55 protein-coding genes and 1 pseudogene (1 of these 56 only partly in view) are annotated in these 57671 nt (G+C 54.0%); 39 read left to right on the forward strand and 17 right to left on the reverse strand.

Annotated features, from left to right (window positions below; genetic code table 11):
* Window positions 1–156: 156 nt before the first annotated feature.
* The 4 genes from FD737_RS16815 to gntU all read left to right on the forward strand — a co-directional run bounded on the left by FD737_RS16815 (window position 157) and on the right by gntU (window position 4048).
* Window positions 157–852, forward strand: coding sequence for a pirin family protein (locus FD737_RS16815; protein WP_160834069.1), 696 nt, complete (start codon window positions 157–159; stop codon window positions 850–852).
* A gap of 180 nt (window positions 853–1032) precedes the next feature.
* Complete coding sequence (gene gntR, locus FD737_RS16820; protein WP_097118929.1) at window positions 1033–2028, forward strand: gluconate operon transcriptional repressor GntR; 996 nt, start codon at window positions 1033–1035, stop codon at window positions 2026–2028.
* 140 nt (window positions 2029–2168) lie between these two features.
* The gene (gntK, locus tag FD737_RS16825; protein WP_034826988.1) at window positions 2169–2705 is read left to right on the forward strand and encodes a gluconokinase; all 537 of its coding nucleotides are present in this window, start codon (window positions 2169–2171) and stop codon (window positions 2703–2705) included.
* A 2-nt stretch (window positions 2706–2707) separates the two neighbouring features.
* The gene (gene gntU, locus FD737_RS16830; protein ID WP_097118930.1) at window positions 2708–4048 is read left to right on the forward strand and encodes a gluconate transporter; all 1341 of its coding nucleotides are present in this window, start codon (window positions 2708–2710) and stop codon (window positions 4046–4048) included.
* Window positions 4049–4210: 162 nt separating this feature from the next.
* Here the strand turns inward: gntU and FD737_RS16835 are convergent.
* The 6 genes and pseudogenes from FD737_RS16835 to FD737_RS16860 all read right to left on the reverse strand — a co-directional run bounded on the left by FD737_RS16835 (window position 4211) and on the right by FD737_RS16860 (window position 10620).
* Window positions 4211–5836, reverse strand: a pseudogene (locus tag FD737_RS16835) (Na/Pi cotransporter family protein).
* Window positions 5837–6016: 180 nt separating this feature from the next.
* Window positions 6017–7009, reverse strand: coding sequence for an ABC transporter ATP-binding protein (locus tag FD737_RS16840; RefSeq protein WP_058960059.1), 993 nt, complete (start codon window positions 7007–7009; stop codon window positions 6017–6019).
* Window positions 7010–7011: 2 nt separating this feature from the next.
* On the reverse strand, window positions 7012–7797 hold the full coding sequence (locus FD737_RS16845; RefSeq protein WP_097118932.1) for an ABC transporter permease: 786 nt from the start codon (window positions 7795–7797) through the stop codon (window positions 7012–7014).
* 3 nt (window positions 7798–7800) lie between these two features.
* On the reverse strand, window positions 7801–8649 hold the full coding sequence (locus tag FD737_RS16850) for an ABC transporter permease subunit (RefSeq protein ID WP_058960061.1): 849 nt from the start codon (window positions 8647–8649) through the stop codon (window positions 7801–7803).
* Window positions 8649–9458: an alkaline phosphatase family protein gene (locus FD737_RS16855; RefSeq protein WP_160834070.1), complete on the reverse strand. Its 810-nt coding sequence runs from the start codon at window positions 9456–9458 to the stop codon at window positions 8649–8651. Before FD737_RS16855 ends, FD737_RS16850 begins: the two co-directional genes overlap by 1 nt.
* A gap of 100 nt (window positions 9459–9558) precedes the next feature.
* Complete coding sequence (locus FD737_RS16860) at window positions 9559–10620, reverse strand: ABC transporter substrate-binding protein (protein ID WP_160834071.1); 1062 nt, start codon at window positions 10618–10620, stop codon at window positions 9559–9561.
* A 223-nt stretch (window positions 10621–10843) separates the two neighbouring features.
* Between FD737_RS16860 and FD737_RS16865 the strand changes: the two genes are divergently transcribed.
* From FD737_RS16865 to ubiA, 4 genes are all read left to right on the forward strand, one after another.
* Window positions 10844–11542 carry a UTRA domain-containing protein gene (locus tag FD737_RS16865; protein WP_160834072.1) on the forward strand — a complete coding sequence of 233 codons (699 nt, stop codon included), beginning with the start codon at window positions 10844–10846 and terminating at the stop codon, window positions 11540–11542.
* A gap of 70 nt (window positions 11543–11612) precedes the next feature.
* A complete protein-coding gene (psiE, locus tag FD737_RS16870) occupies window positions 11613–12023 on the forward strand; it encodes a phosphate-starvation-inducible protein PsiE (protein ID WP_058960065.1) in 411 nt (136 codons plus the stop codon).
* Between the two features lie 91 nt (window positions 12024–12114).
* Window positions 12115–12633: a chorismate lyase gene (gene ubiC, locus FD737_RS16875; RefSeq protein ID WP_097118936.1), complete on the forward strand. Its 519-nt coding sequence runs from the start codon at window positions 12115–12117 to the stop codon at window positions 12631–12633.
* A 24-nt stretch (window positions 12634–12657) separates the two neighbouring features.
* Window positions 12658–13524, forward strand: coding sequence for a 4-hydroxybenzoate octaprenyltransferase (gene ubiA, locus FD737_RS16880; protein WP_176505791.1), 867 nt, complete (start codon window positions 12658–12660; stop codon window positions 13522–13524).
* Between the two features lie 64 nt (window positions 13525–13588).
* Here ubiA and plsB read toward each other — a convergent pair whose 3' ends face one another.
* Window positions 13589–16012 (reverse strand): glycerol-3-phosphate 1-O-acyltransferase PlsB, encoded by a 2424-nt coding sequence (plsB, locus tag FD737_RS16885; protein ID WP_160834073.1) that lies wholly within the window; start codon window positions 16010–16012, stop codon window positions 13589–13591.
* Between the two features lie 127 nt (window positions 16013–16139).
* Between plsB and FD737_RS16890 the strand changes: the two genes are divergently transcribed.
* From FD737_RS16890 to FD737_RS16905, 4 genes are all read left to right on the forward strand, one after another.
* Window positions 16140–16508 carry a diacylglycerol kinase gene (locus FD737_RS16890; protein WP_034826963.1) on the forward strand — a complete coding sequence of 123 codons (369 nt, stop codon included), beginning with the start codon at window positions 16140–16142 and terminating at the stop codon, window positions 16506–16508.
* A gap of 105 nt (window positions 16509–16613) precedes the next feature.
* Window positions 16614–17228 (forward strand): transcriptional repressor LexA, encoded by a 615-nt coding sequence (lexA, locus tag FD737_RS16895; RefSeq protein WP_034826962.1) that lies wholly within the window; start codon window positions 16614–16616, stop codon window positions 17226–17228.
* Window positions 17229–17354: 126 nt separating this feature from the next.
* Window positions 17355–18677, forward strand: coding sequence for an MATE family efflux transporter DinF (dinF, locus tag FD737_RS16900; RefSeq protein WP_097118938.1), 1323 nt, complete (start codon window positions 17355–17357; stop codon window positions 18675–18677).
* A 163-nt stretch (window positions 18678–18840) separates the two neighbouring features.
* On the forward strand, window positions 18841–19053 hold the full coding sequence (locus FD737_RS16905; protein WP_097118939.1) for a CsbD family protein: 213 nt from the start codon (window positions 18841–18843) through the stop codon (window positions 19051–19053).
* A gap of 65 nt (window positions 19054–19118) precedes the next feature.
* On the opposite strand, the gene zur is transcribed toward FD737_RS16905, so the two are convergent.
* Window positions 19119–19640 carry a zinc uptake transcriptional repressor Zur gene (zur, locus tag FD737_RS16910; protein WP_097118940.1) on the reverse strand — a complete coding sequence of 174 codons (522 nt, stop codon included), beginning with the start codon at window positions 19638–19640 and terminating at the stop codon, window positions 19119–19121.
* Window positions 19641–20092: 452 nt separating this feature from the next.
* Here zur and traF point away from each other — a divergent pair, with 452 nt between their 5' ends.
* Window positions 20093–21343: a conjugal transfer protein TraF gene (traF, locus tag FD737_RS16915; RefSeq protein WP_097118941.1), complete on the forward strand. Its 1251-nt coding sequence runs from the start codon at window positions 20093–20095 to the stop codon at window positions 21341–21343.
* A gap of 119 nt (window positions 21344–21462) precedes the next feature.
* Here traF and FD737_RS16920 read toward each other — a convergent pair whose 3' ends face one another.
* Window positions 21463–22356, reverse strand: coding sequence for a LysR substrate-binding domain-containing protein (locus tag FD737_RS16920; protein ID WP_097118942.1), 894 nt, complete (start codon window positions 22354–22356; stop codon window positions 21463–21465).
* 183 nt (window positions 22357–22539) lie between these two features.
* Between FD737_RS16920 and FD737_RS16925 the strand changes: the two genes are divergently transcribed.
* The 6 genes from FD737_RS16925 (at window position 22540) to pspG (ending at window position 28392) form a co-directional block, all read left to right on the forward strand.
* Window positions 22540–23400 carry a transketolase gene (locus FD737_RS16925; protein WP_058960071.1) on the forward strand — a complete coding sequence of 287 codons (861 nt, stop codon included), beginning with the start codon at window positions 22540–22542 and terminating at the stop codon, window positions 23398–23400.
* Window positions 23397–24401, forward strand: coding sequence for a transketolase family protein (locus FD737_RS16930; protein WP_160834074.1), 1005 nt, complete (start codon window positions 23397–23399; stop codon window positions 24399–24401). Before FD737_RS16925 ends, FD737_RS16930 begins: the two co-directional genes overlap by 4 nt.
* Window positions 24402–24421: 20 nt before the next feature.
* Window positions 24422–25279, forward strand: a complete 858-nt coding sequence (locus FD737_RS16935) for an NAD(P)-dependent oxidoreductase (protein ID WP_097118944.1) — start codon at window positions 24422–24424, stop codon at window positions 25277–25279.
* A gap of 48 nt (window positions 25280–25327) precedes the next feature.
* A complete protein-coding gene (locus FD737_RS16940; RefSeq protein ID WP_058960074.1) occupies window positions 25328–26653 on the forward strand; it encodes an MFS transporter in 1326 nt (441 codons plus the stop codon).
* Window positions 26654–26744: 91 nt separating this feature from the next.
* On the forward strand, window positions 26745–27740 hold the full coding sequence (gene dusA, locus FD737_RS16945) for a tRNA dihydrouridine(20/20a) synthase DusA (protein WP_160834075.1): 996 nt from the start codon (window positions 26745–26747) through the stop codon (window positions 27738–27740).
* Between the two features lie 385 nt (window positions 27741–28125).
* On the forward strand, window positions 28126–28392 hold the full coding sequence (gene pspG / locus FD737_RS16950) for an envelope stress response protein PspG (protein WP_097118946.1): 267 nt from the start codon (window positions 28126–28128) through the stop codon (window positions 28390–28392).
* Window positions 28393–28577: 185 nt separating this feature from the next.
* Here pspG and FD737_RS16955 read toward each other — a convergent pair whose 3' ends face one another.
* Window positions 28578–29561 carry a quinone oxidoreductase gene (locus tag FD737_RS16955; RefSeq protein ID WP_097118947.1) on the reverse strand — a complete coding sequence of 328 codons (984 nt, stop codon included), beginning with the start codon at window positions 29559–29561 and terminating at the stop codon, window positions 28578–28580.
* Between the two features lie 73 nt (window positions 29562–29634).
* Here FD737_RS16955 and dnaB point away from each other — a divergent pair, with 73 nt between their 5' ends.
* The 5 genes from dnaB (at window position 29635) to FD737_RS16980 (ending at window position 34293) form a co-directional block, all read left to right on the forward strand.
* Complete coding sequence (gene dnaB / locus FD737_RS16960; RefSeq protein WP_097118948.1) at window positions 29635–31041, forward strand: replicative DNA helicase; 1407 nt, start codon at window positions 29635–29637, stop codon at window positions 31039–31041.
* Between the two features lie 128 nt (window positions 31042–31169).
* Window positions 31170–31661, forward strand: a complete 492-nt coding sequence (locus tag FD737_RS16965; RefSeq protein ID WP_034826932.1) for an Lrp/AsnC family transcriptional regulator — start codon at window positions 31170–31172, stop codon at window positions 31659–31661.
* 230 nt (window positions 31662–31891) lie between these two features.
* Window positions 31892–32506, forward strand: coding sequence for a YitT family protein (locus FD737_RS16970; protein ID WP_034826930.1), 615 nt, complete (start codon window positions 31892–31894; stop codon window positions 32504–32506).
* Window positions 32507–32554: 48 nt separating this feature from the next.
* Window positions 32555–33748 carry an amino acid aminotransferase gene (locus FD737_RS16975; protein ID WP_097119024.1) on the forward strand — a complete coding sequence of 398 codons (1194 nt, stop codon included), beginning with the start codon at window positions 32555–32557 and terminating at the stop codon, window positions 33746–33748.
* A gap of 188 nt (window positions 33749–33936) precedes the next feature.
* Entirely contained in the window at window positions 33937–34293 is a 357-nt protein-coding gene (locus FD737_RS16980) for an MmcQ/YjbR family DNA-binding protein (protein WP_160834076.1), read from the forward strand.
* Here the strand turns inward: FD737_RS16980 and FD737_RS16985 are convergent, their stop codons facing one another.
* Together FD737_RS16985 and uvrA are read right to left on the reverse strand one after the other, a co-directional pair.
* Window positions 34294–35358: an NAD(P)-dependent alcohol dehydrogenase gene (locus FD737_RS16985; RefSeq protein ID WP_160834077.1), complete on the reverse strand. Its 1065-nt coding sequence runs from the start codon at window positions 35356–35358 to the stop codon at window positions 34294–34296.
* Between the two features lie 290 nt (window positions 35359–35648).
* Window positions 35649–38480 carry an excinuclease ABC subunit UvrA gene (gene uvrA / locus FD737_RS16990; RefSeq protein WP_097118951.1) on the reverse strand — a complete coding sequence of 944 codons (2832 nt, stop codon included), beginning with the start codon at window positions 38478–38480 and terminating at the stop codon, window positions 35649–35651.
* A 222-nt stretch (window positions 38481–38702) separates the two neighbouring features.
* Here uvrA and ssb1 point away from each other — a divergent pair, with 222 nt between their 5' ends.
* The 3 genes from ssb1 (at window position 38703) to FD737_RS17005 (ending at window position 42694) form a co-directional block, all read left to right on the forward strand.
* Window positions 38703–39254: a single-stranded DNA-binding protein SSB1 gene (gene ssb1, locus FD737_RS16995; protein ID WP_034826920.1), complete on the forward strand. Its 552-nt coding sequence runs from the start codon at window positions 38703–38705 to the stop codon at window positions 39252–39254.
* Between the two features lie 114 nt (window positions 39255–39368).
* A complete protein-coding gene (locus FD737_RS17000) occupies window positions 39369–41465 on the forward strand; it encodes a RecQ family ATP-dependent DNA helicase (protein ID WP_160834078.1) in 2097 nt (698 codons plus the stop codon).
* Window positions 41465–42694, forward strand: a complete 1230-nt coding sequence (locus FD737_RS17005; protein ID WP_160834079.1) for a DNA-processing protein DprA — start codon at window positions 41465–41467, stop codon at window positions 42692–42694. Before FD737_RS17000 ends, FD737_RS17005 begins: the two co-directional genes overlap by 1 nt.
* A gap of 55 nt (window positions 42695–42749) precedes the next feature.
* Here the strand turns inward: FD737_RS17005 and FD737_RS17010 are convergent, their stop codons facing one another.
* Window positions 42750–43277 carry an isochorismatase family protein gene (locus FD737_RS17010; protein ID WP_097118954.1) on the reverse strand — a complete coding sequence of 176 codons (528 nt, stop codon included), beginning with the start codon at window positions 43275–43277 and terminating at the stop codon, window positions 42750–42752.
* A 124-nt stretch (window positions 43278–43401) separates the two neighbouring features.
* Between FD737_RS17010 and FD737_RS17015 the strand changes: the two genes are divergently transcribed.
* Both FD737_RS17015 and FD737_RS17020 read left to right on the forward strand, forming a co-directional pair.
* Window positions 43402–44232, forward strand: coding sequence for an AraC family transcriptional regulator (locus tag FD737_RS17015; RefSeq protein ID WP_097118955.1), 831 nt, complete (start codon window positions 43402–43404; stop codon window positions 44230–44232).
* Between the two features lie 72 nt (window positions 44233–44304).
* Window positions 44305–45258, forward strand: a complete 954-nt coding sequence (locus FD737_RS17020) for a DMT family transporter (protein ID WP_058960082.1) — start codon at window positions 44305–44307, stop codon at window positions 45256–45258.
* Window positions 45259–46161: 903 nt separating this feature from the next.
* Here FD737_RS17020 and FD737_RS17025 read toward each other — a convergent pair.
* Window positions 46162–46557 (reverse strand): transposase, encoded by a 396-nt coding sequence (locus FD737_RS17025; RefSeq protein ID WP_097118957.1) that lies wholly within the window; start codon window positions 46555–46557, stop codon window positions 46162–46164.
* Window positions 46558–47084: 527 nt separating this feature from the next.
* Between FD737_RS17025 and FD737_RS17030 the strand changes: the two genes are divergently transcribed.
* Complete coding sequence (locus tag FD737_RS17030) at window positions 47085–48341, forward strand: polysaccharide biosynthesis C-terminal domain-containing protein (protein ID WP_058960083.1); 1257 nt, start codon at window positions 47085–47087, stop codon at window positions 48339–48341.
* Window positions 48342–48349: 8 nt separating this feature from the next.
* The gene (locus FD737_RS17035) at window positions 48350–49300 is read left to right on the forward strand and encodes an ATP-grasp fold amidoligase family protein (protein ID WP_034826903.1); all 951 of its coding nucleotides are present in this window, start codon (window positions 48350–48352) and stop codon (window positions 49298–49300) included.
* Window positions 49301–49355: 55 nt separating this feature from the next.
* Here the strand turns inward: FD737_RS17035 and FD737_RS17040 are convergent, their stop codons facing one another.
* Both FD737_RS17040 and soxS read right to left on the reverse strand, forming a co-directional pair.
* Window positions 49356–49637 (reverse strand): YjcB family protein, encoded by a 282-nt coding sequence (locus FD737_RS17040; RefSeq protein ID WP_034826901.1) that lies wholly within the window; start codon window positions 49635–49637, stop codon window positions 49356–49358.
* Between the two features lie 252 nt (window positions 49638–49889).
* Window positions 49890–50318, reverse strand: a complete 429-nt coding sequence (gene soxS, locus FD737_RS17045; RefSeq protein WP_097118958.1) for a superoxide response transcriptional regulator SoxS — start codon at window positions 50316–50318, stop codon at window positions 49890–49892.
* A 97-nt stretch (window positions 50319–50415) separates the two neighbouring features.
* Here soxS and soxR point away from each other — a divergent pair, with 97 nt between their 5' ends.
* From soxR to FD737_RS17070, 5 genes are all read left to right on the forward strand, one after another.
* Entirely contained in the window at window positions 50416–50892 is a 477-nt protein-coding gene (soxR, locus tag FD737_RS17050; RefSeq protein WP_160834080.1) for a redox-sensitive transcriptional activator SoxR, read from the forward strand.
* A gap of 44 nt (window positions 50893–50936) precedes the next feature.
* Window positions 50937–51599 (forward strand): glutathione S-transferase family protein, encoded by a 663-nt coding sequence (locus tag FD737_RS17055; protein WP_160834081.1) that lies wholly within the window; start codon window positions 50937–50939, stop codon window positions 51597–51599.
* A gap of 158 nt (window positions 51600–51757) precedes the next feature.
* Entirely contained in the window at window positions 51758–52045 is a 288-nt protein-coding gene (locus tag FD737_RS17060; RefSeq protein ID WP_058960085.1) for a hypothetical protein, read from the forward strand.
* Window positions 52046–52197: 152 nt separating this feature from the next.
* Complete coding sequence (locus tag FD737_RS17065) at window positions 52198–53547, forward strand: NCS2 family permease (RefSeq protein ID WP_160834082.1); 1350 nt, start codon at window positions 52198–52200, stop codon at window positions 53545–53547.
* A gap of 139 nt (window positions 53548–53686) precedes the next feature.
* Entirely contained in the window at window positions 53687–55336 is a 1650-nt protein-coding gene (locus tag FD737_RS17070) for a Na+/H+ antiporter (RefSeq protein WP_160834083.1), read from the forward strand.
* Window positions 55337–55366: 30 nt separating this feature from the next.
* Here the strand turns inward: FD737_RS17070 and FD737_RS17075 are convergent, their stop codons facing one another.
* Entirely contained in the window at window positions 55367–56269 is a 903-nt protein-coding gene (locus FD737_RS17075; RefSeq protein ID WP_058960088.1) for a LysR family transcriptional regulator, read from the reverse strand.
* A gap of 104 nt (window positions 56270–56373) precedes the next feature.
* Here FD737_RS17075 and FD737_RS17080 point away from each other — a divergent pair, with 104 nt between their 5' ends.
* The 3 genes from FD737_RS17080 to FD737_RS17090 all read left to right on the forward strand — a co-directional run.
* Window positions 56374–56799, forward strand: coding sequence for a CidA/LrgA family protein (locus FD737_RS17080; RefSeq protein ID WP_034826883.1), 426 nt, complete (start codon window positions 56374–56376; stop codon window positions 56797–56799).
* Window positions 56792–57487, forward strand: a complete 696-nt coding sequence (locus FD737_RS17085) for an LrgB family protein (RefSeq protein ID WP_160834084.1) — start codon at window positions 56792–56794, stop codon at window positions 57485–57487. The genes FD737_RS17080 and FD737_RS17085 overlap by 8 nt, the downstream gene beginning before the upstream one ends.
* A 120-nt stretch (window positions 57488–57607) precedes the next feature.
* On the forward strand, window positions 57608–57671 hold the start of the coding sequence (locus FD737_RS17090; RefSeq protein ID WP_034826879.1) for a YfaZ family outer membrane protein. Its footprint extends 482 nt past the window's final position; 64 of the gene's 546 nt are visible here — the first part of the coding sequence; its start codon is at window positions 57608–57610; the stop codon falls past the right edge of the window.

Raw genomic sequence — 57671 nt, forward strand, 5'->3', positions numbered from 1 at the left:
GCTGGCTTTTTTTTTGCCTGCTATTTGCCTCTTTCATCCTCATTGTCCGATCACCACCAAAACGTTCAGCATTTTTGAACAGAGGCGTGAAGTTTTTCAGCTATCAATCAATCTCTCTCAGGCACACACTGTAAAAAACATTGAGGAGAATTGAAAATGATCTACTTACGCAAAGCAGAAGAACGCGGTCACGCCAATCACGGTTGGCTCGATAGCTGGCACACCTTTTCTTTCGCCGACTATTACGATGCCAACTTTATGGGCTTCTCGGCCTTACGCGTTATCAATGAAGACGTGATTGATGGCGGCCAGGGTTTTGGTACCCATCCGCATAAAGACATGGAAATCCTGACCTATGTGTTGTCTGGCACCGTGGAACATCAAGACAGCATGGGCAACAAAGAGCAGATCCCGGCAGGTGAGTTCCAGATCATGAGCGCCGGTACTGGCGTGCGCCATTCAGAGTACAACGCCAGTGATAAAGATGCGCTGCATCTGTATCAGATCTGGATCATTCCAGAGCGCAAAGGCATTGAGCCACGCTATGCGCAGCGCCGCTTCGAGGATGTGAAAGGTCGCCAGTTTGTCCTGTCCCCGGATGAGCGTGAAGGATCGCTGAAAGTGTTCCAGGACATGACCCTGTCGCGCTGGGTGTTTGCTAAGGGCGAAGCCGACGCGGTGACTGTCGAAGCGGGTCGTCGTGTGTGGATTCAGGTGGTAAAAGGTCTGGTGAGCGTGAATGGCGAACAGGTCGGTACCAGTGATGCGCTGGCGATCTGGGATGAAAGCGCGCTGACCATCAACGCTGACAGCGATGCAGAGATTCTGCTGTTTGATCTGCCGCCGGTGTAACAGCCTGTCAATAAATCGTGCAAGGTTGCCCTCTATGGCGACCTTGCATTTTTTGCCGACTTTTCGTTGGGTGCGTACCGATGTGCACAAAATCAGAGCGGGTATTCATGGTTTTCCGCAAAGCCTGAAATTGACAAAAAAATGATAGACTCATCGTATCTCTGACCTCAGGCGCATACGATGAAGAAGAAAAGGCCGGTACTACAGGACGTTGCCGATCGCGTCGGCATCACAAAAATGACCGTCAGTCGCTACCTGCGAAACCCCGATCAGGTCTCTGCGGCGCTGCGCGATAAGATCGCCGTCGCACTGGATGAACTCGGTTATATCCCCAATCGTGCCCCCGATATGCTCTCTAATGCGACCAGTCGCGCTATCGGCGTACTGTTGCCTTCGCTCACCAACCAGGTGTTCGCCGACGTGTTACGCGGCATTGAAACCGTCACCGATGAGGCCGGCTATCAAACCCTGGTGGCGCACTTTGGCTACAACGCGGACAAAGAAGAGCTACAGCTGCGATCGCTGCTCGGCTGGAACATCGACGGCGTCATCCTCACCGAACGCACCCATACGCCCGGCACACTGCGCATGCTGGAAGTGGCGGGTATTCCGGTGATTGAGATGATGGACTCAGTCACGCCGTGTCTCGATATGGCGGTGGGCTTCGATAACGTCGAAGCGGCGCGGCAGATGACGCATGCTATTCTGAAAAAAGGACATCGCCACACCGTTTACCTCGGCGCACGTCTGGATGAGCGTACCCTGCAAAAACAGCAGGGCTACGAAAAGGCGATGCGTGAAGCCGGGCTCACGCCGCACAGCGTGATGATGGAAGATGCTTCCTCCTTCAGCGCCGGTGCGCAGCTGCTATGCGAGGCGCAGAAACGCTATCCCGAAACCGACAGCCTGTTTTGTACCAACGATGACCTGGCAGTCGGCGCGATGTTTGAGTGCCAGCGCCAGGGGTTAAACGTACCTGCGCAAATGGCGATTGCCGGATTCCACGGCCACGATATTACGCAAGTGGTCACGCCGCGCCTGGCCACGGTGCTGACCCCGCGTGAGCGCATGGGACGCGAATCGGCTGCGATGCTGCTGGCGCGCATTGGCGGCGACCGCAGCGTGACCGAGCCGCTGGATGTCGGGTTTGAAATTGCAGAAGGTGGCAGCATCTGATTTTGGCGATTATTTGAGTCAGTTCACACTTTCGTGCTTTTCCACCTAACAAGGGTTGCCAGTCCCGCAGTGGGCTCCGAAAATGATAATCAAATTTGTTATCGGTAACATTGGCAGGCAACCTGCCGGAGCGCAAAACCATGACCACGCCATCTCCATCGCACCACGTCTTTATCCTGATGGGCGTTTCCGGCAGCGGAAAGTCTGCCGTCGCTAATCAGGTTTCTCATCAGTTGAGCACGGCATTTCTGGATGGCGATTTCCTGCATCCACGTAGCAACATCATGAAAATGGCCGACGGTCATCCGCTGGATGATAACGATCGCCAGCCGTGGCTGCAGGCGCTGAATGATGCCGCCTTCGCCATGCAGCGCACCCAGGCTATTTCGATTATCGTCTGCTCGGCGCTGAAAAAGTCCTACCGCGACATCCTGCGACAGGGCAACCAAAACCTGAAATTCATCTATCTGAAGGGCGATTTCGAAACCATCGAATCGCGTCTGAAAGCACGTAAAGGTCACTTCTTTAAGCCCCAGATGCTGGTGACGCAGTTTGAGACCTTGCAAGAGCCTGGGGCTGACGAGCCCGATGTGCTGGTGGTTGATATCAATCATTCACTGGATGAAGTCGTTGCGGCCACGGTTGCGACCATTGAGGAAGCAACCAACAAGGGTTAGTAATGAGTACCGCAACGCTGGTGTTAACCGCAGCAGGCTCCGTCCTGCTGCTGCTGTTTTTGGTGATGAAAGCGCGTATGCACGCCTTTATCGCCCTGATGTTAGTCTCAATTGGTGCCGGTCTGTTCTCTGGCATGCCACTGGATAAAATTGCTGACACCATGCAAAAAGGCATGGGCGGGACGCTCGGATTTCTCGCCATCGTGGTGGCATTGGGCGCGATGTTCGGCAAAATCCTGCATGAAACCGGCGCAGTCGATCAAATCGCTATCCGCATGCTGAAAGCCTTTGGTGAAAACCGGGCGCACTACGCGATGGGGATTGCCGGGCTGATCTGCGCGCTACCGCTGTTCTTTGAAGTAGCGGTGGTCTTGCTGATCAGCATCGCCTTTGCCGTGGCGCGTCGTACCCATGGCAACTTAGTGAAGTTGGTCATTCCACTGTTTGCTGGTGTGGCGGCCTCTGCGGCGTTTCTGCTGCCGGGGCCGGCCCCGATGCTGCTGGCTTCCCAGATGCACGCGGACTTTGGCTGGATGATCCTGCTGGGCCTGTGTGCAGCGATTCCCGGTATGCTGATTGCGGGTCCGCTGTTTGGCAATTTTATTGCCCGCCATGTCAGTTTCAGTGCGCCGCCGGAAGATCATCAGCCAGAAGTGGAAGAGGGTAAGCTGCCGTCGTTTGGCTTCAGCCTGGCACTGATCCTGTTCCCGCTGTTGCTGGTGGGCCTGAAAACCATCGGGGCGCGCTTCACCACACCGGATTCACGTCTCTACGAGTGGCTGGAGTTTATCGGCCATCCGTTTACGGCGATCCTGCTGGCGTGTCTGGTAGCGATTTACGGTCTGGCCTATCGCCAGGGAATGGACAAAGAGAAGGTGATGCAGGTGTGCGGCAGTGCGCTGCAACCGGCAGGCATTATTCTGCTGGTGATCGGTGCGGGCGGTGTGTTCAAGCAGGTGCTGGTGGATTCTGGCGTCGGCCCGGTATTGGGTCACGCGCTCACTGGCGCCGGGATGCCGATTGCGCTGGCGTGCTTCATCCTTTCCGGTGCGATCCGTGTGATTCAGGGATCGGCGACCGTGGCCTGTCTGACGACCGTGGGCCTGGTGATGCCAGTGATTGAACCGCTGCACTACAGCGGCGCGCAGTTGGCGGCGCTGTCGATCTGCATCGGGGGTGGCTCCATCATTATTAGTCACGTCAACGATGCCGGTTTCTGGCTGTTTGGCCGCTTCACCGGTGCAACGGAAGGTGAAACGCTGAAAACCTGGACGCTGATGGAAACCATTCTTGGTACCACCGGTGCCATTGTCGGGATGATCGCGTTCACTCTGCTGTCGTAAGAATTTTTAGGTGCGCCGCAATGCGCACCCTATAAAATTCACCTATCCGCACGGCAGGTTGCCATTGATGGCGACCTGACCGAATAGCACAGCCGATTGGTCGCGCATGTATGACGATGTGGCTGCATCCCGCAGCCGTTGATCATCGCACCAGACTGTTCGTTAATCCTCATCCCGCTCATCATCCGGCTGATCCAGCACCGTATACGCCACCGCACAGAACAGCGAGTTCAGACGCTTCATATCTCCCAGCAACCCTAGATGCAGGGAGCTGGTTTCGATGCTCTGCACATTTTTCTGATGCAGGCGCTCGACGTGAGCGTGTGAGAAACGGCGAATCAGGATGCGAAAACGGTGTTTGGAGCGGCGTAGTCGGCGCGCGCTGGGGATATCTTTCGACAGAAACACCGACAAACTGAGGCGCAGATTGTTGAGTACCTGCTCCTGCAATGTGTTCAGCTCTTCCAGCCCTTCGGGGGAAAATGCCCGACGGGCGTTCAGCGATTTCACCGCCACGTCCGCACACATGCGTTCAATGATATCGCCCGCCTGCTCAAGGTTGAGTGCCATCTCGATGACCTCGGCCCAGCGGCGCGAATCCTCCTCGGCCAAATCCTCTTTCGGCATGCGCGCCAGATAGAGTTTGATGGCGGTATACAGCACATCGACATCATCATCCAGACGCCGCACCGCGCGCTCTTCACGCAGTTCGCCATGCACCACTTTATTGAAGGACTCCATCATATGTTCAACGACATCACCGATGCGCAGGGTTTCTCGCGCCGCATTGGCCAATGCCAGCGCAGGGGTATCCAGCGCGCTGCGGTCGAGATGTTTAGGGCGTAAATGGGCATCGGTTTCCGGCTCGTCGGAAATCATACGACGGCACAAGCGCGCCATCGGTTCGGCGAATGGCACCATAATCAGGCAGCGAATCAGGTTGTAAAATACATGGAAAAAGATCACCAGTTCTTCGTCATCGACCGGCATCTTGTCCAGAATATCAGCGATATAATTCACCAGTGGCAAAATCGCCAGGCTGCCAATGAGCTTGAACAGCAGGCTGCCCAGTGCCACGCGTTTTCCCGCAGCATTTGAGCCACTGGCGTTAATCATTGCCAGCAAACCACTGCCGAGGTTGGCACCAATCACCAGACAGAGCGCCACTTAGAATGAAATCACATCCGCTGCCGTCAGTGTAGCGGTGATCAGCACCGCCGCGAGGCTGGAATAACTGATGATGGCGAATACCGCGCCAATCAGTGCATCCAGCATGACATCTCCGGTTAGCGTGGAGAACAGCACCTGCAAGCCCGCCGCCTGGGTAATGGGTTTAGCAGCGGCCACGATCAACTGTAGCGCTAACAGAATTAAGCCAAGGCCAATGGCAGCTCGACCCATTTGTCCGGCCCGCGTCTGCTTACGGCTGAGGAAGAACACCACACCAAAGAAGATGAAGAGCGGCGATAGCCAGGAGAGATCGAAGGTCAGGATACGCGCCATGATGGCGGTACCGACATCGGCACCGAGCACCACCACCAGCGCAGGCGTCAGACTCACCAGATTCTGTGCGACAAACGAGGTGACGAGCAGGGTGGTGGCATTGCTGCTCTGCACCAGCGCGGTGACGCCAATCCCGGCGAGAAACGCCATTGGCTTCTTTTCCACGCTGCGGCTGAGCACCCGGCGCAAATCGGCACCGTACACGCGCATGATGCCAGTGCGCACAATGTGCGTGCCCCACACCAGCAGGGCCACAGCAGATAAGAGATTGAGTAGGGTCAACACGTCGGGCGGTTCCTTATCCTCAGACTTACATTGCACCAACTGCAAGCCTGTGGGTGAGTACCGAGGTGTCGGGCGCACCGAAGTGCGGCCATGGGCAGCCTAAAGGCCGCCGCGACAACGATTAACAGGCTGCATTAACGCTGAATACTGCCGCGTTGCGTTGCCAATTTCTCGTTAAATTTAAGCAACCTGGCGCAACGTCGACATCTCTAACTGTAGACCAATTTGCATGCCAGCAGGGTGCAAATCCGCCACGCTGCGATTCAGCACATCCACTGACAATTCAACCCCATGCGCCAGTACACGATAACGGATCACGTTACCTAGCAGGCTGTGACTGAGAATAGTGGCCGGAATGCCATCCTGCGGTGCACTCAAGCGGATTGACTCAGGTCGAATCGCTACCTGACCCGTGAATGTCTGGCCGGTGAGCTGCGTTGCCTGTTCCGCACTTAGCAGGTTGTAGTTGCCGATAAACCCGGCGGCAAACAGATCGGCTGGCTGCGTGTAGAGGGCTTCGGCGTTACCGTTCTGTACGATTTTGCCACGATTCATCAGCACGATACGGTCAGACAGCGTCAGCGCCTCTTCCTGATCGTGGGTCACGAATATCGTGGTGAGCTTCAACTCTTGCTGGATATTGCGGATCTGTTCGCGCAGATGGCGGCGGATGCGCGCGTCCAGTGCGGAGAGCGGCTCATCCAGCAACAGCAAACGAGGGCGCGTCACCAGCGAGCGCGCTAAGGCAACACGCTGGCATTGTCCGCCAGAAAGCTGGTGCGGATAACGGCGGGCGAAATCGGTCAGCTCGACCAGTGCCAGCGCTTCCATCACCCGTTTCTGAATATCGCCGCCTGGCAGTTTCTGCATTTTCAGGCCAAACGCCACGTTCTTCTCCACCGTCATGTTGGGGAACAGCGCGTAGCTCTGGAACACCATGCCAATGGTACGTTTCTGCGGTGGCAGCGGCACGATATCCTGACCCTGTAGCAGAATTTTGCCGCTATCGACATCCGTCAAACCGGCGATGCAGCGCAGCAGCGTTGATTTGCCGCAGCCGCTCGGGCCGAGCAGGGTAACAAACTCACCTTCATCGGCGCTGAAATCGATATTTTCAAAGATGCTGGTGGGGCCGTAGCTTTTGTTCAGCTGGGTGACGTTCAGATAACTCATGGTCAGCCTCGTTCAGGATTGAGGGCATTCGCCAGCCAGGTGACCAGCAGGACGACAGCAAAATAAGAGATCACCAGCGCACTGGTAAAGTGGCCGCTGCCGTTACGCATATTGTAGAGATACACCTGCAAGGTTTCATAGCGGGTACCGACTAACAGGTTAGCGAACACAAACTCACCTATCAGGAATGAGAAGGAGAGCAGCACCGCGATGAACACGCCTTTACGCAGATTCGGCAGTACTACAAACAGTGCCGCCTGCCAGGTGCTGGCACCCAGCAGATGAGACGCATCAATCAGCTCTTTCAGATTGATCGCCTGCATATTGTTGGCAATAGCACGGTAAATAAACGGCAGCGCGATGGTGAAGTAACAGCCGACCAGAATCCACGGCGTGCCGGTGATCATCAGCGGTGAAGAGGAATAAAGCTGCAGCAGGCCAACGGATGACACCACCGGCGGCACGGCAAACGGCATCAGAATCAGCACGTTCATCACCGCATCCAGCTTCGGATAATAGTAAGCGATTACAAACATCGCAGGCAGCACCAGCATTAATGAGAACAGCAGCGCGCCAAAGCAAATCAGCAAGGAGTGGCCCAATGCGGTCAGGAAACGCGGATCGCTCCACAGCTCAATCAACCACTTCAGGGTAAAGCCCTGCGGCAGAATGGTGTCGCTCCAGTCAGTCGAGATGCCATACAGCAACGTCGCCAGCAGCGGGGCGGCGAGGATGATCAGCAGCAGCCAGATAATCAGGCGATGATAAATTTTTTCCGCGCGAGACACGTTCTACTCCTGTGATTTCGCGTTGAGATAACTGCGGCGCACCAGATACTGCTGCACCACGGTAATCAGCGCCATAATGAACACCAGCAACATGGCCAGCGCTCCACCGGTATTCGGATCGAGCGAGATATCACCCGACACCAGCGCGGCAATACGTACTGGCACCACGTTAAAGTTACCGGTGGTCAGCGCATAAATGGTGGCGTAAGCACCCAGCGCATTGGCCAGCAGGATGACAAAAGTCCCTAACAGCGCCGGGAACAGGATGGGCAAACCAATATGCCACCAGTAGCGCCAGCGGCTGGCACCGAGCAGCGCGGCCGACTCTTCCCAATCTTTGCGTAAGCCATCAAACGCCGGATAGAGCAGCAGAATGCCGAGCGGGATCTGGAACCAGGTGTAAACCAGCACCATGCCGTCACGCGAGAACAGCTTGAACCCTTCCAGCATGCCGAAGTGGCGCAGCAGCAGCGTCAGACAGCCGTTCATGCCCAGCAGAATCACAAAGGCGAACGCCAGCGGCACACCCGCAAAGTTGCTGGTCATGTTGGTAAACGACATCAGGAAGCGCTGAAAGCGGCCGCTGCCTGGCTGATGCAGCGAATAGCCGGCAATCAACGAGATCAGCAGGCCGTAAATGCTCGACCAGATGGAGATATCCAGCGACAGGCGAAACGCCTGCAGGTAAAACGGTGAAGTGAGGATATCGATGTAGTTATCGATACCCCAACGCTCGTTCATGTCGCTCCAGAAGCTGTTGATGGCGATCCACAGCAGCGGCGCGAGCTGGAAGGCAACCCAAAAGAAGGCGAACGGCAGCAGCAATAGCGTGGCGAGGGTTTTGCCCTTCATTAACGCGGCTCCGCCAGCAAACCGTGGCACATCGGTTTATCGTGCTCAATGCCCAGCAGCGTGCAAACGATGCCACACAGTTCAGTTTGCTGCGGTTCGAGATCGGGCTGACGGGAGAAGCCCGCACCAAACACAAACAGCGGCACCTGCGTCTCTTCCGGTAAAATGCCGCCGTGCGAGCGGTCATCGTTCATGCCGTGGTCGGCGGTGACGATCACCTGATAGCCCGCAGCGAGCCAGCCGGGCATCCACTGCGACAGATAGCCATCGGCCATACGTGCGCGGTTGCGATATTGTGGCGATGACAGGCTATGCTTGTGCCCGGCATCGTCGATATTCATGGGGTGAATCAGTAAAAAGTCCGGATCGTGGTTCAGACGCAGGCTCTCGGCATCTTCAAACAAGTGGGAATCCGGATAACTGTCGTCCCAGTAAAAGTGGCCGTATTGAATCGGCAAATCGGGGGCGACGGTGTGGCGATCACGCGCATTGTTGAACGGGGATTGGTTATACAGCTCACTCACCCAGTGATAGGCGGCAGCGGCCGTGGTTAAACCGGCGGCGCGGGCGTAATGGAAGATGCTGCGCTGATTGCTCAATCGATTGACGCCGTTATGAATAATGCCGCTCTGCACTGGCGGAATCCCAGTCAGAATGCATTCATACAGCGGACGTGACAGCGAAGGCAGTTCGCAGGTCAGCGTGTAGTATTGGCCGTTGCCCTGTTTGCATTCAGCAAACAGATAGCCCATCGCATGCTGTGCCACCTGATTGCTCAGGCCATCCAGTACCACCAGGATTGTCTTCATTCCCGTTCCTTACATCATTCAAATTGCGGGCACTGCGCTTAGCGGCGCAACGTATTGCGTATCGATGCGCAATACGTTGCGCCGCCAGGGTGTGTGCAAATTACTGCTTCATATTGATAATCACGTTCTCTTGCCACAGACGCGGCAGCATTTTCGAGCTCTTATCCCATGCAGCCTGATCTTTGATCGGGCGGGCATTTTTGTACTCAGACTGCGGCAGCAGTTTGGCTTGCACATCGGCTGGCAGAGTTAAATGCTCAGCGCGGATTGGACGTGCATAACCTTTCGCCAGGTTGATCTGACCGGCATCAGAGAAGATGTATTCACGCGCCAGTTTGGCGGCGTTCGGGTGTTTGGCGTATTTGTTGATGATGGTGCTGTAACCGGAAATCACGGAGCCATCAGACGGGATCACCACTTCATAGCGGTTTTTGTCGATCTGATCGCGATAATTCAGACCGTTGAAGTCCCATACCACGGCAACCTGAATTTCACCTTTCTCAATGTTGGCAATCACCGGATCGGTCACGCCCAGACGGCCTTCTTTAGCCAGCTCGCCAAAGAATTTCAGGGCTGGCTTCAGGTTCTTCTCATCACCGCCCATCGCGTAGTTGGCCGCCAGTACGCCGTTAGCCGCCTGAGCAGCCACGCCGACGTCACCGATAGTGACCACATACTTACCTTTCTTCAGATCGGCCCAGCTGTGCGGTGCATCTTTAACCTGCTGCTTGTCGATCAGGAAGGCGATGGTGCCGGTATACGCCAGCATCCAGTTGCCTTCGCTGTCTTTCGCCCAGCTTGGAATCTGATCCCAATGCGTTGGTTTGTACGGTTGTGCCAGACCTTTGGTCACAGCAACCGGACCGAACGCGGCGCCCACATCACCGATATCGGCGCTGGCGTTCTCTTTCTCTGCATCAAATTTAGCCAGCTCCTGCGCCGATGACATATCGGTATCGCTGTGCTTCAGGCCATATTTGCTGTTGATGTCATTCCATGTGTCTTTCCAGTTCGCCCAGCTGTCTGGCATACCGACGCTGTTGACCTGGCCCTCAGCACGCGCGGCTTTTTCCAGCGCGGCAATGTCGTTATCGGCGGCGTGCGCGGCGGGCAGCGCAAGCAGTACGGCACTGGCTACTACAGAGGAGATAAACGCTTTCATCTCGGTTGCTCCGGGTGTAAGTTGTGGGACGTCTTGGTCTAGTCCAGCAAGAACCGAGCCAATGTAGCCCGATCAGATGAAGGTTTTATGACCATGGTGGTGAAATGTGGTGTGACGCGTAGCTCCACATGCGGATACAGCGCGCGAAAGCGTGGGATATGCCTGTCATATTGTAGTCATCGAACTGTCATAGTGCAGAATTGCCCCAAAATGAGGCTAAAAAATGTCGTCGAAAACGGTGGATGTGATTGCTGCGGCGCTGAGCGAACGCATTGAAAACGGTGAATTTGCCAGCGGACGTTTGCCGGCAGAACGCAGTTTAAGTGAACATTATTCCACCACGCGTATTACCCTGCGTGAGGCGCTGGGCTTGCTGGAAGCGCAGGGCGTCATTTACCGTGAGCTGCGTCGAGGTTGGTTTCTCGCCCCACCCAGGCTGGTATATAACCCGGCCCATCACAGCCACTTTCATGCCATGGCCGCCGAGCAAGGGCGCATCGCTCTCACTGAAGTAATTGAGGCGCGGGAAGTCCCGGCACAGCTGGTGATTGCACGACATTTGCAGTTACTGGAAGGGGATAGCGTGTTTCGCATTCGACGCCGGCGACGTATTGATGGGCGCGCGGTGTTGTACGTGGAGCATTACCTCAATCCGGCCTTTTTTCCCGGCCTGCTAGAGGAAGACCTCACCCGCTCACTTACCGATCTCTACGATCAGCGCTATGGCATTCGCTACGGCGGCGCTCGCTTTACCATTCTGCCCGGCCCGCTTCCTGCGCGCGCGGCACCGGCACTCAATGTCGCCAGCGGAACTCCCGGATTACTCATTACACGCATTAACCGCGATCAGCACAAACGGGTCATCGACTGTGACTGCGAGTACTGGCGCTATGACGCACTCTGTGTGGATGTTGATGTGTAGCATATTGTGATTTTGATCACACTACAGCATGATAACGCCAGAGAGTTTCCGTACTTTGAGGCGCATAAAAATGACAACAAAATCAGCACCGGGGCAGCTTATTGCTTCGGTATTACAGTGGGTTCTGAATATTGGCCTGGTGACGTTGGCCATCATCCTGGTGGTGTTTCTTGGCAAAGAGACGATTCATTTAGCTAATGTGCTGTTTAGCACTGGTGAGCAGGCGTCTTCTTACCTGCTGATCGAAGGCATCGTGATCTATTTTCTCTATTTCGAATTTATCGCGCTGATAGTGAAGTACTTCCAGTCCGGCTATCACTTCCCGCTGCGTTATTTCATCTATATCGGCATCACCGCAATCATTCGTCTGATTATCGTTGACCATAAAAACCCGTTCGACACGCTTTATTATTCAGCGGCGATTTTAATTCTGGTGGTCACGCTGTGGTTAGCCAATAGCAATCGCTTAAAGCGCGAATAATCCCCCCTTCTGTCTGGCGTGGCACAACCAGCAGTGCCACGCCCGATTCTCTGCGTTAAACTAGGGCAACTTTTTCTCCGGAGATGTCCTGATGTCGCATCACGCGCTGCGCCAGTTACTCGCACTGCATTGGCTGCCAGCCACTTCCCCCTTGCTTTCCCCCCCTCTGCTCGACTGGTTACTGGAGGAAGACTCCATGACGCGTCGCTTCGAGCAGCATTGCCAGCAGGTGACGGTGGAACTGATCCGCGAAAGCTTTATTACCGCTGACGAGATAGCGCCAGAAGCGGAATTCTTGCCCGCCGATGAGCGCTTTTGGTTACGTGAAATCGTGCTGTGCGGCGATGGCGAACCCTGGTTGATTGGGCGAACCGTGGTGCCAGAAAGCACGTTGAACGGCCCGGAGCAGATGCTGCAAAATCTTGGCACTCGTCCGCTGGGGCGCTATCTTTTCGCCTCCTCGACGCTGAGCCGCGATTTTATCGATCCCGGTCAGGTGGACGATCTGTGGGGACGTCGCTCGCGCCTGCGTTTATCAGGCAAACCGCTGCTGCTAACTGAACTGTTTTTACCAGCGTCGCCGTTGTACCGCGCGCTGAATCAAGGATAAAGGATTGTGGAAAAAACCTTAACCATGACCAAATGGCAGGCTTATCGGCGCCTGATGCGCATCGATAAACCGATTGGCACGCTGTTGCTGCTGTGGCCCACCATGTGGGCACTGTGGTTATCAGGCATGGCGGTGCCGCCTTTGTCTGTGCTGGTGGTATTTGTGCTCGGCGTCATTGTGATGCGTGCCGCGGGTTGCGTGATCAATGATTATGCGGACCGTAAGGTGGATGGTCATGTCAAACGGACCGCATCGCGTCCGCTGGCGAGCGGCGCGGTGACGGAGAAAGAGGCCAAAATCCTGTTTGTCGTGCTCGGGTTGCTGGCATTTGCGCTAGTGCTGACCATGAACCGTATGACGATTTTGCTGTCATTTGGTGGCCTGGCACTGGCGTGGGTCTATCCGTTTATGAAGCGCTACACCCATTTACCCCAGGTGGTATTGGGAGCGGCATTCGGCTGGGCGATTCCAATGGGTTGGGCGGCGGTTAGTGAGTCCTTACCTATTGTTTGCTGGCTGGTGTTCTTCGCGAATATCTGCTGGACGGTGGCTTACGACACGCAATATGCGATGGTTGATCGTGATGACGACCTAAAGATTGGCGTGAAATCCACAGCGATTCTGTTCGGACGTTTCGATAAATTGATCATCGGCTTATTGCAGTTGGCCACGTTGGGGCTAATGGCGCTAGTCGGATTGATGTTGCATCTGAACGGGGCGTTTTACTGGTCATTACTGGTGGCGGGCGGCTTCTTTGTGTATCAACAAAAGCTGATTGCTCAACGTGAACGCGATCCTTGCTTCCAGGCCTTTCTGAATAATAACTACGTTGGTCTGGTGCTGTTTATTGGCGTACTTCTCAATACTCAGCCATTTATTGACCTGTTTTAGATGGTTGCTGCCATAAAAAAAGGCGACTCGTTGAGGGTCGCCTTTCTGTTTTTTAGGCCCGACGTTATTCGTGGGCTACAGCACTTTCAATGGTCAGACGGACATCACTGGTCACCAGCTCTGCCAGCATCTGCCACATAATGTGGGTGCGTTCCGCATCGGCATCGCCTGAATCACTGATGTAGCCTTCATCACGCAGTGACAGCACCAGCGCGGTAAACACCGCTTTGTCGAAGAACTCTGGCGCGTTAATGCCATGCAACACTGACAAACGCTGCGCCAGCGTGCGGCTCTCTTTCTCCAGCGTGCCGCGGTTAATCGTCGGCTTGGCACTTAGAATGGCGAAGGTGATGGCAAAACGCTGCAGCGTTTCACGGATACCGGCAGCCAGCAGTTGCAATGAACGATGGCGGGCCGGATTCATGCGTAACTGCCCATCATGCTCGGTAATCAGGCCTTGTCGCGCCATCTCAGCACAGAGGGCATTCAGCACGCCTGGCAGCTCTGCGTTATCCCAGCGCAGGAACAGCTCACTCTTCAGCATCGGGTAAACCAGACTCACCTGACGCAGCAGCTCCGCCTCACTGATCTCACGATGCTGCTGCACAATAGCGGCAATCAGCGATGGCATGACCAGCATGTGGTGGATGTTGTTGCGGTAGTAGGTCATCAGGACGGCCTGCTCGCGCGGCAGAATGATGATATCGCCGATACTGTCTTGTTCCGTCTCAAACTTGTTCATGCCCATGGCGTGATCAAGCAGCGCTTCAGCACTCATTTCCGGCACGGTCGCTTCCGGCGAATAAGGCACGTTACGCAGCAGCTGGGTGTAGCATTCCAGTTGCTCAATCAACTGTTCACGCGTCAGGGAGCGCTGACGTGAAGCCAGCAGTGCAGTGACGCACAGGTTCATGGCATTGGCCGCACCGGCTTCGTTAATACGCACCATCAGACGTGCCGCAATATCATTTACGGTCGGCGTCATCCATGCCGGGCGTTGTGGTTCAATCGGATCGATCGCATCACGCCATTCCGGCACGTTTTTGTTCAGATAGTTCATCAACGGCAGGGGTTCGCCGAAGTTAACGTAGCCCTGGCCAAGATTGCGCAGTTTACGTAACCCGCGCACCATCTGCAGGAAACTCTCTTTCTCTTTGGCCGCGCCACGTAACTCTTTGGCGTAAGTACCCACTTCCATGACGTGTTCATAGCCGATGTAGATCGGAACAAACGTAATCGGACGGCTACCGCCGCGCAACATGGCTTGCAAGGTCATCGACAGCGTGCCGGTTTTAGGATCCAGCAGTCGGCCCGTGCGCGAGCGCCCGCCTTCAACGAAATACTCGACTGAATATCCGCGGCTGAACAACTCGCCCAGATATTCACGGAACACCGTGGAATAGAGTTTGTTGCCCTTGAAGGTACGGCGAATAAAGAAAGCACCCAGACGACGGAAAATCGGACCTGCTGGCCAGAAGTTCAGGTTGATACCGGCCGCGATGTGTGGCGGCACCAGCCCCTGATGGTAGAGCACGTAAGAGAGCAGTAGATAGTCCATGTGGCTGCGATGGCAGGGCACATACACAATCTCATGGCCATCTTGCGCCAGCTGACGGACTCGCTCGCCACCGTTGACGTTGATGCCCTGATAAAGGCGGCTCCACAGCCAGCCCATCACGCGGTCTGTGACGCGAATGGCCTCATACGAGAAGTTCGCTGCGACCTCTTCCATCATCTCAACAGCATTCTGCTGGGCTTTCTCGTGCGAGATTTTTTTGCTACGCGCTTCATCTTCAACCGCTTTTTCAATCGCTTTGGATTGCAGCAGCTTGTTGAACAGATCCTGACGCGCAGGCAGACGTGGGCCTACAGCAGCCAGGCGCTGACGCGCGAAGTGAATGCGAGCCACGCGTGCCAGCTTCTGGGCAATCGACTTATCCGTACCGTGCTCCGTCGCCATCTGGCGCAGGGAGACGGTCGGCGAGAAGCGCACAAAGCTGTCACGTCCGTGCCACAAAATGGCGAAGAATTTCTCTACACCATTAAGGATGCGCAGATGTGGCGTATCTTCTCCCTGGATTTCGCGTCCCGGCGCACGACCAAACATCACCGCCACCGGTAACATCTGTACGTCGAGATCCGGGTTACTACGGTGCAAATCGAGATAGTCGTGGAATAGCTTCACCGACTCAGGATTGGCAACGAAATAGGGGAATACGCGTGGGCCATCATGAATAAACACGTGACGCGGCAGTAGCGCGCCGTCGATCTCCAGCGGAGCCAGCGGATCGGGCAGATCATGTTTCAGGCACTGTGCCCGAAGAGTGAGCAGGTCAGCCTTTGAATCATAAGGCAAAACATACATCACTGGACGAGTCGGATCGATCCCGTGTTCTGAGACAGGATCGGTCGGAATGACCTTACTCTTTACCAAAAAAGAGAGTGGTAAATTCAATAGTTTGTAATAAAGTTTACGCCAACCTGACATAGACAACTTAAAGCCTCTTGTTAGCAAAGCGCGGCAAGCATACCAGAAAGTGCAACGAAGATCTGTGGCTTACACGACCTCAGATAGCCCACATATTGACGCCAAATCACATCAAGGGTTCCAAAGCATGGCAAATAACGTCACCGGTATTCAAAGAATAGTGAATGCAGCCGGTTATTCCTGGCAGGGCTTGCGCGCCGCCTGGAAACATGAAGCCGCATTTCGTCAGGAAGCCATTGCTGCACTGGTGGCGATTGTGGTGGCCTGCTGGCTGGATGTTGATGCGATTTCCCGCGTACTGATGATTGGCTCCGTGGTGTTGGTAATCATTGTTGAAATCCTGAATAGCGCCATTGAAGCGGTGGTGGACCGCATTGGGCAAGAGCGCCATCCTTTAGCCGGACGAGCAAAAGATATGGGCTCAGCGGCGGTGTTGCTGGCTATCTTACTGGCTCTGTTTGTCTGGATCGCACTGCTCTGGTCGCATTTGCGATAGGTATTCCAGAATCTTCAAACCGCTGATTTTTCCCTCTGTTTTGGTTTTCATTTCGCCAATACCTGTATATACTCACAGCGACTGTATAAACAACCAGGGGGCGGGATGAAAGCGTTAACCACCAGGCAGCAACAGGTCTATGATCTGATTCGCGACCACATTAACCAGACCGGCATGCCGCCAACGCGTGCGGAAATTGCTGCGCAACTGGGTTTTCGCTCGCCCAATGCTGCGGAAGAACATCTGAAAGCACTGGCGCGTAAAGGCGTCATCGAGATTGTATCTGGCGCTTCTCGCGGCATCCGCCTGCTAATGGAAGAAGAAGTCTCCGAAGGGTTGCCGCTGATCGGTCGCGTGGCCGCTGGTGAGCCGCTGCTGGCGCAAGAGCACATCGAAGCGCACTATCAGGTTGATGCCAATCTGTTTAAACCTACCGCCGATTTTCTGCTGCGGGTGAGTGGTATGTCGATGAAAGACATCGGGATTATGGACGGCGACTTGCTTGCCGTGCATAAAACCCAGGAAGTCCGTAATGGTCAGGTTGTGGTGGCGCGCATTGATGATGAAGTGACCGTCAAACGCTGGAAAAAGCAGGGTGCCATTGTGCATTTGCTGCCAGAAAACACCGAATTCCAGCCGATTGTGGTCGATACCCGTGAGCAGGCTCTGACCGTTGAAGGTTTGGCTGTCGGCATCGTACGTAACGGCGAATGGCTTTAATCTCTCATTGAATTCCCCCGCTGCGGTTGGTCGCTGTGCTGACCGCAGTCTGATACATTGATTTTCCTCTTCAGGCTGATTGCCGGTTAATGGTCCTATTGACCAGCGCAACAATGGAACGGGCGAATGCGGCTGTTTTCCTCCTCAGATAAAGCATTGTGGCGGCTGGCGCTGCCGATGATTCTCTCCAATATTACTGTTCCGCTGCTCGGTGTCGTCGATACGGCAGTGATTGGCCATCTCGATAGCCCCATTTACCTCGGTGGCGTGGCGGTAGGTGCAACGGCGACCAGTTTCATCTTTATGTTGCTGTTGTTCCTGCGCATGAGCACCACGGGTTTGACTGCGCAGGCGTTTGGCGCGAACGATAAAACCGCCTTAGCGCGGGCGTTGACGCAACCTCTGCTGATCGCTCTGGTGGCGGGCGTGCTGTTTTTATTACTGCGCGCGCCCTTCAGTTTGATCGCAGCCTCATTAATGGGCGGCAGCCCGGAAGTGCAACACCAGGCACAAATTTTTATCAACATTCGCTGGCTTAGCGCACCGGCGACCTTAGCCAATCTGGTGATTTTGGGCTGGTTGCTTGGCGTGCAATATGCGCGAGCGCCGATGGTGCTGCTCATTGTCGGTAACCTGGTGAATATCCTGCTCGATCTCCTGTTTGTGCTGAAGCTTCACTGGGGCGTTGCAGGTGCGGCGGCGGCAACGGCGGTGGCAGAGTACGTCACGCTGGGTGTGGGGTTATGGATGGTGGTACGTGTGCTTAAGTTGCGCGGCATTTCTTTCAATCAGCTAAAACAGAGTTGGCGTGGTGATGCGGCACGCCTGTTCCGGCTCAACCGCGACATCATGCTGCGTTCGCTAATGGTGCAAATCTGTTTCGCGTCACTCACCTTGCTAGGCGCGCGTTTAGGGCCAGATGTTGTTGCGGTGAATGCCGTACTGCTGATGTTCCTGACGTTTACGGCCTATGCGCTGGATGGTTTTGCCTATGCCGTGGAGGCCTGCTCCGGTGAAGCGGTGGGGGCGCGAGATCGCAGTCGCTTATTACTGATTTGGCATGCTGCCTGCCGTCAGGCTGGTATCGTTGCCCTGGCGTTCGCAGCCATCTATGCAATAACCGGCCCCGAAATTGTGGCGTTGCTCACTTCGCTTGAGCCACTGCGAGAGATGGCCGATCGCTATCTTGGCTGGCAGGTGATTCTTCCGCTGATCGGTGTCTGGTGCTATCTGCTGGACGGTATGTTTATCGGTGCCACGCGCGGGCGCGAAATGCGCAACAGCATGGTGATGGCGGCAGTGGGTTATGGGCTTGCCTTGCTGACACTCCCGTGGCTCGGTAATCACGGCTTATGGCTGGCGGTGACGGTGTTTCTTGCCTTGCGTGGCTTGACGCTCTGGTGGATGTGGCGACGTCACTGGCGACACGATAGCTGGTTCACTGTTTGAATAAGCGAAGCGTAAACTACAGATTATTCTGTATTTTTTGCGTAATCCTATCTGGCTACTATAATTATCTCATACGGCGCAATTGAGTAGCGCGTTGTGTGGGTGATTACCTGATTTATCAGGAGATCATCGCATCTCACTCAGGATGATGTGGAGGATTATGATGAACAAAGACGAAGCGAGCGGTAACTGGAAGCAGTTTAAAGGGAAAATGAAAGAGAAGTGGGGCAAGCTGACGGATGACGATATGACGGTCATCGAAGGTAAGCGCGAGCAGCTTGTCGGTAAAATTCAGGAACGCTACGGCTACGCGAAAGACCAGGCCGAAAGCGAAGTGAAAGACTGGGAAAGTCACAATAAAGATTACCGCTGGTAACCGGAATTAAGGAAGATGCTCCTACCCCGCCGATCACCCGTCGGCAAGGCACAAGGAAGTGCCACTCACCCTTTTCTCACTCTCTTTTTCGTATCTATCTCATGATCGTGATCGCAGCTATCGTGATGATTGCACGCTGCGACTTCTGCGCAGTTTTCACACAAACCATGGGCTTCAATAACCGTGTGGCGCAATGAGAAACCTGCTTGATCGGCCAATCCCGAAATAATCTTTTCTACGCCCTGTGCGTGTTTTTCACTGACTGCCGCACAACCATCACACACCAGCATCACCGAAGTATGCGCAGGCTCGTCGAAATGGTGGCAAACCACATAACTGTTATTTGATTCGACACGATGAATAAAACCCTGCTCCAGCAGAAAATCCAACGCGCGGTAAATGGTCGGAGGTTTAGCCTGCGGCTCGCTGATGCGAAGTTGATCCAGCAGATCGTAAGCACTGATCGAACCATTCTGCTCAGCCATTAAACGCAACACTTCAGCGCGTTGAGTGGTCAGGCGCACGCCGCGGTCAAGGCAAAGGGATTCTGCCTGAGTAAGCAGTTGTGCGGGCGTGAGGTTTGACATAAGCGTTCTCCAGGTTGCAGGCGATGTTATTTTATCACACAAACTTTTACCCTGCTGTGATTGCTTTTTACCCGGTTAAAGACCAGGAAAAATCTCGTTAATCAATAAATTAACTTAACCTTCCTGTTGAGCTGATAAAACTGCTCATTTCAGACCCTCTATGAGATCAGTCATATAGCGTAATTATCACGCTATTTTTGCTTTGCAACTCACCGGGTTAGCGTCTAAGGTTCAAAAGGCCTTAAGTAATATCTGGCATCAATTTAGGATTTGTTCATTTTTCTGCATAACTAAACAACAGAATGGTGTGGTTGTATCCAATTCTGTGAACAGCAGTGCTATTTCCTTTTAATTCACAGCAATGATGTGTTAGCCAGGGTTCAGAATAGCGGCTAACTAAACTGTTTCGTTTCTGAGTTATTCAGCGACATTTCAAAGGTGATGGCAGGCTCATGGTGAAGACATTATTCAGGCACAAAAAAGTAGCTTATCTTGTTGGTTTGAATGCAGTATTTCTTTCTTCTTCAGCTCTGGCAGCAGGTACATGGTATGACGCGCGTAACGATGCCATGGGTGGCACCGGCGTCGCTTCGTCAACCTGGAGTTCAGCGGTGCTGGCTAACCCGGCATTGATGACCAAAGCCAAACCTGAAGATAACGTCAGCGTCATATTCCCTTCAGCCGGTGTGCAGGTTACCGACAAAGACAAATTAATTAACAAAGTTGATGACATCACGGACAGTGTTGATCGCTACAAAAACGTGATCGACAATCTGACGTTTGCCGACTATTTAAGAGGTTATCCGGAATTAAAGGCTGCGGCTGGTGATATGGCTAATCAGCTGGATGACTTAAAGGGTGATAAAGCACACGGTACTGCGGGTGTCGCTTTTGCTGTTACTGTACCGAATGAAACACTGCCTTTTGCCTTTATTACCAAAGCCTACGGCACGGCCAGTGTGCAGGCTAACGTTGTGGACAGCGATATTACCTATCTGCGCGGTGTGGCTAACGGCACGGTGATCCCCGTGCCAGGCGATCAGGATAAACTGAGTTCGAGCGGTCATGGTCTGGCAGCACTAGTCACGGACTATGGTGTGGCACTGGCACATGAATTTGATGTCGCTGGCCATCCGGTTTCTGTGGGCGTGACACCAAAGCTGCAAAAAACCTGGCTGTATAACTACACCGCCAGTATTTATAACTTTGATAAAAGTAATATCAACAACAGCCAATACCGCAGTTCCGATACCGGCTTCAACATTGATGCAGGCATCGCGACCGACTTTGGTGAGCATTGGACGTTGGGTGTGACAGGGCAGAACCTGATCTCACGCGACATCGACACCAAAACAGTGGAAGGCTACCGCGATACCTATCAAATCCGTCCGCTGGTCACGTCAGGTCTGGCCTGGAACTACGGCGCGTTCACCCTGGCAGGCGATGTTGATTTGACGCAAACCAAGCGTTTCAAATCGGAAGAAAGCAGCCAATATGCGGGAGTGGGGGCCGAGTATCGCGTGCTGGATTGGTTAGCACTGCGCGCGGGTTATCGTGCGGATATGAAATCAAATGATGCCAATGTGTTTACCGCAGGTCTGGGCGTTTCACCGTTTAACAACACGGTGCATCTGGATCTTGCTGGTTCAGTGGGTGACGATAATACCTGGGGCGGCATGCTGCAGCTCGGATTTAACTTCTGATTGCGTCATTTCACATCACGCTAACATTCACCCTGAAATGGCGTGAACATGCTCACAAAAACAGGTCGCCATTGGCGGCCTGTTTCATTCCTGGGCGCAGAATTTGTGATCGTTATCAATCAGCGAAGCTGTGCCAGATTCAACTGGGAAAGTAGCCAATCTTTAAAGCTATCTAACGCAAAGTGGCGATGCTGATGCCGTGGGAACACCAGGTAATGGCCGATATAGTGAATCTCCTGGGTGGTCTCAATCAGCGGACAAACTAAGCGCCCACTGGCAAGCTCTCGTTCTGCTAATAATTTGGATTCCAGCACCACTCCCAGACCATCAACGGCAGCGGCAATCGCCATAAAACTGCGGTCAAAGCGCAAACCATAATGGCGCGGAGGCGTCAGGTGATTGGCTTCAAACCAGCCCTTCCATTGGTAGAGTTGCACATCGCACTGAATCAACGATTGGTGATAGAGGTCCTCCGGGCAGCGAATGCGTGCGGCAATCTGTGGTGAGCAAAGCGGTGTTAATTCCTCCACGGCCAGCGGGATTTTCTCGTAAGGCGAAGGACGCGGCTCGCCATAAACAATATCTAAATCATAGTCATCCTGCTCAAAGCGCGCATATTCGGTGCTGGCTGAAAGACGCAGATCAATATGTGGGTGTGCGGCAATAAAGCTTCCCAGGCGGGGTAATAGCCACTGATGGGCAAAGCTTGGCGCGGTGTGCAGACGCAGTGGCCGCGATTCATCAGCGGTGACGAGCGAAAGCCCACGCTGCATCTCATCAAATCCCCGCTGGATATGTTCCAGCAAGATTGCCCCTTCTTTGGTTAGCATGATTTCGCGCGTACTGCGCTGAAACAGGCGCGTGTCGAGCGTCTCCTCCAGCTTACGAATCGCATGACTAATGGCGCTAGGCGACAAATCCAACTCTTGCGCTGCGGCGGTAAATGCCCCTGTGCGGCCTGCGGCTTCAAACGCGCGCAACAGCGACAGTGGGGCTTTTTTTAATAATGTCATTTGTGAATCCCATTCAACAGTTGATGCATTTTTTGCTTTTGTCGGCAGGCGCCAGGGCTGAGTAATCTGCTGCTAAACGGCAAGCAGGTGAAAATGGCACGTGAATCCGCTGCAGCTTTCACCATGACAGATCGCTCTTCTGCTTGCCAACTCTGCTGATTTTCTCTTCTTTCAGGAACAGATATGACGACTCTTGCAGAACCGGAATTGAGCCTTACACAGCGGCTGTCACAGCACGCTTATCGTATTCGTCGCTACGCATTGCAAATGGGCGAAGTACAGGGGCAAGGCTATATCGGCCAGGCTCTGGGACTGGCTGATATGCTGGCCGTGGCATGGTGCCATGCGATGAATTACCGCGCGGAAGAACCCGAATGGGAAGGCCGCGACCGTTTTCTGCTTTCCCACGGCCACTATGCGATTGCTCTTTATGCGGCGTTGATTGAAGCGGGCGTGATTCCTGTGGAGGAGCTGGAAACGTATGGATCTGATGATAGTCGCTTACCAATGTCTGGCATGGCGACCTACACGCCAGGCATGGAAATTTCAGGCGGATCGCTCGGACAGGGGCTGACGATTGGTGTCGGTATGGCATTGGCATTGCGTCATAAAGGAAATCCGGCTTTTGTTTACAACTCAATGTCAGATGGCGAACTGGATGAAGGGGCAACCTGGGAAGCTGCGATGGGAGCGGCACATCATCAACTGAGTAATTTGATCGTCATGGTGGATATCAACCAGCAGCAGGCAGATGGCCCCTCTGGCAAGGTCATGGGATTTGAACCGCTGGCAGATAAGTGGCAGGCATTTGGCTGGCATGTACAGCGTGTGGATGGCAATGACATTGCTGCTGTGAAGCAGGCATTTGATCGGGCACGCGCGTTAAGCGAACCCAAGCCGCGCGTCATTCTGCTGGACACGCTAATGGGTAAAGGCGTGCCATTCCTGGAAGCGCGTGAAAAGAATCATTTTATTCGTGTGGATGCTGACGAGTGGCAACAGGCCATCACCATCCTCGATCAGGCTCAGGAGGCCACGCAATGAGCAGCATCACCACAGAGAAAAAGCCACGCCTGACAACGTCGGCGATGATTGCCTCAATTGCCGCAGAAGGTCAAGCCACGGTTGCTGCGCCCTTTGGTCATGCGCTGGTCAAAGCCGCTGCGACCCGGCCGTCGATCGTTGGGTTGACTGCCGACCTGTCAAAATACACCGATTTGCATATCTTCGCCCAGGCCTATCCAGAACGTCATTTTCAGATGGGCATGGCAGAGCAGCTATTGATGGGCGCAGCCGGTGGCATGGCGAAGGAGGGCATGACGCCATTTGCGACCACCTATGCGGTGTTTGCCACGCGTCGTGCCTACGACTTTATCCATCAGGTGATCGCGGAAGAGCAGCTGAATGTGAAAATCTGCGCTGCGCTGCCGGGGTTAACCACCGGCTACGGCCCAAGCCATCAGGCCACTGAAGATATCGCGCTGATGCGGGGTATTCCGGGCATGACCATTGTTGATCCTTGTGATGCGCTGGACACGGAGCAAGCCGTTGCCGCTATCGCTGACCATCAGGGGCCGGTTTATATGCGTCTGTTGCGCGGTAAGGTGCCGCTGGTGCTGAACGAATACGATTATCAATTCGAACTGGGCAAAGCCAAATTGCTTCGCGATGGCCGTGATGTGCTGCTGATTTCCAGTGGGATTATGACAATGCGAGCACTGGAGACAGCAAAAGCGTTGGCAGCCGATAACGTCGATGTTGCGGTATTGCACGTACCGACCATCAAGCCTCTGGACACTGAAACCATTATCACCCAGTGCCGCCGTGCCGGGCGTTTAGTGGTGGTGGTTGAGAACCATAGCCTGGTCGGCGGTTTGGGTGAGGCGGTGGCGACCACGTTAATGCATGCGCAGGTCATGCCCGTGTTTCGTCAAATCGGCTTGCCCGATCAGTTCCTGGATGCGGGCGCGTTGCCCACTTTGCACGACCGCTACGGCATTTCCAAAGAAGCGATGGTCAGCGCGATTCGCGTCTGGCTGGCATAACGGCGCGAAAGGAGAACAGCATGAAGGTGATATTTGTCGGCACCGGGGCAATTGGTGTTCCTATGGCTTGCCAGATTCAGCGTGCAGGGCATGCGGTAATCGGAGTGGATGTGTTTGAAGCGTCGCGCCAGCGTGCTCAGGCGCAGGGGATTGAAGCGGTTAGCCGCATTGCAGAAGCACCTGAAGCGGATGTAGTAGTGGTGATGGTCGCCACGCCACAGCAGCTGCAGGCGCTGGTGGCGGAAGCGCTGCCGCAGGTGACTGGTCAGCACTGGGTCATCATGTCCACTGTCGGGCCGCAGGCGGTACGTGAGGCGGCTTCTTCACTGATTGCTGCCGGTGCGCAGGTCGTGGATGCACCGGTCACGGGCGGAACCGCCCGCGCCAGCACCGGTGAGTTAGTGATTTTTGCTTCCGGCGCATCTGCCGCCATTGCCTTTGTTGAGCCAGTACTCAAAACCATGGGATCGGTGTCGATAGTGGGTGACGAGGTTGGCGAGGGGCAGGGGATCAAGGTGATCAATCAGCACCTTTGCTCGGTGCATATTGTGGCAGCCGCGGAGGCGCTAAGTCTGGCAAAGTCGCTGGGGTTAGCACCCGCTCAGGTATTGAAACTGGTCGAGCGCGGCGCGGCGGGATCGTGGATGTTGTCAGATCGTGGTCCGCGCATGCTGGAGGGGACAGATGTCCCGGTCTCCAGCGCCATCAACATCTTTGTCAAAGATAGCGGGTTAGTGGCAGAGGCGGCGACCGCCTGCCACGCTGAGGTTCCGCTGTTACAGGTCGCTCATGCTCGTTATCTGGCGGCAGCAGAAGCCGGATTGGGGCAACGTGATGACAGCAGAGTGATCGAGACCTGGAGCAAACCTGCAAATTAACCGCTCCATCACTGCTGCCCGAAAAATACGATAATACCGGGGTAACACATGAACACGACTTCTGTACCTGCAAACACCCGCGACAATGCGGCGAAAGTCTCTTTCGCCTCAATGATTGGCTCAGCGGTGGAGAGCTATGATTTCTTTATCTACGGCACCGCCGCTGCAGCCTGGTTTGGTAAGATCTTTTTCCACACGCAAGAGCCTATCGTCGGCATTCTGGCGGCATTCGCCACTTTAGCGGTCGGCTTCCTGATGCGCCCGTTTGGCGGCTACCTCGCCGGCCATTTCGGCGATCGCTATGGCCGAAAAACCGTGCTGTTCTGGTCATTACTGGCCATGGGCGGTGCCACCGTATTGATCGGTGCGTTGCCAACCTATGAGCAGGCTGGCGTGCTGGCACCGATCTTGTTGATCTTATTACGCATGATCCAGGGGATCGGATTCGGCGCAGAGTGGGGCGGCGCGGTGTTAATGGCCTTCGAACATGCACCCGTGAAAAAGCGCGGTTTCTATGGTGCAGTACCGCAACTCGGGATACCGCTCGGCCTGCTGCTGGCGAATGGCTCTTTCCTGCTCTCTGCGGCACTGTTTGAAGGTGATTGGGTGTGGCGCATGCCGTTCCTGATCTCGTTTGTGATGGTGGCCATTGGCATCTTTATCCGAATGCAGGTCGCGGAATCGCCGGAATTCGAGAAAGCCAAAGCAGATAAGCAGATTGTGCAGCAGCCCGCGCTGGAAGTGATTCGTCGTGACTGGCGCACCATCGTCAAAATTATGGGGCTACGCCTGGCAGAGACGGGTGGCTACTACATCACGACCAGTTTTATGTTGTCCTATGTGGTGCTGGCGGAAATCACAGATACGCGCCATGTGTTATGGGGCACGTTGATTGGTTCAGCGCTGGGGCTCGGCAGCCATCTGCTGTATGGCGCGCTAAGTGATAAGGTGGGACGTCGCCCAATATTCCTGATTGGCGCCATCTTCACCATTCTGTTTGGCATTCCTATGTTTATGCTGATCAACACCGGTGCAGTGATGATGGTGATTGTCGCTGTCGCTATGTCTCTGCTCTTTAGCCATGACCCGATTTTTGCGGTGGAGTCGAGTTGGTTCTCCGAGCAGTTTCCGGCTAACGTCCGCTCCTCGGGTATTTCATTGGGCTACAACGGCGCGTCCGTAGTGGCGGGGCTGTTACCGTTTATCGCAACAGGCGTGTACGGCATGGTCGGCTGGATCGGACCGGCGGTGATGTTCTCGTTACTGGGTGTCATTTCAACCTGGGTCGCCTTCAACACACGGGAAACCGCGCCGGTGAAAGTGGGCGAGCCCTCTCTGCCAGCCTCATCAACCTCAACAGCCCCGACGGTGTGAGTGAAATAACGGGCGGCTGTGTCGCCCGTTATTGCTGTGGTATCATTGCGCAGTTTCTCGTCACTCACTAACTCCGGATTTACTGCGTTTCATGACCGATACTTTCTCTTCGCAACGTTTTTCTATCGCTCCGATGCTGGACTGGACCGATCGCCACTGCCGTTATTTTCACCGTAAGCTGAGCGGCGATACGCTGCTGTATACCGAAATGGTGACCACGGGCGCCATTATTCACGGCAAAGGCGATTATCTGGCTTACAGCGAAGAGGAGCATCCGCTGGCGCTGCAGTTGGGCGGCAGCGATCCGGCAGCCCTGGCGCAATGTGCGAAGCTGGCGGAAGCGCGCGGTTACGACGAGATTAACCTTAACGTCGGTTGCCCATCCGATCGCGTGCAGAATGGGCGCTTTGGTGCCTGTCTGATGGCTGACGCCGCGCTGGTCGCAGATTGCATTAAAGCGATGCGCGATGTGGTCAGTATTCCGGTGACGGTGAAAACCCGTATCGGAATTGATGAGCAGGACAGCTACGCATTTCTGTGTGATTTCATTGGTACGGTGGCCAATAAGGGCAACTGCGATACCTTTATTATCCATGCGCGTAAGGCATGGCTTTCTGGTTCAAGCCCGAAAGAGAACCGTGAGATTCCGCCGCTGGATTATCCGCGTGTCTATCAGCTGAAGCGTGATTTTCCGACGCTGACCATGGCGATTAACGGCGGCATCAAGACGCTGGAAGAGGCGAAAACGCATTTGCAACATATGGATGGTGTGATGATGGGCCGTGAAGCGTATCAGAACCCCGGCATCCTGGCGCAAGTGGATAGTGAACTGTTCGGCCGCGATACGCCGTCTGTCGATCCGGTCGCGGTGGTGCGTGCGATGTACCCTTACATCGAAGCGGAGCTGAGCAAAGGCACCTATCTGGGGCACGTTACACGCCATATGCTGGGCCTGTTCCAGGGCATTCCTGGTGCGCGCCAGTGGCGTCGTCATTTAAGTGAGAATGCCCATAAGCCGGGTGCCGATGTACGGGTGCTGGAAGCGGCACTGGCGCTGGTCGCGGATAAGATTCCACAGGAAGCCTGATTGTAGGTGAGTCGCGGTGGGCCGGTGTGCCCGGCCATAAAAGGGCAGTCCGAACGCCAGGGAAAGCACACCTCTGTGCCGATCTGCCGCGCGAACATTCGCCCCATTTTTGGGAAACGGCCCGATGCTGCGCATGGCTGAAAACGCTCTCAGCCTATTTGTCTCTGGCGCGGAAGCTTTGCTTTTCTGACGGGCCATTTCTGTCCCTTTAGAGAAGCATCGCTGCCGTTAATACGGTTTAAAATGCACCAATAATTAGTGAATTTCATCACTGCTGAAATACCTCTTCTGAATATAACATCTTATTTTTCAATGTATTAACCGTATGCTTATATTGGCACGTATCTTGTAATGCACTCTGTGTTACTTACACAGGAGAGCCTTCGTGGAAATTTTATTTGTTATCGGCTTTTTTCTGATGCTGTTGCTGACTGGCGTTTCACTGCTGGGCGTTATCGCTGCATTGGTTGTTGCCACCGTTGTGATGTTCCTCGGCGGGTTATTCGCGATTGTTATCAAGTTGTTGCCGTGGCTGGTGTTGGCGGTGGTAGCCGTGTGGCTTTATCGCGCCTTTACGACACCGAGCGGTGAAGTGAAATTAAACAGACTGAAAAGAAAAATCAGTAAGTTAGAGCGGCGTGGTTGGCGCTAAATGCGGGAGCGATCACAGAGTCGATAATTGCTTAGTACGAATCTGCAATTAAACATATTTTTTACTTATGTTTTCTGTCAGGATGCGTAAAGTAATTCAAAACGAATTCATCGCCGCTGACCCTACACCAGCGCGAACTATAAAAAGAAAGAAAAAAGGGCTTCCTTCGGGAAGCCCTTAACTTTTTAGGGAATCAGCAAGCTGGAACCTTGCGTGGCGCGGCTCTCAAGAACCTGATGCGCGCGCACCGCATCGCTCAAGGCAAATTTCTGCTCTTCTGGTACCTTCAGCTGAATCGCACGACTGGCAATTAACGAGAACAACTCGTTGCTGGCATTATCCAGTTCCTGACGATTGGTAATGTAACCAAATAGCGAAGGGCGTGTGACAAACAGCGAACCTTTCTTGTTCAGAATCCCAAGATCAACGCCGGTGACGGGGCCCGAGGCATTACCAAAACTCACCATTAAGCCATGACGACGCAGGCTATCGAGAGAAGGCTCCCAGGTGTCTTTCCCCACCGAGTCATACACCACCGCGACCTTTTCACCGTCAGTCAATTCACTGACGCGCTGAGCGATATTCTCCTCGCGATAGTTAATGGTCGCCCAGGCACCGGCATTTTTTGCAATCTGCGCTTTTTCGGCGGAGCCCACGGTACCAATCAGATGCGCGCCCAGCGCTTTAGCCCACTGACAGGCAATCAGTCCCACGCCGCCCGCTGCGGCATGGAACAGGAAGATTTCATCGGCTTTCACTTTGTAGGTCTGACGCAGCAAATACTGCACGGTTAAGCCTTTCAAAAACGAGGCAGCACCTTGTTCAAAGCTAATGCTCTCCGGCAGGATCACCAGACGATCTTCCGCCACGTTATGCACTTCGCTATAGGCACCCAGCGCAGCCTGACAATAGACCACGCGATCGCCGGGCTTAAAGCGCGTCACGCCTGAGCCAACGCGTTTCACCACGCCAGCGGCTTCAGTGCCCAGCCCGGACGGGAAAGCTGTCACCGGATAGAGCCCGCTGCGCACATAGGTGTCGATATAGTTGATGCCAATTGCCTTGTTTTCGACCTGAACCTCATGTTCGGCGGGATCGGCCAGCTCAAAATCGACCCATTGCAGTACCTCCGGGCCACCGTGTTGGTTGAACTGAATACGCTTTGCCATTCTGACTCCTGTGATTGTTCATCCTGGGACGGTATACTTGCGCGTCCCTTTCACGATCGGTAATGCATTCACTATGGCAGGAAATAAACCCACCAACAAATCCAACGAACCCCGCGATCGTCAGCTGGAAGGCGTGAAAATGCCGCCGCACTCTATTGAAGCGGAGCAGTCGGTGCTCGGTGGGTTGATGCTGGATAACGAACGCTGGGATAACGTCTCCGAGCGCGTGGTGGCGGATGATTTCTTCAACCGTTCTCACCGCATGATCTTCTCTGAGATGCAGCGTCTGCTGGAAATGGGCCAGCCGATTGACCTTATTACGCTCTCTGAATCGCTGGAAACACTGGGCGAGCTGGAGATGGCCGGTGGCTTTGCTTATCTTGCAGAGCTGGCGAAAAACACGCCAAGTGCAGCGAATATCGGCGCTTATGCGGATATCGTGCGTGAACGTGCCGTTGTGCGCCAAATGATCTCGGTCGCGAACCAAATTGCTGATGCCGGTTACGATCCGCAGGGGCGTAGCAGCGAAGAATTACTTGATTTCGCAGAATCCAACGTCTTTAAGATTGCTGAACAGCGCGCCAACAAAGCAGAAGGCCCGCAGAACATTGAGCAAATTCTGGAAGCCACGGTATCGCGTATTGAAGCGCTGGTGTCGACCCCGCACGATGGTGTCACCGGAGTGGATACCGGCTATCAGGATCTCAACAAAAAGACTGCCGGTTTGCAGGGTTCAGATTTGATCATCGTGGCGGCGCGTCCGTCGATGGGTAAAACCACTTTCGCCATGAACCTGTGCGAAAACGCCGCGATGCTACAAGACAAACCGGTGCTGATTTTCAGTCTGGAGATGCCCAGCGAACAGCTAATGATGCGTATGCTGGCGTCATTGTCGCGCGTGGACCAGACGCGCATTCGTACCGGCCAGCTGGAAGACGAAGATTGGGCGCGCATCTCTGCCACCATGGGCATCCTGCTTGAGAAGAAGAACATGTTTATCGATGATTCTTCTGGTCTGACGCCCACGGAAGTGCGTTCGCGCGCGCGCCGCGTGTTTCGTGAAAACGGCGGTTTAAGCCTGATCATGATCGACTATCTCCAGTTGATGCGCGTGCCGGCGCTATCGGACAACCGTACGCTGGAGATCGCAGAGATCTCGCGCTCGCTCAAGGCTTTGGCGAAAGAGCTGAATGTTCCGGTGGTGGCGTTGTCGCAGCTTAACCGCTCACTGGAGCAGCGCGCCGATAAACGTCCGGTGAACTCGGACCTGCGTGAATCGGGTTCGATCGAGCAGGATGCTGACTTGATTATGTTCATCTATCGCGATGAGGTGTATCACGAAAACAGCGATCTCAAAGGGATCGCCGAGATCATCCTCGGTAAGCAGCGTAACGGCCCTATCGGCACAGTACGATTGACCTTCAATGGCCAGTGGTCGCGTTTTGATAACTACGCAGGGCCGTCTTACGACGACGAATAATCCTTTCCAACGAGATGCATGCACGATTTGTGCATGCATTTCACGTCATCAGAAAATAGTGTTGGACAACCTTGGCTTTAATCAGGTTATCTGTACCAAAGCGCACCCTATAACGCTGTGGAAGCAGAATGACTCAGGTAGACGATTACGACCTTAAGATATTGACACTATTACAATCTAACGGCCGCCTTACCAATCAGGAACTCAGTGATTTAGTCGGTCTTTCGGCGTCTCAATGTTCACGCCGCCGCATCAATCTCGAACAGGCAAACCTCATCCTCGGCTATCACGCACGGCTCTCCCCGGACGCGGTGGGTCTTGGCATGGTGGGCTTGATTGAAGTGCGTTTAAAGAATCACACGCCAGATTATGAAGAGAGTTTCCATCGCATGGTGGCAGAAGAGGATGCGATTGTTGATGCCTTTAAAACCACCGGTGATGCTGATTATCTGCTGAAAGTGGCCGTGGCTGATTTAGCCTCGCTGAGTGCGTTGATCAGTCAGCTGGTGGCCGGCCATCAGAGTGTGGCCCATGTGAAAACCTCCGTGGTGTTGAGCCGTTTAAAAGAGAACGGCTTGATGATTATCCCCGAGCACAAAACGCGCCAAAAAAGTGCATGATGTGCTAATCTGGTGCAATCAAAGCACATTGAATGCAAATAACGCGCACCAGAAAACAGATTTGTGCATGAATCAACGATTGAAGTTTGGATTGATGCACAAAAACCTGCAATAAAAGCGCCTTAGATATCAATTGGATAATCGCTGGTACCCCATAGGTGGCGACTTAGCGCCGCCTATGTGGTGCGTTTTTTGCATTTGAACCGCATCATTTGCACTGAGATTACTCCATGGATAACGTTGTTCAACCTACTAAAATTCCTCATTCACGTATTGAAGATGCGCTGGCGATAGTGCTCGGCACGTTAATGGTTTCCTTTGGCGTGATGATGCTGAAACAGGCGGGCGCGCTGACTGGCAGCACTGCAGGTATCGCGTTCTTAATCAGCTATCTGACGCACCTCTCTTTTGGTAGCGCATTTTTCCTGATTAACCTGCCGTTTTACTGGCTGGCAGTGCGCCGCATGGGCTGGGAATTCACGATTAAAACGTTCTGCGCGGTGGGGCTGGTTTCACTGTTCACACACTTGCATCCGATGTTCATCCATTTTTCTGCGCTAAATCCGTTTTATGCGACATTGTTCGGTAACGTGGTGATGGGGATTGGGTTTATAGTGTTGTTTCGTCACAAAGCCAGTCTCGGCGGTATCAATATTTTGGCACTCTGGCTGCAGGACCGCATCGGTCTGCGCGCCGGCAAACTGCAAATGGCGGTAGATACATGCGTGGTACTCGCTTCGCTTTTCGTGGTGTCGCTACCGATACTTTTGGCCTCAATTGCGGGCGCGGTGATCCTCAATCTCATCATCGCTATGAATCATCGTCCCGGCCGCTACATGGTTTGATGACGCCTCTTTACCGACTATTTATGACCAATCATGGAGATCTGCACCGTGTTTCAAAACGTTGATGCTTATGCTGGCGATCCAATTCTGTCGCTGATGGAAACCTTCAAACAGGACCCACGCGACAATAAAGTGAATCTGAGCATTGGTCTCTATTACAACGAGGCGGGCATCATTCCTCAGTTGCAAGCCGTGGCTGCCGCAGAAGAACGCCTGCAGGCGCAACCGCATCAGGCGTCACTTTACCTGCCGATGGAAGGCCTGGGCCCATACCGTAATGCGATTGCACCGCTGCTGTTTGGCAAAGAACACCCGATGCTGAAGGCCGGCCGCATTGCTTCCATCCAGACGTTGGGTGGCTCCGGTGCACTGAAAGTAGGGGCGGATTTCCTCAAGCGTTACTTCCCGAACTCAAATGTTTGGGTGAGCGATCCGACCTGGGAAAACCACATCGCAATTTTCAACGGTGCCGGTTTCGACGCACAGACTTATCCGTGGTACGACGAAGAGACCAACGGCGTGAAGTTTGATGCGTTTATTGCCAAGCTGAAAACGCTGCCGAAGCAATCTATCGTGCTGTTGCACCCATGCTGCCACAACCCGACGGGTGCGGATCTGACGAACGCACAGTGGGATGAAACCACCGAAGTATTGAAAGCGCAGGAACTGATTCCGTTCCTCGATATCGCTTATCAGGGCTTTGGTGCCGGTATGGAGCAGGATGCTTACGCGATTCGCGCGATTGCGGCTGCAGGCTTGCCAGCACTGGTCAGCAACTCATTCTCGAAAATCTTCTCGCTGTACGGCGAGCGCGTTGGCGGCCTGTCCATCGTGTGCGAGAGCGCAGAAGAATCTGCACGCGTGCTGGGTCAGCTGAAAGCCACCGTGCGTCGCAACTACTCCAGCCCGCCAAACTTTGGTGCGCAGGTGGTTTCTTGCGTACTGAACGATGAAGCACTGTTGAACAACTGGCTGGCCGAGGTGGAAGCTATGCGCCTGCGCATCATCGAAATGCGCCAGACGCTGGTCAACGTATTAAGCACCAAACTGCCAGGCAAAAACTTCGATTACCTGCTGAAGCAGCGCGGCATGTTCAGTTACACCGGTTTAAGCGCGCAGCAGGTTGATCGCCTGCGTGATGAGTTCGGCGTGTATCTGATCGCCAGCGGCCGCATGTGTGTGGCTGGCCTTAACAGCCGCAACGTTAACCAGGTGGCTGAGGCCTTTGCTGCCGTGATGTAACGCACTTCACCGCATGAGGAAACCGCCATGCCTTCGGGCTGGCGGTTTTTTTATGCGCGTTATCTGGTGCCACCGCCTTTACCTTTGGCTGAGTTGCTGCACACTTAAACGGTGTAATGACGTCTGTATCGAAACCGATGGCAGGCGTCATCGGGCCTCAAATCGGCCTCTACCAAGGAGAAAACAGCATGAACATTTCGGACCTCCTCACCTACTGCATGAGTAAGCCGGGTGCGGAGCAGAGCTATAAAAATGAATGGGATGCCACACAGGTAAAAAGCGAAGGCGTACTGTTTGCCATGGTGCATGAGGTGAAAGGGCGTCCGGCGCTGTCGTTGAAAACCTCGCCTGCGCTGGCCGATTTATTGCGCGAAGAGCACAGTGATGTGTTTCCGAGTGAGCATTTAAATAAGTCGCACTGGAGTACGCTGTGGCTGGATGGCTCGCTGAAGGATTCGCAGATTTATTATCTGGTGGAAGCTTCCTGGCAACAGGCTGACGCCACGCGTGCGGCGGGCGTCAGCCATGATGAAGACGCGCGCTAATTAAGCTGCTGACTCTTCACGCAGGGTGTTGATATCAATCACGAAGCGGTATTTCACGTCGCTTTTCAGCATACGTTCGTAGGCTTCGTTAATCTGGTTCATGGCGATCAGCTCGATATCTGAAGTGATACCGTGCTTGCCGCAGAAATCCAGCATCTCCTGTGTCTCAGCGATACCACCGATCAGTGAACCGGCAATGCTGCGACGTTTGAAGATCAGATTAAAGACCTGTGGAGCCGGATGATCGTGCTCTGGCGCGCCCACCAGCGTCATGTTGCCATCGCGTTTCAGCATGGCAATAAACGGGTTGAGATCGTGCTGAGCAGCCACGGTGTTGAGGATGAAATCGAAGCTGTTGTTGTGCTGCGCCATTTGATCAGCATCTTTCGAAATCACCACTTCATCAGCACCCAGGCGCTTACCGTCTTTAATCTTCGATGGGGAGGTGGTGAACAGCACCACATGCGCGCCCATCGCATGCGCGATTTTCACGCCCATATGGCCGAGGCCGCCCAGACCGACGATGCCCACTTTCTTACCTGGACCGACGTTCCAGTGACGCAGCGGTGAGTAGGTGGTGATACCGGCACACAGCAGCGGGGCAACGCCTGCCAGCTCAAGGTTTTCCGGCACGCGCAGCACAAAGCTTTCATCAACCACCATGCTGGTGGAGTAACCGCCGTAGGTGATGGCGCCGGTTTCGCGATCTTCACCGTTATAGGTGCCAACAAAACCGTTTTCGCAATACTGCTCCAGTCCTTCCTGGCAGCTTGGACAGCTGCGGCAGGAGTCAACCATACAGCCGACACCGACCAGATCGCCCACTTTGTATTTGTGAGTGTGGCCGCCAACGGCGGTAACGCGTCCAACGATCTCATGGCCTGGCACCACCGGGAAGATGGTGTTTTTCCATTCGTTGCGCGCCTGATGCAGGTCAGAGTGGCAAACGCCACAGTACAACACTTCAATCTGCACATCATGAGCGCGCAGCTCGCGCGGCTTATAGTCGAACGGGGCGAGTTTAGTTTTCGCGTCCTGTGCGGCATAGGCATGCGTAATATTCATGGTGTCTCCAATCGGGTGTGTCGTGAGTGTTTTGCGGGATCCCGTTCAGCGAGCTGAAGGGACAAAGGCGTAACGAGCTACGCCAAAAAGGAACTGTGTAAGGATAGTCAGCAGGATGAGATGCGTATATGCCTGAAGTTGTCTGATTCTTGCCTGTTTCTGCATTTTGCTGCGGAATCTGACAGCGAGGTATCAGGCCCGACTGACTGCAATATTCAGCGAGTAAACTAGAGAGTGCGGCGTCTGTGGATTGAAAGAAATAAGAAGGCCCGCACTGCGGGCCTTCAATTTTACTTCTTCTTCAACATCGGCTTAAGGAAGCGAGCGGTGTGGGATTTTTCACACTCCGCCACGGTTTCTGGCGTGCCAGAAATCAGGATTTCGCCGCCGCCGCTACCACCTTCTGGGCCGAGATCGACAATCCAGTCAGCGGTTTTGATCACGTCGAGGTTGTGTTCAATCACCACAATGGTATTGCCCTGATCGCGCAGCTGATGCAGCACTTCCAGCAACTGCTGAATATCAGCAAAGTGCAGACCCGTGGTTGGCTCATCAAGGATATAAAGCGTCTGCCCGGTACCGCGTTTCGACAGCTCACGCGCCAGTTTCACACGCTGCGCTTCACCGCCTGACAGCGTGGTTGCAGACTGACCGAGGCGAATGTAGGACAAGCCCACGTCGATCAGCGTTTGCAGTTTACGCGCCAGCGCAGGGACGGCATCAAAGAACTCACGCGCTTCTTCGATAGTCATATCCAGCACTTCGTGAATGCCTTTGCCTTTGTATTTAATCTCCAGCGTTTCGCGGTTATAGCGTTTGCCTTTGCACTGATCGCACGGCACATACACATCCGGCAGGAAGTGCATTTCGACCTTGATCACGCCATCGCCCTGGCAGGCTTCGCAACGTCCACCGCGCACGTTAAAGCTGAAGCGTCCTGGATTGTAGCCACGGGAACGTGCTTCAGGTACACCGGCAAACAGCTCACGCACCGGGGTGAAAATGCCGGTGTAAGTAGCAGGGTTCGAGCGCGGCGTACGGCCAATAGGGCTCTGGTCAATGTCGATGACTTTATCGAAATGCTCAAGACCGGCGATCTCGCGATACGGCGCCACTTCCGTGGTGGTCGCGCCGTTCAGCTGACGCTGCGCAATCGGGAACAACGTATCGTTAATCAGCGTGGATTTACCGGAACCGGATACACCGGTGATACAGGTAAACAGACCCACCGGAATCGTCAATGTGACGTCTTTAAGGTTGTTGCCGCGCGCACCGGTAAGTTTCAGCACTTTTGCCGGATCGCCTTTCACGCGTTGTTGCGGAATGGCGATTTCGCGCTTGCCACTCAGATACTGACCGGTCAGCGAAGCTTCGTTAGCCATAATGGCATTCACGTCACCCTCAGCCACCACCTGACCGCCGTGCACACCCGCGCCAGGACCGATATCAATCACGTGGTCAGCGGCGCGAATCGCATCTTCATCGTGCTCGACCACAATCACGGTGTTGCCGAGATCGCGCAGGTGAATCAGCGTACCAAGCAGACGTTCGTTATCGCGCTGATGCAGACCAATTGAGGGCTCATCCAGCACATACATCACGCCCACCAAACCCGCACCGATTTGACTTGCCAGACGAATACGCTGCGCTTCGCCGCCAGAGAGGGTTTCTGCGGAACGCGACATCGACAGATAATTCAAACCGACATTAACGAGGAAGCTCAGGCGATCGCCGATCTCTTTCAGGATTTTTTCGGCGATCTGCGCACGCTGCCCGCTCAGTTTCAGATTGCGGAAGAAGTCGGTGGCATGGCCAATACTCATCTCAGAGATGGTCGGCAGGTTGGTATTCTCAATAAATACATGGCGTGCTTCACGGCGCAGGCGTGTGCCTTCGCAGCTGGTGCAGGAGCGGTTGCTGATGAATTTCGCCAACTCTTCACGCACCGCATTGGATTCCGTCTCTTTATAACGGCGTTCCATGTTGTGCAGCACACCTTCAAACGGATGACGACGTACCGAAGTGTCGCCCCGATCGTTGATGTATTTAAATTCGATACTCTCTTTGCCGGAACCGTACAGAATCACTTCACGCGCTTTGTCGCTCAGGCTGTTGAACGGCGCTTCGACATCGAAATCCAGATGCTCTGCCAGCGAGCGCAACATCTGGAAGTAATAGAAGTTGCGGCGATCCCAGCCACGAATTGCACCGCCAGCCAGTGACAGTTCAGGGTTCTGCACCACACGATCGGGATCGAAATACTGCTGCACGCCGAGCCCATCACACGTTGGGCAGGCACCAGCCGGGTTGTTGAACGAGAACAGGCGCGGTTCCAGTTCACTCATGCTGTAGCCACAAATAGGGCAGGCAAAGTTAGCCGAGAACAGCAGCTCTTCGGCATCGCTGTCATCCATGTCGGCGACGATGGCGGTGCCACCACTCAGTGCCAACGTGGTTTCAAAGGATTCGGCTAAGCGCGTTGCCAGGTCATCGCGCACGCGGAAGCGGTCCACCACGACTTCGATGGTGTGTTTCTTCTGCAGTTCCAGCTTTGGCGGATCGGAGAGATCACAGACTTCGCCATCGATACGGGCGCGGATGTAGCCTTGCGCCGCGAGGTTTTCCAGCGTTTTGGTGTGTTCGCCTTTGCGATCTTTCACCACGGGTGCCAGCAGCATCAGACGACGGCCTTCTTCCTGCGCCATCACCTGATCCACCATCTGGCTCACGGTCTGTGCTGCCAGCGGAACATCGTGATCCGGGCAGCGCGGCTCACCCACACGGGCAAACAGCAGACGCAGATAGTCATGGATTTCGGTAATGGTCCCGACCGTCGAGCGCGGGTTATGCGATGTGGATTTCTGCTCAATAGAGATAGCGGGCGAGAGACCTTCAATATGGTCCACGTCCGGTTTCTCCATTAATGAAAGAAACTGGCGCGCATAGGCCGAGAGCGATTCAACATAGCGACGCTGACCTTCGGCATACAACGTATCAAACGCCAGCGAAGACTTACCGGAACCCGACAGACCGGTGACCACAATCAGCTTATCGCGAGGGATGATCAGGTTGATATTCTTCAAATTATGGGTGCGAGCACCGCGGACTTCGATCTTATCCATTCACCTTTCCCGGATTGAACAACACTCGCCATGCCTTGCCAGCATGACCAGCAGAAACGCGTTAGTATGGCACAAAAAATAAACTGAATAAATATCCAGTGTTTTTGCTATTCTGTGTGCCAAATAAAAATTGCGAGCCTGCTCTGAAGTGGGCACCGTCATTGTGACGTGATACAATTTTTGGCTTAGACTTTTAGCATCAACTCATCGGGAGACAGCAACATGGCCAGTCGTGGCGTAAACAAAGTGATTCTTGTCGGGAATCTGGGTCAGGATCCGGAAGTGCGCTACATGCCAAATGGTGGCGCGGTAGCCAACATTACGCTGGCCACGTCGGAAAGCTGGCGCGACAAGCAAACCGGTGAAAACAAAGAGATCACTGAATGGCACCGCGTTGTGCTGTTCGGCAAACTGGCTGAAGTGGCGGGTGAATACCTGCGTAAAGGCTCTCAGGTTTACATCGAAGGCCAGCTGCGTACCCGTAAATGGCAGGATCAGAGCGGTCAGGAAAAATACACCACCGAAGTGGTGGTGAACGTTGGCGGCACCATGCAGATGCTGGGTGGACGTCAGCAGGGCGCGAACGCAGGCGGCGCACCGATGGGCGGCCAGGGCGGCGGCAATAACAACGGTTGGGGCCAGCCACAGCAACCTCAGCAGCAGCCTCAGGGCGGCAACCAGTTCAGCGGCGGCGCACAACAGCGTCCGCAGCAGCAGAGCGCACCGGCGAACAACGAACCGCCAATGGACTTTGACGACGACATCCCGTTCTGAGTCAACGCTCACGCATAACTACTCGCTAAGGCCTCGTTTTACGGGGCTTTTTTGTATCTGGCTCTCAGGTTTCTCAATCAAAAGAAGGGACGCATTTCCCATCAAGGAGTGATAATGAAACAGCATCAGGCAGAAGTGTTATTAAAAACCGCACTGGCGGATGAGCAGGCTCAGTTTCGTCGTGGGCAGTGGGAAGCGATTGATGCTTTGGTCAATCATCGACAGAAATTATTGGTGGTGCAGCGCACGGGATGGGGTAAAAGCTCCGTCTATTTTATCAGCGCCAAAATTTTTCGCGATCGCGGTATGGGTCCGACCATCATTGTTTCACCGCTACTGGCGCTGATGCGTAACCAAATTGAGTCGGCTCGTCGACTGGGTATTGTTGCTGAAACCCTCAATTCTTCGAACAGCAGTGCCTGGTCTTCAGTGACACAACGGATGCTGGACAATCAGGTCGATTGTTTACTCATCTCTCCAGAACGTCTCGCCAATGATCAATTCATCGAAACCGTACTGCAGCCGATTGCCAACCGTATCGCGCTCATGGTGATTGACGAGGCGCACTGTATCTCCGATTGGGGGCACGATTTCCGTCCTGATTATCGGCGCATTGTCAGCATCTTGCGGCAACTACCGGCGAATACGCCAGTGCTCGGCACCACCGCTACCGCCAATAATCGTGTCGTTGCAGATATACAGCAACAGATGGGCGACATTGTGATTCAGCGCGGTGAGCTGATTCGTAAAAGTCTGGCGCTGCAAACGCTCATTTTGCCGAATCAGGCCTCTCGCCTTGCCTGGCTGGCGCAGGTCATTCCCTCTCTTCCGGGAACCGGTATCGTCTATACGCTCACCGTGCGGGATGCCGAGCAGGTTGCGGCCTGGTTACGCACGCAGCACATTGATGCGCGCGCCTATCATGGCAGCGTTGAGGCCGCTGGTTTCGACAGCAGCAACGACTATCGTCAACACCTTGAGACCTTGCTGCTAACTAACCAATTGAAAGTTTTGGTGGCCACCACCGCACTGGGAATGGGATATGACAAACCTGATTTGAGCTTCGTGCTGCACTATCAGGCACCCGCTTCCATTGTTGCTTACTACCAACAGGTAGGGCGTGCAGGACGTGGCATCGACCATGCGGTTGGCGTGCTGATGTCAGGCGGTGAAGATCGCGATATTCACCAGTTTTTCCGGCAGTCTGCTTTTCCAGCAGAAACTCAGGTATATGATATTTTGCAAGTGCTGGAGGAGAGTGATGGGTTGTCGATTCGTGATATCGAACAGCAGACCAATCTGCGCCAGGGGCAAATTGAAAAAGTGCTGAAATTGCTCAGCGTTGAGAATCCTGCTCCGGTGATTAAGGTCAAATCCCAATGGCGGAGAACGCCGGTCGCTTATCTGCTGGATCGCGAACGTATCGTGCATCTGACGCAACAGCGCGAGCAAGAGTGGCAGGAGGTGCAGCGTTATATCTCACAGCGCAGTTGCCTGATGACGTTTCTGCGATTATCACTGGATGACACAGACCCCGTATCCTGTGGCAAATGTGCCAGCTGCCTCGGTCGACCTTTGATTGACCCGCAGGTGGATGCGACACTGGCTCATCAGGCAGCGACCTTTCTACAGCGCGCCGAAACGGTGATTTTGCCCAAAATTCAGGTGGCTGCTCAGGCATTTGAAGAGTACGGTTTTCGCGGCAATTTACCTGCCGCTCTGCGTGCGCAGGAAGGTCGGGTGCTTTCGCGCTGGGGAGATGCCGGATGGGGATCTCGCGTAGTGGCCGAGAAAGCAGCCGGTCATTTCAGTGATGAACTGGTTGCTGCCATAGTGGAAATGATTGAACAGCGCTGGCAGCCAGCACCTGCTCCACGGTGGGTTTGCTGCGTACCGTCGTTGCGTCAGCCTCAATTGGTAGCGGATTTTGCCCGCCGATTGGCACAGCGACTCGGCATACCCTTTGTCGATGCACTGCAGAAAGTGAAAGATAACCCTCAGCAACGTCTGCAGAATAATCGCTTCCATCAATGTCGTAATCTGGATGGCGCATTTTCCACCAGCGCTGACCTGCCTGCCACTGCCGTGTTACTGGTAGACGATATTGTCGATTCAGGCTGGACGATGGCAGTGACTGCAGCCCTGCTTCAGCAAGCGGGTAGCGGCATTGTCTATCCACTGGCGCTGGCAACCTCAACGGTGAAAGAGTGATGAATTTATCTCCTGTTGCACAGGCAACGCTTTTGTTAACCAGCGACTTCTCGCGCCAGAGTGAGGATGAGGTGAAGCCGCTAGGTAATGCTGAATGGGGGCGATTCGCCCTGTGGCTGAAACAACAACCTGCAACACCCGCCGATCTGCTCGGCTCTGGTGCTGATGTCATGCTAGCCAGCTGGGTTGATTCTCATATCACGCGCGAGCGTATTGAAGCGCTACTGAGCCGTGGACATAGCCTGGCGTTAGCGATTGAACGCTGGCAGCGTGCGGGGTTGTGGGTGTTAACACGTTCTGACGCTGAATATCCAAGGCTGCTAAAGCAACAGCTGCGCACTGACGCGCCGCCGGTGCTATTCGGCTGTGGTGATATCACTCTGTTAAATCACCCAGGCCTTGCGGTGGTTGGGTCAAGAAATGCCAGCGAGCGGGATTTAACGTTCAGTCGTCAGGTTGCGGCAAGAATTGTCTCTGCGAATATAAATCTGATTTCGGGTGGTGCACGAGGCATTGATGAAGCCGCGATGCTGGGCGCTTTGCAACATAACGGAGCCGTCATTGGTGTCCTCAGTGATAGTCTGCTCACCGCTGCGACCAGCGCCAAATGGCGTAAAGGTCTCATGGCAGGAAAGTTATTGCTGCTTTCGCCTTTCTATCCGGAAGCAGGCTTTACTGTGGGTCGAGCGATGGCGCGCAATCGATATGTTTATTGCCTGGCGAAGAGTGCGTTGGTCGTACACGCGGGTCACAAGGGCGGTACGCTGGCTGGTGCGGAAGAGAATCTGCGCAAGAAATGGGTACCATTGTGGGTTAAGCCGACCGACGATGTACAGGCCAGCAACGCCCAACTGGTCACACAGGGTGGGCAATGGTGCGCTGCTCACCCCGATGACATTGATGTTGCGCAATGGATGACGACTCATCGTCATCAGCCTTACCAGCAGGATGATCTATTGAGCGGCGCATGGCACACGATGCCCGACAAGATCGCGGATGCTAATGTGGCTCAGGAACCAGAAGGAATCTGGCATCCATCCGATTTTTACCTGATTTTTCAGGCGCAATTGCCTGCACTGGCCGCCTATCCGGTCACGATTGAAGATCTGGGCTTGCGAACCGGTCTGCATCAGATTCAGCTGACTGAATGGTTGCAGCGTGCGGAGCATGAGGGGCTGATTGAACAGCTGGCAGGATCAAACCGTTATCAATGGAAGCGTAAAATCTAGCTGCTGAATGCCGCCCATAATGGAAGCCGGACAATTCTGCCCGGCAAAGTGACTGCTAATGCGGCCGCCACTCCCGCAAAATTACCTCAGTATCACGCACTAACACCGGGTTGCCCGGCAGAATCAAATCCGCCCAGATTTCATTGTGCTGATTGATCTGCTGTTGTGCGGAAACGTAAGTCCGGTCAGCGGTGGTATGCGCATCGGCGGCAACGGTGATGTGATAGCCCAGGCTGGCACCCACTTTGATGGTGGTATCCACGCAGTAATCGGTCGCGCAGCCGCAAATCACAAAGCTCTCAATGCCATGTTGATCAAGCTGAGCCGCCAGGTCGGTTTGCCAAAAACTGTCACAGGCGGTCTTGTTAACGTAGATCGCGTTGGCTGGCTGATCCAATTCCGGCACGATCTGCCAACCTTCGCTGTTTACTTCGAGGCCTGGCTCAACGTGCTGAATAAAAATCACCTGATCGGCCGCTGCCGTCAGTTGATTGATGCGCTGACAACGTCCGTCACGATCAAAACGTGGCGAAGCCAGCACGCCGTTTTGCATATCCACTACCACGACAACCCGATTAGCCATCACTGCCTCCTTTATATAGGGGATGACAGTATCGCGATTGTTACGCATGCAGGTAAAGCAAATCTGTTTTGCATTTCAGCTCGCCGCCGCGCATGCTAATTAACCTGTTTTTAGGAGGTGTGACGTGAAGGTGGTTCCGGAAATCTTTCCTGATAAGTGCGATCAGGCGCAGTTCCAGCATTTTGCTGAACTGCCGGGTATCGAGCTGTATCAGGCGCACATCTCGCGTTACGCTTTTGAGCCGCATACCCATGAAGCCTTCGGTATCGGCACCATTGAATCGGGTGCACAGCGTTTTCGCTACCGCGGCACGCACTATACGGCACCGCAGCATTCACTGGTAATGATGAACCCTGATGAATTGCACACCGGGGAATCGGCCTGTGATGAGGGCTGGCGTTATCGCATGATCTATATTGATCCGCAGGAGATGGAGCGGCTTACCGGCGATCGTCACTGGTGGTTTAGTGAAGCGTTGCGCACAGATGTCCGCCTGGCACAGCCCTTTTCCCAGCGTCTGGCACAGATGTGGCAAGCCACCAGTGCGCTGGAACGCGAGAGTCTGTTGCTGGAACTGCTGGAGCTATTACGCCCGCTGGCACATCAGGGAAAATCCCGACCCGAAGAGGGCGCCCATCGCTTTGATGCGGTAAAAGCCTATTTGCGTGAAAACCTGGCGGAGCCGGTTCGTCTTGATGAGCTGGCCGCCCTGGCGTCTTTGTCGCCGTGGCATTTTCTCCGCAGTTTTAAACACCACTTCCATGTTACGCCACATCAGATGCTGATGGCCTTTCGCCTGTTCGAAGCCAAGCAACGTTTAGGAATGGGAGAAAGCGCGGCTTCGGTAGCGGCGGCTGTTGGATTGACCGATCAGGCACACCTCACGCGCGCGTTTGCTCACCGTTATGGCATCACGCCAGGGCGTTATCAAAAGCAAGTTTTCCCCTCACGTTAACCGCAATCTGCTACAAGCCTTTATTATCCGGTTACGCCACACTGCGGCGGAAAGGTCATAAAGGAAAAAAGAATGTTTGCTGGAATCGTATTTGCACTTGCCGCAGGACTGATGTGGGGGCTGATTTTTGTCGGCCCACTGTTGATCCCAGACTATCCGGGCACCCTACAATCAGCCGGACGCTATGTGGCATTCGGTCTGGTCGTCTTGCCGCTGGCGTGGCTGGATCGCCGCCGTCTTAAACAACTGGCGCGCAAAGATTGGCTGGAGGCGCTGAAATTATCGCTGGTCGGTAATCTGCTCTATTACGCCTGCCTCGCCAGCGCTATCCAGCGCACCGGTGCGCCCATCTCGACCATGATAATTGGCACCTTGCCGGTGGTCATCACCGTGACGGCCAACCTTTGCTACGGCCATCTTGAAGGGCGACTTTCCTGGCGTAAACTCTTTCCGGCGCTACTGATTATTGCTGCTGGCCTGGGCTGCGTGAATGCCGCTGAGATGCAAATGCAGGGACCGGAATTTGACTGGTCGCGCTACCTGACAGGGCTGTTACTGGCGATTTTAGCGGTCGCCTGCTGGACCTGGTATCCGCTGCGCAATGGCATCTGGCTGCGCGCGCATCCACAGCATAAAGCCGGTAGCTGGGCAACGGCACAAGGGTTGGTGACCTTACCGCTGGCGCTGGTGTTCTATTTATTCGTGTGCGGTCAGCTTTACTGGCAGCAGCCTGAGTTCGCTCTGCCATTTGGCCCACAGCCCACGCGTTTTCTCCTCATCATGCTGGCGATTGGGCTGATATGTTCATGGTTAGGCACGCTATGCTGGAATGCGGCCAGCCAGCGTGTGCCAACGGTCATCATGGGGCCGCTGATTGTGTTCGAAACGCTGGCGGGTCTGCTGTGGACCTTCCTCTGGCGACAGAGCTGGCCGCCGCTGCTCACTGGCATTGGTATTGGCTGTCTCATCGTTGGCGTAATCTATGCCATGCGTATTAAACCGCAGCCGAAAGTCAGCGCGCTTTAACATGAATTTCTGGCTGCTGAGTAGAGGGGCTCAGCAGCCCTTTCTTCAGTTTTTTTAGGAATTTGCCCCCTCTGTTTTGCGCTCCTCTTCGCCATTTATATCCTCAGTCACCACCGTGATATAACTTTCCCTCGCTTATCCTTGCCTGTTTTTACCCCACTTTGTCATAACTCATGTTGCATTCAGGGGGGCAATCCTGTCACTCCAGCGGGTGGAAACGAGGTGATAACCCGCGGGGAAGGGTAAAAAAAACGGCGCCGGCAGGGTTAAAAAGGTGTTCTATCTGCATTTTTACTGCGATTTGGCACTGAAAATCACCGCTTTAAGCCACCATTTTCTCAAGATGCTGCTCCGGTGTTGAGAAACATCCGCTGAATTTGCATGAAAAAATGATTAAACACAGCGATGAATTACCGGGCGATATTTCCCATAAGTCGCCATTTTTTACTGTTATTGTTTAGGCGTGATAACGTTTCTAATCCGGAACAATCCTGGTGCGATTATCAGCGCATCACTCTGGCAAAATAGTGAGCTGTGATCATCACCTGAAGTGACAGGTCCAAAAAAAATAAGAGTTTCTGTGAGGGCGATTACATGTCGTTGTTCATGATGGCTTAACAGATTTATCGGTATTCAGTCCTGATCATTAATATCAATTAAGTAATAAAACGAAGCGCCAATCTCACCGTAATGAGATTGGGCTGCGTATGAAAGGCTTGAATAGCGAGACTTTTGCTGATGTGAATCAATTTTACCGCAAAAAAGGAAGCAAATCCGCGATGATATTCATCAGGAAAAAATGGTGCGAATTGTTATGTTACGAACGCCGAATTAAATGATCTTCATCTCTTCTGGTAAGAACAAATCTCAGCATTAAGTCAAATAACAACGGTCTTAATGGTGTTAACGATTATCGGAGCCTGAAGGATAGTGGTAAACACTGCGGCTAATATCCAGCAAGCGGCAGCTGCGACGCGTTCCAATGTCGAAGGTGGTTTGAAGGAAGTTAACGGCTTGCCGCTTCTCATTTGTAGTGAAGAAGTTTTTCAGCACGCTTTGCAGCATCTCTTTATCGGAACTCAACGACTGCAGTTCACGGGTAAGGTTTTGTAGTTGATCCTCCAACTCTTTGATTTTTCTGCCTTCTTCTGAAGAAAGCCCAGAGAACTTTTTCTTCCAGCTGTAGAAGGTGGCCTCGGAAATGCCAAGCTCTTCACAAATCTCCCTGACTTTCACTCCCGTTTCAGAAGCTTTAATGGCATTTGTGATTTGCTCTTCGCTATATCGTGACTTTCTCATAAATGCTCTTACCTTTCTTATCAATTAGTGGATGAGAATTACTGTATTAATATCTGGTACTGCAAAAAGAGTATTAATGCAGTATTAAAGTGCGCGATTAGAATTGCGATGTTTAAATTAAGTTATTTAGAATAAATATCATCATGGGATAAATCTTATTTTATTCTGAATGCCATTGAACGCCTTCCTGGCTTTGGGTTTTTGATATAGATTCATTCCATCCCAAATGCAGAAAAATACTACAATCATTGGAAATACGGCATAACCTGTTTGTGAAAATCACAGGGTGTGCCAGTAAACCTTTGCTTCGAATTCAGGCTGAAATCGTTTACATCCGCAGAGTTTCGCACCAGGTTTAATCGGAATTTTCCTGAATTCATTCAAAGAATCCTGACGGGAGTCTCATTTTTCGGACCAGTTTGGTTTGAAGTTATTAATTTAAGTCAGGCCCACTGAGCGCTTGTTAATTCATTTCAAGGACGTTGTACCGAAAGGCAGTTGCTGTAAGTAATACTAAGGATCAGTCGATGAAATTGAGCGTAATGTCTAATGCCGCCTGGATGATGTCTGAGAAGATCGTCTCGGTGTTCGGCGTCATATTTGTGACCTCCTACGTGGCGAAGTCATTTGGCCCGACCATATTCGGTCAGATGGCGTTTTCAACCTCGTTGTTCTCGATGGTACAGACCGTAGCGATTTTCGGTACCGAAACCATCCTGTTCAAACGCATCAGCAAAAGTGCGCCGAAAGGCCTGCGGCTGATGGCGGTGGCCCGCACCATGCGGTTGGTCTTGTTGTTGCTGACCTCCATCCCGGTGTTGATTTGGGTGTGGTACAACATGCAGGAAAATTTCCTCGCATTTGCCCTGGCCTCGTTTATCTCCTCCGTTTTTGTGACGCAGGATACGTTCAGCGTTTATAACAATGCGCGTCTGGCTTCCCGACTCAATACCGTTGCCAACTCGGTCGGCCTGCTGTTGGGCTTTACCCTGAGTTTCGCCATTGCCTGGCTGCACCTCAATCCCTTGTGGCTGACGCTGTCGATTGTCATGGTCACGCTGGTGCCGTACGTCATTAAACGGTCTAACTTTTACCGCGAAAACCAGGACATGGCGCCACCGCAGGAGAAGCGCAATACCTACCTGCGTTATCTGCTGTACGCCGGTTTACCGTTGGCAATTTCCAGCATCTTCATTTCCGTGCAGGTTAAGGCGGCCCAGATGTTTCTGGCGGGTATAGCCTCCGCTCGCGATCTCGGCCTGTTTGCTGCCGCTAATACCATTTCGGCGTCCTGGATATTCATTCCGGTTGCCATCATCACTTCCTGCTTCTCGGAGATCTTCCGGGAGCGCGGAGCAGCCGCCATCAAGCTCACTGCGCGGCTGAACGGCTATGTCATGGGTGTTTCATTGTTGTTGTTAGCGGTGATCGCGCTGTATGGCGAGCAAATCATCATCGCTTTGTATGGTCACGAGTACACACAGTCAGGGAGTCTCATTACGTTACTGTCGTTAGCAACCTGCTTTTCGGCAATGGGGACCGTAGCGTATCGCTACATGGTGAAAGAGGGCGGATTTAACTATCTGCTGAAGAAGATCATCTGCCTGATGGTGATCAGTCTGCCGCTGTCGTGGTGGCTGATCCAGGGCTACGGCATCATGGGTGCCGCCTGGAGCGTCTTCATCTCTGAACTTCTGTCCCTCACCGTAATGAATTACTTCTTCAATAACGGCGTCATTCAGAAGATTCAAGTTTCCTCACTCAACTACAAAACCTACAAATGAGGTCCGATATGCTCAAGTTGAAAGATGAACTCAGAAGAAGTGTCCAGTACTTCATCAAGAAGATGCCCTGGGCTTACCAGGACCGCATCTATTACTTTCATAAATTCCGCAAACTGCCCAATTTGCGTCAACCGAAAGTGTTTAATGAGAAGGTGCTGTACCGGAAATTCGTTTTTGGCGATTACCAAATCTATGGCCGCCTGTCGGATAAATATTCGGTGCGCGAATACATCGCCGAGAAAGTGGGCAGCGAATACCTGATCCCATTGGTGTATGAGACCAGCGACCCGCACTCGCTGCATACGCTGCCGAGTTGGAAGAACACGGTAATTAAGCCCAATCACGGCTCCAATATGGTGGAAATCCTGCTGGAAGAGCCGGATGCGCTGAAGAAGCAGAAAATTATCAGTGACTGCCATCGCTGGTTGAAGACCGACTTTGCCAATGAAGCGCGTGAGATTCACTATCGCTACATCAAGCCGCGTATCCTGGTGGAGCAGTACATTGGTGATGGCAAAACTGCGCCGATTGATTACAAGTTTCACATGTTCAACAAGCGTGACGGCAGCTTTGAATATGTGCTGCAGGTGATTTACAACCGATGTAACCCGTTACTGTCGATGAATTTTTATGTGAACAACCTCAATGAGGCGTACCACAAAATTCGCGATACCGGGCTGGATGTGAATCCACAAATGGCGCAGTTACAGCACGCATTAGCGCTCAGTAAAACCCTGGCGAGCGATTTTGATTATGTGCGTGTGGACTGGTATATCGATGGTGATCGGATTTACTTTGGCGAGCTGACGTTTACGCCAGGTGCCGGGTTAGTGACCGGGTTGGACCGTGGATTAAACCAGATGATGGGTGATATGTGGATTCAAGACCGCCGCGGTACGCAGATACCGGGTGTGACGGTGCCGGAAGTCGCTATTCCAGCCGTACTGAAGAAAATTTGAGTATCACACAGCAAAATAAAAAACCCCGCTTAGCGGGGTTTTTTATTGGCTGCGATTAAGGCATCGGCCAATCAGCAGGCGTCTGGCTCATCACTTCAACGAAGGCGTTTTTGGAGATTTCCATGAAGTTGTGCAGATTTTCCATGCTCAGGGTAATGCCGAGCAGGCCGGTGACAAACCAGCATGACATGCCTACACCAATACCGCCGCACATCAGTGCCATCACGTGGTGACTGTTCTGACGCAGTTTAATTTTCATGGTGCTGGCAAAGAACATCATGATGGCGCTGAGCAGCTCCCAACGCATGACGATTAAACTGGTGGTTAACGTAGCCATCTGCAAAAACCTCTTCAAATCAGTAATATCCCTGACATTGATTGGACATCACTGGCGGCAGAGAAGGAGGGTCAGGGAGGCCCTTCTGGCCGTCTTACGTGGGTGTAAATCTGTGACTTGGGTCACATTATATCACCCGATTTGAAAGTTTGAACAAAATTTATACCTGGTATGGTAGAAAGATTTTTATCGAAGCGGGGGAGATGGCAGAGGCAAAGCGGGAAGGTGCGCCCGTGAAGGGCGCGCAGAATGTCACTGAACCGGGCAGCACTCGCCGGTGGTGCGCTGGGCAAAGCTGTTCATGTTTTCACTGCAATCGAAACTCAGCAGACGCGGACGCTGAATCATCGCCTGACGGCGCATGGTGTGACGATAGGCGGTCGGCGTCTGGGAAAACTGACGGCGGAACACGCGCGAAAAAGTTTGCTGTGAATCGTAACCGTATTGCATCGCGATATCGAACACTGGACGCTGAGTCTGGCGTAACGCTTCAGCGGCCAGAGTCAGGCGGCGCTCACGAATATAGCCACCCAGCGTTTGTTTCGTCACGGTACGGAACATACGCTGCAGGTGCCATTTTGAGTAGCCGGATTTTGCTGCCACTTCGTCGATCGACAGGGCCTTATCCAGATTTTCATCGATCCAGTGTGTCAGTGAATAAATGATTTCCTGTTGCATCATAGCCTCATCCTTCTGAAAGGTTTATCGGGTTTGAAATTCGAAGTTTTGATGGGGTGCGAGTATAATTCCTCAAGTTAACTTGAGGTAAAGGCCCTAAATGAAAAAAGAACGCAATTACCCAAAACGGGTGTTAACGCCGGGTGAAGTGGCGAAACGTAGCGGCGTGGCCGTTTCCGCGCTGCACTTTTATGAAACCAAAGGTTTAATTTTCAGTTCGCGCAATGGCGGCAATCAACGGCGTTACAGCCGCGATGTGCTGCGCCGTGTGGCGATAATCAAGATTGCGCAGCGCATCGGTATTCCGCTGGCCACTGTCAGCGACAGTTTGATGCATGTACCAGCCAACAAGCGTATGTCGACACAGGAGTGGGATGCGCTGACGCAGCACTGGCGTGAAGAGCTGGATAAGCGTATCGAAACCCTGACGCGCCTGCGCAACGATTTGGATGGGTGTATTGGCTGTGGCTGCTTATCGATGCGCGATTGTCCACTGCGTAATCCCGGTGACCGTCTGGCGCAGCAAGGTTCGGGAGCGGTGTTACTCGACCCTGAACAGGACGAGCATAAAGGTTAATCCGCTATACTTGCCGGGAGACTTTTACCGGCAAGGAAAACCGCATGATTACTGTTCACCATCTGGAAAATTCCCGTTCGCATCGCGTGTTGTGGCTGCTGGAAGAGCTGTCGGTGCCGTATCAAATTAAGCGTTATCAGCGCGAGGACACGCTGCTGGCGCCGGATTCATTAAAGAAGATTCATCCGCTGGGTAAGTCGCCGGTGATTACTGATGGCAATCGGGTGATCGCCGAGTCAGGGGCGATTCTGGCGTATCTGCAGCAGAAATATGATAGAGAGCATTTGTTCGCCATCACGGATGAGGATGAACAGATTCAGGCGCGTTACTGGCTGCATTACGCAGAAGGGTCGCTGATGCCATTGCTGGTGATGAAGCTGGTGTTTGGGCAACTCGGGAAGAAGCCGGTGCCGTGGATTTTACGTCCGGCAGGCATGGCGTTGAGCAAAGGGATTCAGAAGGCCTGGTTGAACAAGCAGCTAAAACTGCACAGTGGCGTGATTGAGCAGCATCTTAGCCAGCATCGTTATTTCGCCGGGTCACGGTTTAGCATCGCCGATGTGCAGATGAGTTTCCCGCTGCTGGCGTTGCAAGTGCGGGGATCGTTGAAAGAGATGCCGGCCACCGCACGCTGGCTGGAATCGATGCAGCAACGTGCTGCCTGGCAACGCGCGATTGAGCAGGGCGGGGCGATTACGTTTAGTTAGTTTGTCGCTGCAGTGCTGTGGGTTGGGTGCTGTGAGTTGGGTACTATAGGTTGAGTACTGTGGGTTAGTCGTTGTGGGTTGGGTGCTGTGGATTATCGCTGTGAGTTGGGTGTCATGCCCAGCAAAGGCCCGCCCGATCGCAAAGGAATAACGCATCCATGCAGATCGGCCGCGCCGTCCATGGCGCGGACGCTTTGCTCTTCGGGCGGGCCTTTGCTGGGCCTCAAGTTAATTATCGCTTCATGAGGCATCCACCTCTTACCATCGGTGCAGTTGGGGAGGAAAACTGTGCGATGAATGAAAAATATCGATATTTTCCAGCCAGTTCCGACCCCTTAAGTTTCGCCAAAAGCAGTGTAACCACGTTGTTAACCCGCGCCAGTCTGCGCTTTATCCTGCCTGATAATCGATTAGTAGTTGAAAACCCCATAGCAAACGCCAGATAATCGTTTGCCTTTTTCCGTGTCCCCCTTTTACGACCTGGAATACGCGGCCACGTAAACGTTTGCCTCTTTTCTCTTTGAGAACCTTCACCAGGATGATGCGCAAACGCGGGCCGTGGGGCTCATTACATCTTAAAAAACGCAGAGGATTTACTATGTCTGGCGACTCACGCCCGGCCAGTGGAAAACTGGACGCCTGGTTCAACATCTCGGCACGCGGCAGCAGCGTGCGTCAGGAAATTTTGGCGGGGCTAACCACCTTTTTAGCCATGGTTTACTCCGTCATTGTCGTACCGGGTATGCTGGGTAAAGCCGGCTTCTCGCCGACTGCCGTGTTTGTAGCGACCTGCCTGGTCGCCAGCTTTGGTTCGATCATCATGGGATTGTGGGCCAACCTGCCCATGGCGATCGGCTGTGCGATTTCCCTGACCGCCTTCACCGCGTTTAGCCTGGTGCTGGGCCAGCACATTAGCGTCCCGGTTGCCCTTGGCGCGGTATTCCTGATGGGCTTGCTGTTCACGTTGATTTCGGTCACCGGGATTCGCGCCTGGATTTTGCGTAACCTGCCGATGGGCGTGGCGCACGGCACGGGAGTCGGTATTGGCTTGTTCCTGCTGCTGATTGCGGCCGATGGTATTGGCCTGGTTGTGAAGAACCCAGCGCCGGGCTTGCCGGTGGCACTCGGCCACTTCACCTCGTTCCCGGTGATTATGGCGCTGATCGGGCTGGCGGCCATCTTTGGTCTGGAAAAACGTCGTGTGCCAGGCGGAATTTTGCTGACCATCGTAGCGATTTCTGTGGTGGGTCTGATCTTTGATCCGGCTGTCACCTATCAGGGGCTATTCGCTATGCCGAGCCTGAAGGATGCCAACGGCCAATCCGCGATGTTTAGTCTCGATATCATGGTTGCGCTGCAACCGGTGGTGCTGCCAAGTGTGCTGGCGCTGGTGATGACCGCGGTATTTGATGCCACCGGCACCATTCGTGCAGTGGCGGGCCAGGCGAATCTGCTGGATAAAAACGGCCAGATCATTAACGGTGGCCGCGCGTTGACCACCGACTCCGTCAGCAGCCTGTTTGCCGGTTTAGTCGGTGCTTCGCCTGCGGCGGTGTATATCGAATCTGCAGCCGGAACGGCTGCGGGCGGTAAAACTGGCCTGACAGCGATTGTCGTCGGTCTGTTGTTCCTGTTGATTCTGTTTATGTCCCCGCTGGCCTATCTGGTTCCGGCCTACGCGACGGCGCCAGCGTTGATGTACGTTGGCCTGCTGATGCTGAGCAACGTGGCGAAGATTGACTTCAATGACTTTGTCGATGCGATGTCGGGTTTGGTCACTGCCGTGTTCATCGTCCTGACTTGCAACATCGTGACTGGCATCATGCTCGGCTTCGGCTCGTTGGTGATTGGCCGCCTCTTTGCGGGTGAATGGCGCAGGCTGAACGTGGGCACCGTGGTGATTGCTGTTGCACTGGTGGCCTTCTACGCGGGTGGTTGGGCCATCTGACTTTTGAACGCGCTTATTTCCAGATAAGTCTCTTTCTGGTTCACGCCGCACGCAGGGTTGCCCCTTTGTGCGGCGTTTTGTTTTACACTTTCCTGCGCAACAACATCGCTTTAATGAAATTGATTCGCCTAAGGAAAGCATGGAAATCTTCTTTACTATTCTCATCATGACGCTGGTGGTGTCACTCTCCGGCGTGGCGGCGCGCATATTGCCGTTCCAAATTCCCCTGCCGTTGGTGCAGATTGCCGCTGGTGCATTGCTGGCCGTGCCGAGCTTTGGCCTGCATGTCGATTTTGACCCCGAACTGTTCCTCGTGCTGTTTATTCCGCCGCTGCTGTTTGCCGATGGCTGGAAAACGCCGATTAACGAATTCCTGCACCACGGACGCGAAATCATGGGCCTGGCACTGGTGCTGGTGCTGATTACCGTGGTCGGAATTGGTTATCTGATTTACTGGCTGGTGCCGGGTATTCCGCTGATCCCTGCCTTCGCGCTGGCTGCGGTGCTGTCACCTACCGATGCCGTGGCGCTCTCCGGCATTGTCGGGGAAGGGCGCATCCCGAAAAAGATCATGTCGATTGTGCAGGGCGAAGCCCTGATGAACGACGCATCCGGCCTGGTATCACTGAAGTTTGCGGTCGCGGTGGCGATGGGCACCATGGTGTTTACCTGGGGTGGCGCCAGCGTGGAGTTCCTCAAAGTGGCGATCGGCGGTCTGGTCGCGGGTGTGGCGGTATGCTGGCTATATGGCCGTTCGCTACGTCTGCTGAGCCGCTGGAGCGGTGACGATCCGGCGACGCAAACCGTGCTACTGCTGCTGCTGCCTTTCGCCTCTTATCTGATTGCTGAGCATCTGGGCGTGTCAGGTATCCTCGCGGCAGTTGCGGCGGGTATGACCATCACGCGCTCTGGCATTATCCGCCAGGCACCGCTGGCGATGCGTTTACGTGCGAATAGCGTATGGCAGATGCTGGAGTTTGTGTTTAACGGCATGGTGTTCCTGATGCTGGGCCTGCAACTGCCGGACATTCTGGAAACTTCCGTCGCGCAAGCCAATGCCGATCCGAACGTCGAGCTGTGGATGCTGTTCACCGATGTTGCCCTGGTGTATGTCGCCTTGATGATTGTGCGCTTTGGCTGGTTGTGGATGATGCAACGTGCCAGTTTGCGTTTCCTGAAGAAGAAGCCGCTGGAATTCTCAAACTACTCATTCCGTGAGTTGCTCATCGCCTCTTTTGCCGGTGTGCGTGGTGCCATTACATTGGCCGGTGTGCTGTCGATTCCGCTGTTTCTTAGCAATGGCGAACCGTTCCCGGCGCGCTATGAGCTGGTGTTTATTGCCACCGGCGTGATTCTGTTCTCGCTGTTTGTCGGGGTGATTCTGCTGCCGATATTGTTACGCGGTATGGAAAGCACCGATAAATCGGGACATCGCCGTGAAATCCAGTATGCGCGTGCGACAATGGCCAATGTGGCGATTGAGAGCCTGCACAAAATGGAGCAGCGACTGGAAAACGATGCAGAAGAGAATATCGATCCGGAACTGTTGAAAGAGGTCAGTTTGCGTGTGATTGGCAATCTGCGCCGCCGCGTGGTGGGCAAAGATGAGGTGGATCAGGCGCTGTTTGCCGAAAACCTGGAGCGTCGTTTCCGCCTCAATGCCCTGCGTGCCGAGCGCGCCGAGGTTTACCATCTGCGCGCGACGCAGGAGATCTCCAACGAGACGATGCAGAAGCTGTTGCGCGATCTCGACCTGCTGGAAGCGTTGTTGATTGAGAAAGAGGAGTAAGCACAGCTCAACAGCTAGCATATAGCGCCGCTACACCGATAACCGTGGCGGCGCGTCCGGCCAATGCTCGCGGCAGCAATCGATCCACGCCTGCGCACTGCGCGACAGATAGCTGCCTTCGCGCCAGATCAAACCCAGACTCCACTGCAACTCCGATTCCAGTGGCAACCACAGCAGCGATTGCTTATCCAGCCGCTGGCAAATCGGCTCGGGTAAAATTGCCAGCCCCATTTCGGCTTGTACCATTGCTGCCAGGAAATCCCACTGCGCGCTGCGCACCGCAATCTCCGGCGTCAGCCCCTGACGCTGAAATGCCTTCATCAACTGACGATTAAGCGAGAACTCTTCATTCAGGATCAGCAGTGGATGAGCCGCCAGTTCCTTGAGACCCAGGCTGCTGCGATTGAGCCACTGCGCGCTGCGCGGCAGCAGCACGCACAAAGGATGACGCATCAGTTCCAGCGTATTGAGCGGCAAATCCGCATCGACCGGCAGCGCAGTGAGGGCGATATCCAGCCCGCCGTTCAGCACGGCCTGCTGCACCGTTAAGCCGCCGGATTCGACAATCTTCAATTGCACACCCGGATAGCGGCGGCGAAACGCGGAGATCGAACCGGCGATCTGCATCCCGACCATCGGCGGGATGCCCAGCCGCAGTTCACCGGTTTTCAATTCATTGATATCGCCAATCTGCGCTTCCAGTTGATGAAACTCCTGCAGAATCGCCAGCCCGCGTTGATACACCGCCTGACCGCTGTCGGTGAGATGCAGCTTGCGGCCCTCACGCAGCAGCAGCGTGCAGCCGAGTTCTTCCTCTAACTGGCGCAGCATTTTGCTGATGGTCGGCTGCGTGACAAACAGCTTCTCAGCGGCACGGGTGAAACTTTGCTGGCGTACCACCTCGGTGAAATAGCGTAGGGCGCGGACGTCCATCAAACATTCCTTTTTGGCATAGTTTGAATAATTTTAATTCATTTCTTTCACAGTTTGACGCGGATTTATACTAAGCCCAACGTTTAATTCTGGGGAGAAGGAAAATGGCGCTTGCATTGAGTCCGCGCAGAACGGACATCCTGCAACGTGTTTTTGTGCCATTGCAGTTGGTGCTGTATATCGGCCTGTTTATGGCCAGCGACAAACTGGTGAGCTGGCTGCATTTGCCGCTGCCCGCCAATGTGGTGGGAATGGTGCTGCTGTTGCTATTGATCATGACACGCGTGGTGCCGCTGCGTTGGGTGAAAGCCGGGGCCAACTGGCTGCTGGCGGAAATGCTGCTGTTCTTTATTCCTGCGGTGGTGGCGGTGGTCAATTATAGCGATTTGCTGCGCAGTGAAGGCTGGCGCATCTGTGTGGTGATTGCGGTGAGTACCTTATTAGTGCTGGCGGCGACCTCGCTGGTGGTGGATCGTCTGTACCGCTTCGAACTGGCGCGTGCGGCGCGTAAGCAGGCACATCATGGCTGATTTCATCATTAGCCTGCTGTGTCTGGCGCTGACGCTGCTGGTCTATTACGTTAACAAACGCCTCTATCGCCGCAAACAGACATTGCTGCTGATGCCGCTGGTAATGACGCCGGTGGTGCTGGTGGCGCTGCTACTGCTGACACACGTCAGTTGGAAAGATTACATCGCGGAAAGCCACTGGCTTATCTGGCTGCTGGGCCCGGCAACGCTGGCGTTTGCGGTGCCGGTGTATGAGAACCTGGAGATCATCAAGCGCCACTGGCTATCGCTGAGTGTCGGCGTGTTAACCGCCACGCTGGTGGCGGTGTGCAGTTCGGTATGGCTGGCGCGACTGCTGATGCTGCCGGAAACCATCCAGCGCAGCCTCGCGGTGCGCTCGATTACTACGCCATTTGCACTGGCGGCTGCACTGCCGATTGGCGGCCAGCCGGATTTGGTGGCGCTGTTTGTGGTGATAACCGGGGTGTTTGGCATGGCAGTAGGCGATGTGCTGTTTCTGCGTATGGCCATCAAACAGGGCGTGGCAAAAGGTGCCGGATTTGGTGCTGCGTCGCACGGTGCGGGAACGGCTCGCGCTTATCAATTAGGTCAGCAAGAGGGCGTGGTATCGAGCCTGGTGATGATGCTGTCAGGCGTGGTGACGGTGATTCTGGCACCGCTGTTGAGCCACTTGTTGTGGGCGGCCTGATGGCCGCTTTTTGCGCACTGTCATCGATTTTTACGTAAAGGTTTCCAAATAAAGTTGTCTCCTGCTGCCAGGCTGTTACCCTTTGCGCCGACTTATTTGTCCTTCATGGAGTGGAATCATATGTTTAAGCAACTTGTTACTGGAAGCGTATTGGGTCTGGCACTGCTGAGCAGCGGCGCGCAGG

The sequence above is a fragment of the Pantoea sp. Seng genome (genome assembly GCF_009829935.1).
In the GTDB taxonomy this organism is placed as follows: Bacteria; Pseudomonadota; Gammaproteobacteria; order Enterobacterales; family Enterobacteriaceae; genus Pantoea; species Pantoea communis.

Coding starts and splice junctions, on each gene's coding strand:
- FD737_RS17075 (WP_058960088.1), bottom strand. CDS start 56,269: ATGGACGTCCGCGCCCTACGCTATTTCACCGAGGTGGTACGCCAGCAA.
- FD737_RS16865 (WP_160834072.1), top strand. CDS start 10,844: ATGTCGTCGAAAACGGTGGATGTGATTGCTGCGGCGCTGAGCGAACGC.
- dnaB (WP_097118948.1), top strand. CDS start 29,635: ATGGCAGGAAATAAACCCACCAACAAATCCAACGAACCCCGCGATCGT.
- FD737_RS16840 (WP_058960059.1), bottom strand. CDS start 7,009: ATGAGTTATCTGAACGTCACCCAGCTGAACAAAAGCTACGGCCCCACC.
- FD737_RS17065 (WP_160834082.1), top strand. CDS start 52,198: ATGTCTGGCGACTCACGCCCGGCCAGTGGAAAACTGGACGCCTGGTTC.
- FD737_RS16850 (WP_058960061.1), bottom strand. CDS start 8,649: ATGAAGGGCAAAACCCTCGCCACGCTATTGCTGCTGCCGTTCGCCTTC.
- gntK (WP_034826988.1), top strand. CDS start 2,169: ATGACCACGCCATCTCCATCGCACCACGTCTTTATCCTGATGGGCGTT.
- FD737_RS16860 (WP_160834071.1), bottom strand. CDS start 10,620: ATGAAAGCGTTTATCTCCTCTGTAGTAGCCAGTGCCGTACTGCTTGCG.
- FD737_RS16970 (WP_034826930.1), top strand. CDS start 31,892: ATGGATAACGTTGTTCAACCTACTAAAATTCCTCATTCACGTATTGAA.
- FD737_RS17030 (WP_058960083.1), top strand. CDS start 47,085: ATGAAATTGAGCGTAATGTCTAATGCCGCCTGGATGATGTCTGAGAAG.
- soxR (WP_160834080.1), top strand. CDS start 50,416: ATGAAAAAAGAACGCAATTACCCAAAACGGGTGTTAACGCCGGGTGAA.
- dusA (WP_160834075.1), top strand. CDS start 26,745: ATGACCGATACTTTCTCTTCGCAACGTTTTTCTATCGCTCCGATGCTG.
- FD737_RS16940 (WP_058960074.1), top strand. CDS start 25,328: ATGAACACGACTTCTGTACCTGCAAACACCCGCGACAATGCGGCGAAA.
- FD737_RS16815 (WP_160834069.1), top strand. CDS start 157: ATGATCTACTTACGCAAAGCAGAAGAACGCGGTCACGCCAATCACGGT.
- FD737_RS16985 (WP_160834077.1), bottom strand. CDS start 35,358: ATGAATATTACGCATGCCTATGCCGCACAGGACGCGAAAACTAAACTC.
- soxS (WP_097118958.1), bottom strand. CDS start 50,318: ATGATGCAACAGGAAATCATTTATTCACTGACACACTGGATCGATGAA.
- uvrA (WP_097118951.1), bottom strand. CDS start 38,480: ATGGATAAGATCGAAGTCCGCGGTGCTCGCACCCATAATTTGAAGAAT.
- FD737_RS16965 (WP_034826932.1), top strand. CDS start 31,170: ATGACTCAGGTAGACGATTACGACCTTAAGATATTGACACTATTACAA.
- FD737_RS17055 (WP_160834081.1), top strand. CDS start 50,937: ATGATTACTGTTCACCATCTGGAAAATTCCCGTTCGCATCGCGTGTTG.
- FD737_RS16980 (WP_160834076.1), top strand. CDS start 33,937: ATGAACATTTCGGACCTCCTCACCTACTGCATGAGTAAGCCGGGTGCG.
- FD737_RS16855 (WP_160834070.1), bottom strand. CDS start 9,458: ATGAAGACAATCCTGGTGGTACTGGATGGCCTGAGCAATCAGGTGGCA.
- FD737_RS17085 (WP_160834084.1), top strand. CDS start 56,792: ATGGCTGATTTCATCATTAGCCTGCTGTGTCTGGCGCTGACGCTGCTG.
- FD737_RS17080 (WP_034826883.1), top strand. CDS start 56,374: ATGGCGCTTGCATTGAGTCCGCGCAGAACGGACATCCTGCAACGTGTT.
- FD737_RS17040 (WP_034826901.1), bottom strand. CDS start 49,637: ATGGCTACGTTAACCACCAGTTTAATCGTCATGCGTTGGGAGCTGCTC.
- gntR (WP_097118929.1), top strand. CDS start 1,033: ATGAAGAAGAAAAGGCCGGTACTACAGGACGTTGCCGATCGCGTCGGC.
- FD737_RS17010 (WP_097118954.1), bottom strand. CDS start 43,277: ATGGCTAATCGGGTTGTCGTGGTAGTGGATATGCAAAACGGCGTGCTG.
- FD737_RS16930 (WP_160834074.1), top strand. CDS start 23,397: ATGAGCAGCATCACCACAGAGAAAAAGCCACGCCTGACAACGTCGGCG.
- FD737_RS16925 (WP_058960071.1), top strand. CDS start 22,540: ATGACGACTCTTGCAGAACCGGAATTGAGCCTTACACAGCGGCTGTCA.
- FD737_RS17005 (WP_160834079.1), top strand. CDS start 41,465: ATGAATTTATCTCCTGTTGCACAGGCAACGCTTTTGTTAACCAGCGAC.
- FD737_RS16890 (WP_034826963.1), top strand. CDS start 16,140: ATGGCAAATAACGTCACCGGTATTCAAAGAATAGTGAATGCAGCCGGT.
- zur (WP_097118940.1), bottom strand. CDS start 19,640: ATGTCAAACCTCACGCCCGCACAACTGCTTACTCAGGCAGAATCCCTT.
- plsB (WP_160834073.1), bottom strand. CDS start 16,012: ATGTCAGGTTGGCGTAAACTTTATTACAAACTATTGAATTTACCACTC.
- lexA (WP_034826962.1), top strand. CDS start 16,614: ATGAAAGCGTTAACCACCAGGCAGCAACAGGTCTATGATCTGATTCGC.
- FD737_RS16905 (WP_097118939.1), top strand. CDS start 18,841: ATGAACAAAGACGAAGCGAGCGGTAACTGGAAGCAGTTTAAAGGGAAA.
- FD737_RS16955 (WP_097118947.1), bottom strand. CDS start 29,561: ATGGCAAAGCGTATTCAGTTCAACCAACACGGTGGCCCGGAGGTACTG.
- FD737_RS16920 (WP_097118942.1), bottom strand. CDS start 22,356: ATGACATTATTAAAAAAAGCCCCACTGTCGCTGTTGCGCGCGTTTGAA.
- gntU (WP_097118930.1), top strand. CDS start 2,708: ATGAGTACCGCAACGCTGGTGTTAACCGCAGCAGGCTCCGTCCTGCTG.
- traF (WP_097118941.1), top strand. CDS start 20,093: ATGGTGAAGACATTATTCAGGCACAAAAAAGTAGCTTATCTTGTTGGT.
- ubiC (WP_097118936.1), top strand. CDS start 12,115: ATGTCGCATCACGCGCTGCGCCAGTTACTCGCACTGCATTGGCTGCCA.
- FD737_RS16935 (WP_097118944.1), top strand. CDS start 24,422: ATGAAGGTGATATTTGTCGGCACCGGGGCAATTGGTGTTCCTATGGCT.
- ubiA (WP_176505791.1), top strand. CDS start 12,658: ATGACCAAATGGCAGGCTTATCGGCGCCTGATGCGCATCGATAAACCG.
- FD737_RS17020 (WP_058960082.1), top strand. CDS start 44,305: ATGTTTGCTGGAATCGTATTTGCACTTGCCGCAGGACTGATGTGGGGG.
- FD737_RS17070 (WP_160834083.1), top strand. CDS start 53,687: ATGGAAATCTTCTTTACTATTCTCATCATGACGCTGGTGGTGTCACTC.
- ssb1 (WP_034826920.1), top strand. CDS start 38,703: ATGGCCAGTCGTGGCGTAAACAAAGTGATTCTTGTCGGGAATCTGGGT.
- FD737_RS17000 (WP_160834078.1), top strand. CDS start 39,369: ATGAAACAGCATCAGGCAGAAGTGTTATTAAAAACCGCACTGGCGGAT.
- FD737_RS17060 (WP_058960085.1), top strand. CDS start 51,758: ATGCAGATCGGCCGCGCCGTCCATGGCGCGGACGCTTTGCTCTTCGGG.
- FD737_RS17025 (WP_097118957.1), bottom strand. CDS start 46,557: ATGAGAAAGTCACGATATAGCGAAGAGCAAATCACAAATGCCATTAAA.
- FD737_RS17035 (WP_034826903.1), top strand. CDS start 48,350: ATGCTCAAGTTGAAAGATGAACTCAGAAGAAGTGTCCAGTACTTCATC.
- dinF (WP_097118938.1), top strand. CDS start 17,355: ATGCGGCTGTTTTCCTCCTCAGATAAAGCATTGTGGCGGCTGGCGCTG.
- psiE (WP_058960065.1), top strand. CDS start 11,613: ATGACAACAAAATCAGCACCGGGGCAGCTTATTGCTTCGGTATTACAG.